At 72.1% G+C, this 56,915-nt stretch carries 50 protein-coding genes, 1 tRNA gene and 1 riboswitch (1 of these 52 cut by a window edge); of the genes, 35 read left to right on the top strand and 16 right to left on the bottom strand.

What is annotated here, in order from left to right; genetic code table 11:
* Nucleotides 1–2,406: the 3' portion of an ABC transporter permease gene (locus ACIHAR_RS13515; protein ID WP_400019262.1), read on the top strand. The gene continues 174 nt to the left of window position 1, outside the view; 2,406 of the gene's 2,580 nt are visible here — the last part of the coding sequence; its start codon lies off the left edge, out of view; it ends in the stop codon at nt 2,404–2,406.
* Nucleotides 2,407–3,085: 679 nt separating this feature from the next.
* A complete protein-coding gene (gene mfd / locus ACIHAR_RS13510) occupies nt 3,086–6,619 on the top strand; it encodes a transcription-repair coupling factor (protein WP_400019260.1) in 3,534 nt (1,177 codons plus the stop codon).
* A gap of 605 nt (nt 6,620–7,224) precedes the next feature.
* On the opposite strand, the gene ACIHAR_RS13505 is transcribed toward mfd, so the two are convergent.
* Entirely contained in the window at nt 7,225–7,788 is a 564-nt protein-coding gene (locus ACIHAR_RS13505) for a TetR/AcrR family transcriptional regulator (protein ID WP_365466315.1), read from the bottom strand.
* Between the two features lie 107 nt (nt 7,789–7,895).
* On the opposite strand from ACIHAR_RS13505, the gene ACIHAR_RS13500 reads away from it, so the two are divergent.
* A complete protein-coding gene (locus tag ACIHAR_RS13500) occupies nt 7,896–8,816 on the top strand; it encodes a hypothetical protein (RefSeq protein ID WP_400019257.1) in 921 nt (306 codons plus the stop codon).
* Between the two features lie 365 nt (nt 8,817–9,181).
* Nucleotides 9,182–9,907, top strand: a complete 726-nt coding sequence (locus ACIHAR_RS13495; RefSeq protein ID WP_400019412.1) for an HNH endonuclease family protein — start codon at nt 9,182–9,184, stop codon at nt 9,905–9,907.
* A gap of 82 nt (nt 9,908–9,989) precedes the next feature.
* Here ACIHAR_RS13495 and ACIHAR_RS13490 read toward each other — a convergent pair whose 3' ends face one another.
* Entirely contained in the window at nt 9,990–10,364 is a 375-nt protein-coding gene (locus ACIHAR_RS13490; protein WP_365466321.1) for a hypothetical protein, read from the bottom strand.
* A 210-nt stretch (nt 10,365–10,574) separates the two neighbouring features.
* On the opposite strand from ACIHAR_RS13490, the gene ACIHAR_RS13485 reads away from it, so the two are divergent.
* From ACIHAR_RS13485 to ACIHAR_RS13435, 11 genes are all read left to right on the top strand, one after another.
* A complete protein-coding gene (locus ACIHAR_RS13485; protein WP_400019254.1) occupies nt 10,575–11,405 on the top strand; it encodes a glycoside hydrolase domain-containing protein in 831 nt (276 codons plus the stop codon).
* Nucleotides 11,406–11,771: 366 nt separating this feature from the next.
* On the top strand, nt 11,772–12,422 hold the full coding sequence (locus ACIHAR_RS13480) for a SurA N-terminal domain-containing protein (RefSeq protein ID WP_400019252.1): 651 nt from the start codon (nt 11,772–11,774) through the stop codon (nt 12,420–12,422).
* A gap of 71 nt (nt 12,423–12,493) precedes the next feature.
* Nucleotides 12,494–13,471, top strand: a complete 978-nt coding sequence (locus ACIHAR_RS13475; RefSeq protein ID WP_400019250.1) for a nucleoside triphosphate pyrophosphohydrolase — start codon at nt 12,494–12,496, stop codon at nt 13,469–13,471.
* Nucleotides 13,472–13,644: 173 nt separating this feature from the next.
* Nucleotides 13,645–14,082 carry a hypothetical protein gene (locus tag ACIHAR_RS13470; RefSeq protein WP_400019248.1) on the top strand — a complete coding sequence of 146 codons (438 nt, stop codon included), beginning with the start codon at nt 13,645–13,647 and terminating at the stop codon, nt 14,080–14,082.
* Nucleotides 14,079–15,419 carry a cytochrome P450 gene (locus ACIHAR_RS13465; protein ID WP_400019246.1) on the top strand — a complete coding sequence of 447 codons (1,341 nt, stop codon included), beginning with the start codon at nt 14,079–14,081 and terminating at the stop codon, nt 15,417–15,419. The genes ACIHAR_RS13470 and ACIHAR_RS13465 overlap by 4 nt, the downstream gene beginning before the upstream one ends.
* Nucleotides 15,420–15,602: 183 nt before the next feature.
* Complete coding sequence (locus ACIHAR_RS13460; protein ID WP_400019244.1) at nt 15,603–16,631, top strand: transglycosylase family protein; 1,029 nt, start codon at nt 15,603–15,605, stop codon at nt 16,629–16,631.
* Between the two features lie 204 nt (nt 16,632–16,835).
* Nucleotides 16,836–17,002: riboswitch (cyclic di-AMP (ydaO/yuaA leader) on the top strand.
* Nucleotides 17,003–17,006: 4 nt separating this feature from the next.
* On the top strand, nt 17,007–17,696 hold the full coding sequence (locus ACIHAR_RS13455) for a transglycosylase family protein (protein ID WP_365466333.1): 690 nt from the start codon (nt 17,007–17,009) through the stop codon (nt 17,694–17,696).
* Between the two features lie 373 nt (nt 17,697–18,069).
* Nucleotides 18,070–19,350, top strand: a complete 1,281-nt coding sequence (gene eno, locus ACIHAR_RS13450) for a phosphopyruvate hydratase (protein ID WP_365466334.1) — start codon at nt 18,070–18,072, stop codon at nt 19,348–19,350.
* A gap of 99 nt (nt 19,351–19,449) precedes the next feature.
* A complete protein-coding gene (locus tag ACIHAR_RS13445; RefSeq protein ID WP_365466336.1) occupies nt 19,450–19,926 on the top strand; it encodes a septum formation initiator family protein in 477 nt (158 codons plus the stop codon).
* Between the two features lie 24 nt (nt 19,927–19,950).
* The gene (locus tag ACIHAR_RS13440; protein ID WP_365466338.1) at nt 19,951–20,475 is read left to right on the top strand and encodes a DUF501 domain-containing protein; all 525 of its coding nucleotides are present in this window, start codon (nt 19,951–19,953) and stop codon (nt 20,473–20,475) included.
* Between the two features lie 120 nt (nt 20,476–20,595).
* A complete protein-coding gene (locus tag ACIHAR_RS13435; RefSeq protein WP_365466340.1) occupies nt 20,596–21,549 on the top strand; it encodes a Ppx/GppA phosphatase family protein in 954 nt (317 codons plus the stop codon).
* A 37-nt stretch (nt 21,550–21,586) separates the two neighbouring features.
* Here the strand turns inward: ACIHAR_RS13435 and ACIHAR_RS13430 are convergent, their stop codons facing one another.
* Together ACIHAR_RS13430 and ACIHAR_RS13425 are read right to left on the bottom strand one after the other, a co-directional pair.
* Nucleotides 21,587–21,856, bottom strand: coding sequence for a type II toxin-antitoxin system RelE/ParE family toxin (locus tag ACIHAR_RS13430; RefSeq protein WP_330140246.1), 270 nt, complete (start codon nt 21,854–21,856; stop codon nt 21,587–21,589).
* Nucleotides 21,853–22,125: a type II toxin-antitoxin system Phd/YefM family antitoxin gene (locus ACIHAR_RS13425; RefSeq protein ID WP_030739901.1), complete on the bottom strand. Its 273-nt coding sequence runs from the start codon at nt 22,123–22,125 to the stop codon at nt 21,853–21,855. Before ACIHAR_RS13425 ends, ACIHAR_RS13430 begins: the two co-directional genes overlap by 4 nt.
* Nucleotides 22,126–22,674: 549 nt before the next feature.
* On the opposite strand from ACIHAR_RS13425, the gene ACIHAR_RS13420 reads away from it, so the two are divergent.
* Together ACIHAR_RS13420 and ACIHAR_RS13415 are read left to right on the top strand one after the other, a co-directional pair.
* Nucleotides 22,675–24,057, top strand: coding sequence for an NAD(P)/FAD-dependent oxidoreductase (locus tag ACIHAR_RS13420; RefSeq protein ID WP_365466344.1), 1,383 nt, complete (start codon nt 22,675–22,677; stop codon nt 24,055–24,057).
* A gap of 365 nt (nt 24,058–24,422) precedes the next feature.
* A complete protein-coding gene (locus tag ACIHAR_RS13415; RefSeq protein WP_400019238.1) occupies nt 24,423–25,712 on the top strand; it encodes a class I SAM-dependent methyltransferase in 1,290 nt (429 codons plus the stop codon).
* 54 nt (nt 25,713–25,766) lie between these two features.
* On the opposite strand, the gene ACIHAR_RS13410 is transcribed toward ACIHAR_RS13415, so the two are convergent.
* Together ACIHAR_RS13410 and ACIHAR_RS13405 are read right to left on the bottom strand one after the other, a co-directional pair.
* Entirely contained in the window at nt 25,767–28,295 is a 2,529-nt protein-coding gene (locus tag ACIHAR_RS13410) for an FtsX-like permease family protein (RefSeq protein WP_365466347.1), read from the bottom strand.
* Between the two features lie 41 nt (nt 28,296–28,336).
* Nucleotides 28,337–29,107 carry an ABC transporter ATP-binding protein gene (locus tag ACIHAR_RS13405; protein ID WP_384660272.1) on the bottom strand — a complete coding sequence of 257 codons (771 nt, stop codon included), beginning with the start codon at nt 29,105–29,107 and terminating at the stop codon, nt 28,337–28,339.
* Between the two features lie 414 nt (nt 29,108–29,521).
* On the opposite strand from ACIHAR_RS13405, the gene ACIHAR_RS13400 reads away from it, so the two are divergent.
* From ACIHAR_RS13400 to ACIHAR_RS13390, 3 genes are all read left to right on the top strand, one after another.
* A tRNA-Leu gene (locus ACIHAR_RS13400) sits at nt 29,522–29,604 on the top strand.
* A gap of 202 nt (nt 29,605–29,806) precedes the next feature.
* Nucleotides 29,807–30,982, top strand: a complete 1,176-nt coding sequence (locus tag ACIHAR_RS13395; RefSeq protein WP_400019235.1) for a 4-hydroxybenzoate 3-monooxygenase — start codon at nt 29,807–29,809, stop codon at nt 30,980–30,982.
* 214 nt (nt 30,983–31,196) lie between these two features.
* The gene (locus tag ACIHAR_RS13390; RefSeq protein WP_365466353.1) at nt 31,197–32,117 is read left to right on the top strand and encodes a Bax inhibitor-1/YccA family protein; all 921 of its coding nucleotides are present in this window, start codon (nt 31,197–31,199) and stop codon (nt 32,115–32,117) included.
* A gap of 246 nt (nt 32,118–32,363) precedes the next feature.
* Here ACIHAR_RS13390 and ACIHAR_RS13385 read toward each other — a convergent pair whose 3' ends face one another.
* Nucleotides 32,364–32,591, bottom strand: coding sequence for a DUF4287 domain-containing protein (locus ACIHAR_RS13385; protein ID WP_365466355.1), 228 nt, complete (start codon nt 32,589–32,591; stop codon nt 32,364–32,366).
* A gap of 103 nt (nt 32,592–32,694) precedes the next feature.
* On the opposite strand from ACIHAR_RS13385, the gene ACIHAR_RS13380 reads away from it, so the two are divergent.
* Complete coding sequence (locus ACIHAR_RS13380) at nt 32,695–33,006, top strand: hypothetical protein (protein WP_365466356.1); 312 nt, start codon at nt 32,695–32,697, stop codon at nt 33,004–33,006.
* Between the two features lie 3 nt (nt 33,007–33,009).
* On the opposite strand, the gene ACIHAR_RS13375 is transcribed toward ACIHAR_RS13380, so the two are convergent.
* From ACIHAR_RS13375 to ACIHAR_RS13365, 3 genes are all read right to left on the bottom strand, one after another.
* A complete protein-coding gene (locus ACIHAR_RS13375; RefSeq protein ID WP_365466357.1) occupies nt 33,010–33,801 on the bottom strand; it encodes a hypothetical protein in 792 nt (263 codons plus the stop codon).
* Between the two features lie 294 nt (nt 33,802–34,095).
* Nucleotides 34,096–35,313 (bottom strand): acetyl-CoA C-acetyltransferase, encoded by a 1,218-nt coding sequence (locus tag ACIHAR_RS13370; protein ID WP_365466359.1) that lies wholly within the window; start codon nt 35,311–35,313, stop codon nt 34,096–34,098.
* A gap of 183 nt (nt 35,314–35,496) precedes the next feature.
* Nucleotides 35,497–36,546, bottom strand: a complete 1,050-nt coding sequence (locus ACIHAR_RS13365) for an SGNH/GDSL hydrolase family protein (protein ID WP_365466361.1) — start codon at nt 36,544–36,546, stop codon at nt 35,497–35,499.
* Between the two features lie 148 nt (nt 36,547–36,694).
* On the opposite strand from ACIHAR_RS13365, the gene ACIHAR_RS13360 reads away from it, so the two are divergent.
* Nucleotides 36,695–38,083 carry a cystathionine beta-synthase gene (locus tag ACIHAR_RS13360; protein WP_365466363.1) on the top strand — a complete coding sequence of 463 codons (1,389 nt, stop codon included), beginning with the start codon at nt 36,695–36,697 and terminating at the stop codon, nt 38,081–38,083.
* Between the two features lie 481 nt (nt 38,084–38,564).
* Nucleotides 38,565–38,978, top strand: a complete 414-nt coding sequence (locus ACIHAR_RS13355) for a DUF6924 domain-containing protein (protein WP_365466365.1) — start codon at nt 38,565–38,567, stop codon at nt 38,976–38,978.
* 7 nt (nt 38,979–38,985) lie between these two features.
* Here the strand turns inward: ACIHAR_RS13355 and ACIHAR_RS13350 are convergent, their stop codons facing one another.
* A complete protein-coding gene (locus ACIHAR_RS13350; RefSeq protein ID WP_365466400.1) occupies nt 38,986–39,414 on the bottom strand; it encodes a hypothetical protein in 429 nt (142 codons plus the stop codon).
* Between the two features lie 175 nt (nt 39,415–39,589).
* On the opposite strand from ACIHAR_RS13350, the gene ACIHAR_RS13345 reads away from it, so the two are divergent.
* Together ACIHAR_RS13345 and ACIHAR_RS13340 are read left to right on the top strand one after the other, a co-directional pair.
* Nucleotides 39,590–40,456 (top strand): MurR/RpiR family transcriptional regulator, encoded by an 867-nt coding sequence (locus tag ACIHAR_RS13345; RefSeq protein WP_365466367.1) that lies wholly within the window; start codon nt 39,590–39,592, stop codon nt 40,454–40,456.
* 237 nt (nt 40,457–40,693) lie between these two features.
* Entirely contained in the window at nt 40,694–41,287 is a 594-nt protein-coding gene (locus ACIHAR_RS13340; protein WP_400019229.1) for a hypothetical protein, read from the top strand.
* 94 nt (nt 41,288–41,381) lie between these two features.
* Here the strand turns inward: ACIHAR_RS13340 and ACIHAR_RS13335 are convergent, their stop codons facing one another.
* The 4 genes from ACIHAR_RS13335 to ACIHAR_RS13320 are packed head-to-tail and all read right to left on the bottom strand — an operon-like array spanning nt 41,382 to nt 43,558.
* The gene (locus tag ACIHAR_RS13335) at nt 41,382–41,756 is read right to left on the bottom strand and encodes a hypothetical protein (protein ID WP_365466371.1); all 375 of its coding nucleotides are present in this window, start codon (nt 41,754–41,756) and stop codon (nt 41,382–41,384) included.
* Nucleotides 41,757–41,770: 14 nt separating this feature from the next.
* On the bottom strand, nt 41,771–42,298 hold the full coding sequence (locus ACIHAR_RS13330) for a roadblock/LC7 domain-containing protein (protein ID WP_400019227.1): 528 nt from the start codon (nt 42,296–42,298) through the stop codon (nt 41,771–41,773).
* 34 nt (nt 42,299–42,332) lie between these two features.
* Nucleotides 42,333–43,163 (bottom strand): transcriptional regulator, encoded by an 831-nt coding sequence (locus tag ACIHAR_RS13325; RefSeq protein ID WP_400019225.1) that lies wholly within the window; start codon nt 43,161–43,163, stop codon nt 42,333–42,335.
* Nucleotides 43,160–43,558 (bottom strand): hypothetical protein, encoded by a 399-nt coding sequence (locus ACIHAR_RS13320; RefSeq protein ID WP_400019223.1) that lies wholly within the window; start codon nt 43,556–43,558, stop codon nt 43,160–43,162. Before ACIHAR_RS13320 ends, ACIHAR_RS13325 begins: the two co-directional genes overlap by 4 nt.
* A 735-nt stretch (nt 43,559–44,293) precedes the next feature.
* Between ACIHAR_RS13320 and hutU the strand changes: the two genes are divergently transcribed.
* From hutU to hutI, 4 genes are all read left to right on the top strand, one after another.
* Nucleotides 44,294–45,958, top strand: a complete 1,665-nt coding sequence (gene hutU / locus ACIHAR_RS13315) for a urocanate hydratase (RefSeq protein ID WP_365466379.1) — start codon at nt 44,294–44,296, stop codon at nt 45,956–45,958.
* 251 nt (nt 45,959–46,209) lie between these two features.
* Entirely contained in the window at nt 46,210–47,412 is a 1,203-nt protein-coding gene (locus ACIHAR_RS13310; RefSeq protein WP_400019410.1) for an allantoate amidohydrolase, read from the top strand.
* Entirely contained in the window at nt 47,409–48,758 is a 1,350-nt protein-coding gene (locus ACIHAR_RS13305; protein WP_400019220.1) for a formimidoylglutamate deiminase, read from the top strand. The genes ACIHAR_RS13310 and ACIHAR_RS13305 overlap by 4 nt, the downstream gene beginning before the upstream one ends.
* Nucleotides 48,755–50,050 (top strand): imidazolonepropionase, encoded by a 1,296-nt coding sequence (hutI, locus tag ACIHAR_RS13300; protein WP_400019218.1) that lies wholly within the window; start codon nt 48,755–48,757, stop codon nt 50,048–50,050. Before ACIHAR_RS13305 ends, hutI begins: the two co-directional genes overlap by 4 nt.
* Nucleotides 50,051–50,185: 135 nt before the next feature.
* Here the strand turns inward: hutI and ACIHAR_RS13295 are convergent, their stop codons facing one another.
* On the bottom strand, nt 50,186–51,115 hold the full coding sequence (locus tag ACIHAR_RS13295) for an RNA polymerase sigma factor SigF (protein ID WP_365466385.1): 930 nt from the start codon (nt 51,113–51,115) through the stop codon (nt 50,186–50,188).
* A 238-nt stretch (nt 51,116–51,353) separates the two neighbouring features.
* Between ACIHAR_RS13295 and ACIHAR_RS13290 the strand changes: the two genes are divergently transcribed.
* From ACIHAR_RS13290 to ACIHAR_RS13265, 6 genes are all read left to right on the top strand, one after another.
* On the top strand, nt 51,354–51,731 hold the full coding sequence (locus tag ACIHAR_RS13290) for an STAS domain-containing protein (protein WP_365466387.1): 378 nt from the start codon (nt 51,354–51,356) through the stop codon (nt 51,729–51,731).
* 291 nt (nt 51,732–52,022) lie between these two features.
* Nucleotides 52,023–52,505, top strand: a complete 483-nt coding sequence (locus ACIHAR_RS13285) for an ATP-binding protein (protein WP_365466389.1) — start codon at nt 52,023–52,025, stop codon at nt 52,503–52,505.
* A 183-nt stretch (nt 52,506–52,688) separates the two neighbouring features.
* Entirely contained in the window at nt 52,689–53,378 is a 690-nt protein-coding gene (locus ACIHAR_RS13280) for an LPXTG cell wall anchor domain-containing protein (protein WP_365466391.1), read from the top strand.
* A 30-nt stretch (nt 53,379–53,408) separates the two neighbouring features.
* Nucleotides 53,409–54,212 carry a hypothetical protein gene (locus tag ACIHAR_RS13275; protein WP_400019215.1) on the top strand — a complete coding sequence of 268 codons (804 nt, stop codon included), beginning with the start codon at nt 53,409–53,411 and terminating at the stop codon, nt 54,210–54,212.
* The gene (locus ACIHAR_RS13270) at nt 54,209–55,330 is read left to right on the top strand and encodes a hypothetical protein (protein ID WP_400019212.1); all 1,122 of its coding nucleotides are present in this window, start codon (nt 54,209–54,211) and stop codon (nt 55,328–55,330) included. Before ACIHAR_RS13275 ends, ACIHAR_RS13270 begins: the two co-directional genes overlap by 4 nt.
* Nucleotides 55,331–55,401: 71 nt before the next feature.
* A complete protein-coding gene (locus tag ACIHAR_RS13265; RefSeq protein ID WP_400019408.1) occupies nt 55,402–56,667 on the top strand; it encodes a hypothetical protein in 1,266 nt (421 codons plus the stop codon).
* Nucleotides 56,668–56,915 lie beyond the last annotated feature (248 nt).

Genomic DNA, 56,915 nt, shown 5'->3' with positions numbered 1-56,915 from the left:
GTGAGCGCGAAGAGCGCCTCGGACACCGGCGAGACCACCTCCGGCAACGGCAAGCCGCCGGTCATGCCGGCCGGCGTGCTCGGCGAGGTCCGCGCGGTGGACGGCGTGAAGTCGGCGGAGGGCACCGTCTTCTCGTCCGCGGTGACCGTCGTCGACGCCGACAAGGACAGCCTGTCGCCCTCCAGCGGCGCCCCGACCATCGTCGGCAACTGGAACGACAACGACTCCCGCACCATGAAGATCACCAAGGGCGCGGCCCCCGAGGGCCCCGACCAGGTCATGGTGGACGCCGACACCGCCGACAAGCACGACCTCGCGCTCGGCGACGAGATCGCCGTGATCAGCGCGGTCGGCACGCACACCGCGAAGATCTCCGGCATCGCCGCCTTCCAGGTCACCAACCCCGGCGCGGCCATCTTCTACCTGGACACCAGGACCGCCCAGGACATCCTCGTCGGCGAGCGGAACGTCTACACCAACGTCAACGTCACGGCCACGGCCGGGGTGAGCGACGCGCAGCTCAAGAAGAACGTCGCCGCCGCGATCGGCGCCGACTACAAGGTGCAGACCGCCAAGGAGACCGCCGACGCCAACCAGAAGGACGTCGGCGAGTTCCTCAACGTGATGAAGTACGCGATGCTCGGCTTCGCCGGGATCGCCTTCCTCGTCGGCATCTTCCTCATCATCAACACCTTCTCCATGCTGGTCGCCCAGCGGACCCGCGAGATCGGCCTGATGCGCGCCATCGGCTCGTCCCGCAAGCAGGTCAACCGCTCGGTCCTGGCGGAGGCGCTGCTGCTCGGCGTCGTCGGCTCCGTCCTCGGCGTCGGCGCGGGCGTCGGCATCGCCATCGGCCTGATGAAGCTCATGAGCATGACCGGCATGAACCTGTCCACCGACGACCTGACGGTCGCCTGGACCACCCCGGTGATCGGCCTGGTCCTCGGCGTGGTCGTCACCGTCCTCGCCGCCTACCTGCCCGCCCGCCGCGCCGGCAAGGTCTCCCCGATGGCCGCCCTGCGCGACGCCGGCGCCCCCGCCGACGCCAGGGCCGGCGCCGTCAGGGCCGTGCTCGGTCTGCTCCTCACCGGCGCCGGCGCCTACGGCCTCTACCTGGCCGCCACCGCCGACAAGGCGAAGGAGGGCTCGCTCTGGCTGGGCCTGGGCGTGGTGCTCAGCCTGATCGGCTTCGTCGTCATCGGCCCGCTGCTCGCCGGCGGCGTGGTCCGTGTCCTGGGCGCCGTCCTGCTGCGCGCCTTCGGCCCGGTCGGCCGGATGGCGGAACGCAACGCCCTGCGCAACCCGCGCCGCACCGGCGCCACCGGCGCCGCCCTGATGATCGGCCTCGCCCTGGTCGCCTGCCTGTCGGTGGTCGGCTCCTCCATGGTCGCCTCGGCCACCGACCAGCTCGACAAGTCCGTCGGCACCGACTTCATCGTCCAGTCCGACCAGGGCCAGCCGATCATCCCGCAGGCCGTGCAGGCGGTGAAGAAGACGCCGGGCCTGGAGCGGGTCACCGAGTACAAGGTCCTCGACGCCGACCTGACCACACCCGACGGCAAGACGTCGAAGGGTGAGACGATCAACGCCGCCGACCCCACCTACGCACAGGACGTGCGCACCGAGACGGTGGCCGGCGACCTCGCCGACGCCTACCGGCCCGACTCGATGTCCGTCTTCGAGGGCTTCGCCAAGGAGCACGGCATCACCGTCGGGTCCCCTGTGAAGGTCGACTTCAAGGACGGCACCACGGCGACCCTGACGGTCCGCGCGATCACCAGCGACGAGGTCGTCATCGACAAGGGCGCGATGTACGCGTCCATCACGACGACGGCCAAGTACGTGCCGGCGGACCGCATGCCCCTCGACGTCCTCGTCTTCGCCACGGCGAAGGAGGGGCAGCAGGACGCGGCCTACACGTCCCTGAAGTCCGCGCTGCACGACTACCCCCAGTACACCGTGCGCGACCAGACCGACTACAAAGAGGCACTGAAGGACCAGATCGGCCAGATGCTGAACATGATCTACGGCCTGCTGGCCCTGGCGATCATCGTCGCGGTCCTCGGCGTGGTGAACACCCTGGCCCTGTCGGTGGTGGAACGCACCCGTGAGATCGGCCTGATGCGCGCCATCGGCCTCTCGCGCCGCCAGCTCCGTCGCATGATCCGCATGGAGTCGGTCGTCATCGCCCTCTTCGGCGCCCTGCTCGGCCTCGGCCTGGGCATGACCTGGGGCGCTACCGCCCAGCAGCTCCTCGCCATGGAGGGCCTGAAGGTCCTGGACATCCCCTGGCCGACGATCATCGGCGTCTTCATCGCCTCCGCCTTCGTGGGCCTGTTCGCCGCCCTGGTACCGGCGTTCCGCGCGGGCCGCATGAACGTTCTGAACGCGATCGCGACGGACTGACCACCACAGACGGGGGCAGCCCGGTACCGAGGAGCCACGGGGGGCTCCTCGGTACCGGGCTTTTGCCGAGTCCGGCGACGCTTCGACGACGGACCCGGGCGGGTCCGCGGGCGCGTGGGGGCTTTTCGGGGGGTGGCAGGCATTCCAGCCCAGGCGACTCAGCCCGTCCGGCGTTCGAGGACGAGGCCCGTTCAGGGCCGAAGGGGGTGCAGGGGCGCAGCCCCGCCGGGGCAAGGGGCGGAGCCCCAGGCGGGGTCGAAGGGGCGGAGCCCCTGGAGGACGGGACGGGTAGGGGGCGGCGGGGGCGAAAAACCCACGGCCCACTGACACCACCCCGCACCCCGACAACCGCCCCCCACTGCCGCCCCCGAAGTCGCCCGCACATCCCCACACCCCCGGTGTTGTCCACAGCCCCCGGCACACCGCACCGCCCCGTCGTACTCTGGACACCCCCGGCCCGTGACACGCGTCGGGCCCTTCGCGTTGCCCACCGCCCATCCCGACCGCCCACCTCGCCCGACCGCCCACCTCGCCCGACCGCCCACCTCGCCCCACCGCCCACCTCGCCCCACCGCCCACCTCTCCTACGCCGACCGCCAACCCCATACACCCCAAGGGCGTCACTGGCATCACACGCCACCCCCACCGCCCCCTCGGACCCCGGACGGAAAGCCCCTCCATGAGCCTGCACGGTCTGCTCGACGCCGTAGTCAAGGACACCGCCCTCGCGGAAGCGATCCCGGCCGCCGCAGACGGCAACCGCATGCACATCGACCTGGTCGGCCCGCCGGCGGCCCGCGCCTTCGCGATCGCCGCCCTGGCCCGCGAGACGTCCCGCACCGTCCTCGCCGTGACGGCCACCGGCCGCGAGGCGGAGGACCTGGCCGCCGGCCTGCGCTCACTGCTGCCCCCGGACGGCGTCGTGGAGTACCCCTCCTGGGAGACGCTTCCGCACGAGCGCCTCAGCCCTCGCAGCGACACCGTCGGCCGCCGCCTCGCCGTCCTGCGCCGCCTGGCCCACCCCAGCCCCGACGACCCGGAGACCGGCCCGGTCTCCGTCGTCGTGGCCCCGGTCCGATCGGTGCTCCAGCCGCAGGTCAAGGGCCTCGGCGACCTCGAGCCCGTGGCCCTGAGGTCGGGCGCGACGGCCGACCTGAACGAGGTCGTGGAAGCACTCGCGGCCGCCGCGTACGCGCGCGTGGAGCTGGTCGAGAAGCGCGGCGAGTTCGCCGTACGCGGCGGCATCCTGGACGTGTTCCCGCCCACCGAGGAACACCCCCTGCGCATCGAGTTCTGGGGCGACGACGTCGAGGAGATCCGCTACTTCAAGGTCGCCGACCAGCGGTCGCTCGAAGTCGCCGAGCACGGCTTGTGGGCTCCGCCCTGCCGTGAACTGCTCCTCACGGACGACGTCCGCACGCGCGCGCGTGCCCTCGCCGAGCAGCACCCCGAGCTGGGCGAGCTGCTCGGCAAGATCGCCGAGGGGATCGCGGTCGAGGGCATGGAGTCCCTGGCGCCGGTCCTCGTCGACGACATGGAGCTGCTGCTCGACGTCCTGCCCAAGGGCGCCATGGCCGTCGTGTGCGACCCGGAGCGGGTCCGTACGCGCGCCGCCGACCTCGTCGCGACGAGCCAGGAGTTCCTCCAGGCGTCCTGGGCGGCCACCGCGGGCGGCGGCGAGGCCCCCATCGACGTGGGCGCGGCCTCCCTGTGGTCCATCGCGGACGTGCGGGACCGGGCTCGCGAGCTGGACATGATGTGGTGGTCGGTGTCGCCGTTCGCCGCCGACCTCGAGCTGGAGGCGGACACCCTCCAGCTCGGTATGCGCGCCCCGGAGACCTACCGCGGTGACACGGCGAAGGCGCTCGCCGACACCAAGGGCTGGCTGGCCGACGGCTGGCGCGTTGTCTTCGTCACCGAGGGGCACGGCCCGGCGGCCCGCACCGTGGAGGTGCTCGGCGGCGAGGGCGTCGCCGCCCGCCTGGACGCCGACCTGACCGAGCTGTCCCCCTCGCTCGTCCACGTCTCCTGCGGCTCGATCGACTACGGCTTCGTCGACCCCGCCCTCAAGCTCGCCGTCCTCACCGAGACGGACCTGTCCGGGCAGAAGGCGGCCGGCAAGGACGGCGCCCGCATGCCGGCCCGCCGCCGCAAGACGATCGACCCGCTCACCCTCGAGGCGGGCGACTACATCGTCCACGAGCAGCACGGAGTGGGCCGCTACATCGAGATGGTGCAGCGCACCGTGCAGGGCGCCACGCGCGAGTACCTGGTCGTGGAGTACGCCCCCGCCAAGCGCGGCCAGCCCGGCGACCGCCTCTACATCCCCACCGACCAGCTGGAGCAGATCACCAAGTACGTCGGCGGCGAGGCACCCACCCTGCACCGGCTGGGCGGCGCCGACTGGACGAAGACCAAGGCGCGCGCCAAGAAGGCCGTCAAGGAGATCGCGGCGGACCTGATCAAGCTGTACAGCGCGCGCATGGCGGCCCCCGGGCACGCCTTCGGCGCGGACACCCCCTGGCAGCGGGAGCTGGAGGACGCCTTCCCCTACGTGGAGACCCCCGACCAGCTCACCACCATCGCCGAGGTCAAGGACGACATGGAGAAGTCGGTCCCGATGGACCGGCTGATCTGCGGCGACGTCGGCTACGGCAAGACGGAGATCGCCGTCCGCGCCGCCTTCAAGGCCGTCCAGGACGGCAAGCAGGTCGCGGTCCTCGTCCCCACGACGCTGCTGGTGCAGCAGCACTTCGGGACGTTCAGCGAGCGGTACGCGCAGTTCCCGGTCAACGTGCGGGCGCTGTCCCGCTTCCAGACCGACACCGAGGCGAAGGCGGTCCTGGAGGGCCTCCAGGACGGCTCGGTCGACGTCGTCATCGGCACCCACCGCCTGTTCTCCTCCGAGACCAAGTTCAAGGACCTGGGCCTGGTCATCGTCGACGAGGAGCAGCGTTTCGGCGTCGAGCACAAGGAGCAGCTGAAGAAGCTGCGGGCCAACGTCGACGTGCTGACGATGTCCGCGACCCCGATCCCGCGCACCCTGGAGATGGCGGTCACCGGCATCCGCGAGATGTCGACGATCACCACGCCCCCGGAGGAGCGCCACCCGGTGCTCACCTTCGTCGGCCCGTACGAGGAGAAGCAGATCGGCGCCGCCATCCGCCGCGAGCTGCTGCGCGAGGGCCAGGTCTTCTACATCCACAACCGGGTCGAGTCGATCGACCGCGCGGCCGCCCGGCTGCGCGAGTTCGTCCCGGAGGCGCGGATCGCCACCGCGCACGGGCAGATGTCGGAGTCGGCGCTGGAGAAGGTCGTCGTCGACTTCTGGGAGAAGCGGTTCGACGTGCTCGTCTCGACGACGATCGTCGAGTCCGGCATCGACATCTCCAACGCCAACACGCTGATCGTGGAACGCGGCGACACCTTCGGCCTCTCCCAGCTCCACCAGCTGCGGGGCCGTGTCGGCCGTGGCCGCGAGCGCGGGTACGCCTACTTCCTCTACCCGCCGGAGAAGCCGCTCACCGAGACCGCGCACGAGCGTCTCGCCACCATCGCCCAGCACACCGAGATGGGCGCGGGCATGTACGTGGCGATGAAGGACCTGGAGATCCGCGGCGCGGGCAACCTCCTGGGAGGCGAGCAGTCCGGCCACATCGCGGGCGTCGGCTTCGACCTGTACGTCCGCATGGTCGGCGAGGCCGTCGCCGACTACCGGCGTCAGCTGGAGACCGGCGGGATCGAGGAGGAGCCGCCGCTCGAGGTCAAGATCGAGCTGCCCGTCGACGCGCACGTCCCGCACGACTACGCCCCCGGCGAGCGGCTGCGCCTGCAGGCCTACCGCTCCGTCGCCTCCGCCAACTCGGAGGAGGACGTCAAGGCCGTGCGCGAGGAACTCGTCGACCGCTACGGCAAGTTGCCCGAGCCGGTGGAGAACCTGCTGCTGGTGGCCGGCCTGCGGATGCTCGCGCGCGCGTGCGGCGTCGGCGAGATCGTCCTGCAGGGCACCAACATCCGCTTCGCGCCCGTGGAGTTGCGGGAGTCGCAGGAGCTGCGGCTGAAGCGGCTCTACCCCGGCAGCGTCATCAAGCCGGCGGTCCACCAGGTCCTCGTCCCCCGCCCGAAGACCGCGAAGGTGGGCGGCAAGCCGCTGGTCGGGCGGGAACTGCTGGGCTGGGTGGGTGAGTTCCTGGCGTCGGTGCTGGGGTCGTAGGACGGGGTCGTAGGACGCCGGACCCGGCCTCCCGCGGGGCCGGGCCGGGCTGAGCAGGTGCTCCGGATCTTGCTTGGCGGGCCCGGTCTTCTGTGGGCTGGGACAGCGCGGGGTGAGCCGTTGCCGGACCTGGCCCGGCAGGCCCGGTCCTCCGGGTGCCGGGCCGGGTTGAGTCGTTGCCGGACTTTGCCTGCCGGGTCCCAGTCTTTGTTGGGCTGGGCGAGCTCAGCAGGCGCCGGACCTTGCCCGGCCGGCCCCGGTCTTCCGTAGAGCTGGGCCAGGGTGAGCAGGCGCCGGGCCTCCCCGGCAGGCCCGGTCTTCCGTGGGTGCCGAGCCGGGTTGAGCCGTTGCCGGACCTCGCCCGGTGGGCCCCGGTCTTCCGTAGAGCTGGGCCAGGGTGAGGAGGCGCCGGGCCTCGCCCGGCAGGCCCGGTCTTCCGTGGGTGCTGGCCCGGGTTGAGCCGTTGCCGGACCTCGCCCGGTGGGCCCCGGCCTTCCGTGGGGCCGGCCGGGCCGAGCCGTTGCCGGGCCTTGCTGTCGTCGTCCTCGGCAAGGCCGCACCAGCCCCCAACCCCAGCCGGTTGCCGGCCCGGGGCGACCGGCGGCTCAGGCCGAGTGGAACACCCCCATGGGCAGCTCCCGGAACATCTCCTCGGGGTTCTCGCCGGCCAGGAGGTGGTCGAGGTTGTGGCCGAGGAGGAGCGTGGCGAAGCCGTGGGCCAGGGACCAGACGGCGATCCGGGCCAGCCGGGCGTCGACGTCCTCGCGCCCGGGTGCGCGGACGGCGACGGCGTCGGTCAGGGCGGTGGCGGAGAGGCTGCGGGCCGTGGTCAGTTCGAGGTCGTCGGCGCGCAGCAGCTCCGGCGAGAACATCACCTGGAAATGCGCCGGGTGCTCACGGGCGAAGCGGACGTAGCGAACGCCCGCGTCCCGTAGGTCCGAGGCGTCCCTGAGCGCGGCGGCCAGCAGGCCGTGCCCCTCCGCCGCGATCGCCGTCAGCAGTCCCGTGCGGTCCTTGAAGTGGTGGGCCGGTGCCGCGTGCGAGACGCCGGCCCGGCGGGCCAGGTCCCGCAGGCTCAGACCGGAGGGGCCGTCGGCGGCGATGACGTCGAGGGCGGCGGTGAGGATGGCGCGCCGCAGGTCGCCGTGGTGATAGGGGCGGTCGCTCATGGACAGCAGCGTACGCCGGATCTAGTCATTGACAAGTTCGCGGGCGTCGGGCAATCTTGTCAGTGTCAAGTTGTGAGGGCTGCTGAGCAGGACGAGGAGGGGACGTCATGTCCGAACGTGCGGAGAACCGGGCGGCGAGTCCGGAAGGAGGCCGTGACCCGGGTCAGGTGCCGCCGGCTCAGGCGCGCCGCCTCTGGCATCTCCTCGAACCCCTGCACGCGGTGCTGTATTACGCGCCCGAAGTCTTCGAGGAGGTCGGCGCGCTCGGCTACTCCACCGAGGACCGCTGGCCCAGCTATTTCCCGATGCGCGCCGCACCGCTGGGTGCGGTCGGCGGCAGGGTGGTGGCCTCCGCCTTCTACAGCTTCCAGCCCGGCATGGTCGCCCGGCACATCGACGACGCCTGGAGGACCGCAGCCCCGGAAGCGGTCCTGGCGGCGAGACTGCGCGGCATCGACCGGACGTATCGCACTCTGTTCGGCGACCGTGCGGGCAGCCCCGAGATGGTCGAGGCCGCCGCCCTCGCCCGCCGCGCGGCCGCGGCCGCAGACCCGGCGGGGCGCCCTCTCGCCGCGGCCAACGCCGCGTTGGACTGGCCCACCGAGCCGCACCTTCAGCTGTGGCAGGCGGCGACGATCCTGCGCGAACACCGCGGCGACGGCCACCTCGCCGCCCTGCTGACCGCGGGACTCGACCCGTCCGAGGCGCTGGTGTCCTTCGCCGCGACGGGCGCCGCGTCCGTCGAGCGGTTCGCCAGTCGCGGCTGGACGCCACAGGAGTGGACGGCGGCGCGTGAGCGCCTGACCGCGCGAGGGCTGGTCGACGCCGACGGCAGGGCGACCGAGGCGGGCCGTGAACTGCGCCGCCGTGTCGAGCAGGACACCGACCGGCTCGCGCTCGGCCCCTGGCAGGCCCTCGGCCCGGAGGACAGCGAGCGTCTGGCCGTCCTGCTCGGCGACTACTGGGTCACGGTGATCGGCTCCGGTCTGCTGCCCTCGGAGTCGACGCTGGGCATCGGGAAGGTGTGACGCCCCGGGCGGTGACGGGGATGCAGGGGAGCCGCCCGGGCGCTTGCCCTCGCGGACGGCCTCGGCCCGGCTGGCGTGCGTCGCCGGACTATGGCTGCTGCTCGGGTCGGTCGGGCCGGTCCTCGTCCATGCCGAGCCGCCGGTGCATCCGCTGCTGAGATGTGCGCCGTTCACCCCCATGCCCACGTGGAGCCGGTGTGGTGGGAACCGCCCGTCCGCCTTCGCGCGCCCCCTCGCCTACGGTGTACCCGAGCCCGACAGGGGAAGCCGCCCTGTGCGGGTTGGCAGCGGTGGGCAAAACAAGGGGAGGGGCGCACGTGAGTCGCAGGAGAGTGGGGCGCGCGTGCTTCGTCCGCGCGGTGACGCTGTCGGCGGCTGCCGTGCTGCTCGTCTCGGGATGCGAGGGGCTCGGCGAAGAGGCGTCGTCCGCGGGATCCGGGCCGGCCGCGCCGGACGGGCGGGCGGTCAGCCCGCTCAGGAACCCGGACGGTACGAAGCCAGGGCTCGCGCCCGTGACGACGGACGCGGACAAGGCAGCGGCCCGCAAGCTCATCGAGGAGCTCTCCACGAAGGGCCGGGGGCCGCAAACGGGCTACGACCGCGACAAGTTCGGCTACGCGTGGATGGACACGGCCGACGGGGTGCCGCTCGCGAGGAACGGGTGTGACACCCGGAACGATCTGATCCGTCGTGATGGTCAGAACCTGCGCTTCCGCACCGGCTCCGACTGCGTGGTCATCGCCATGACGCTGGACGACCCGTACACCGGGACCACCATCGAGTGGCGCAAGCAGAAGGCCGCCGAGGTACAGATAGATCACGTCGTGCCGCTGTCCTACAGCTGGCAGATGGGCTCGTCGCGCTGGTCGGAGAACAAGCGCGAGCAACTCGCCAACGACGCGCTCAATCTCATGCCGGTCGAGGGGCGGGCCAACTCCGCCAAGGGCGATTCCGGACCCGCGTCCTGGCTGCCGCCCGACAAGCAGATCAGGTGCGCCTACGCGGTCCGGTTCGCCCAGGTCGCCGTCAAGTACGAGTTGCCGGTCACCGAACCGGACAAGCGGATGATGCTGCGGCAGTGCGGCGGCTGACGAAGGCGGAAACGGCCGCCATCAGCCGCGTCCCTCGGGCGAGGCGCCTGCAGGGAGGAGGCGCCCGCTGGGAGCCCGGCGCCTACCGCCCGTACGGATAGCCCTGCTGATACGGATAGCTCGGCTGTCCCGCCGCGTACGCCGGCGCTTTCTTGTCGAACATGGCGAACAGCAGCATCCACGTGGCCGTCAGCAGCGTCACGATCACGGCGATCCCCAGGAACGCGTCTCCGTCCCCGTCGGCCGTGATCAGCGCCCACGGCAGGGTCACGACCTCGTACAGCGCGAACGCGGCGAAGGCACCCCAGTCAGAGGGCCGGCCCCGCCGGATCGCGACATACAGGAACGGCACCCACACCAGCAGACCCAGCGCGCCCCACACCAGGGCCGTCCAGGCCAGCCGCTGGAACCAGCCGCCCTCGAGTCTCTTCTCCGCGCCCGTCGTCGCCGTCGTCATACCGCCCCCCAAGTGATGCCCCCAAGTAGTGAGGGAGTAAGGGTAGGGCACGGGCGGACGGGGGCGGACCTCTCCTTCTTTACCGCGGCATGAGGGAATCTTGTCGCTTCGGGAGGCCCGTGTTTCCCGGTCACAGGACCGACGCGGGCTACGGTGCCTCCAGGACCTCCAGGGGATCCGAACAACCGTGCACACGATGATGGGGTGGGGATGGCCGAGCACCGGCAGTCGAAGAAGCGCAGATACATCACGTGGGGCGTGGCCGGCGCGGTCGTCGTCGCCGGTGCCGGGATCGCGGCACAGCAGTCGATGGCGGCCACCACCTGGCCCGCCCAGAAGACCTACACCGGCCGCGCCTTCGACACCTGCGCCGCGCCCTCCCTGGCCGCGATGAAGGCGTGGAAGAGCGACGGCTTCTACGGCGCCGCCGCCGTCTACGTCGGCGGCAAGAACCGCAGCTGCAACCAGCCCAACCTCACCGCGTCCTGGGTGAAGTCGGTGAACTCGATCGGCTGGAAGCTCATCCCGATCTACGTCGGCGCCCAGCCGCCCTGCCAGACCGGCTCCAGCCCCGAGAGGCTGACCGCCTCCACCGCCGCCTCCCTCGGCGCGAAGGACGCGGCGGACGCGGTCGCCAAGGCCTCCGCCCTCGGCATGAAGGCCGGAAGCCCCGTCTACCTCGACATGGAGCCGTACGACATCACCGACAAGGCGTGCAACGACGCCGTGCTGACGTACGTCCGCTCCTTCACCAAGGCGCTGCGCGCCAAGGTCTACCGCGCCGGCCTCTACGGCTTCAGCAGCTCCAGCGCCAAGGCCATCGCCAACGCGACGAACAAGACGGACCTGCCCGGCAACCTCTGGTACGCGCTCTGGGACAAGCAGAACACCACCACCGCCGACTGGCCGTGGGGCTCCACCCAGTACACGAACCACAGCCGCGGCCACCAGTACATGGTCAACAGCAAGGAGACGCGCGGCGGTTACACGATCACCGTCGACCGCGACGCGTGGGACGCGCCGGTCGCGATCGTCGGCTGAGCCACACCGAGCGGATCGCGCACCGAGCGGATCGCGTGGCGAGGGGATCGCGCACCGAGCGGATCGCGTGGCGAGGGGATCGCGCACCGAGCGGATCGCGTGGCGAGGGGAGCGCGCACCGAGCCGAGCGCGCCGCCGTTGGTGCGGGCGACGGCGTTCCTCGCGGCGGCGGCCGAGGCGGTCCGGCGCGGGACGGACGCCGGCGGCGACGCCACGCACGCGGGGGCGGGCCGTCGGACGGGCGCGGCGGTGCCGCAAGTCCCGGTGAATCGTTGGTCGAATGGGTTGGCCACAGGCGTACCACTGCCTACCATCGATCACCGCAAGACTTTGTGCACCGTCGCACAATCTCCTCGGGAGGCTTCCTTGCACAGCCGCCGTCGTCGCACCGCGCTCCTGCTGTCCGCCGCGATCGTCGCGGCCGGCCCTCTCCTCACCGCCTGCGGAAACGATGCGCATCCGGGCGCGGCGGCCGTCGTCGGCGGCCAGCGGATCACCGTGTCCGAGCTGGAGAACCGGGTCGACGAGGTCCGCGCTGCCCAGCGGGCGGCGGTCACCGACGACACCCAGTACGCGCAGGCCATCGCCCAGACCGGCAGCCTCACCCGCGACACCCTCCACGGCATGGTCCTCGACCGGGTGCTGCATCGCGCCGCCGAGGACGCGGGCGTGACGGTCAGCCGCAAGGAGGTCCAGCAGATGCGGGTCGGCCTGGAACAGCAGGCGGGCGGCGCGAAGGGCCTGGAGATGACGTGGCTGCAGCAGTACGGCATCCCGCCGCAGCGCCTCGACGAGAACCTCCGCCTCCAGCTCGAGGCCCAGAAGCTCGCCGCGAAACTCGGCACGGACACCAGCCAGCCGGTCTTCTGGGACGCCCTCTCGAAGGCGTCCGATGCCCTCGGCGTCGACCTCAACCCCCGCTACGGCAGCTGGAACGCGGAGAAGGTCACCCGCGTCGACGCGGAGACGCCGTGGGTACGGCAGATCAGCCCGGTGGGGAACCAGCAGACGACCTGACCATATGACCGGCCGCCCGGTCCTGTGGACAACTCCCGGGGCGGTCGGCGGGCGTGGGTTACGTTCGAGGTGTGAACGATGTGACCGCACCCACCGGCTCCGCGACGGGCCGAGTCGTCCTGCTCACCACCAGCCACCGTGTCGCTCCCGGCCTGCTGTCCTGGCCCGCCTGGCAGGCCCTGCGCTCCGCCGACCGTGTCCTGTGCGCGGACGGCGCGCACCCGCAGCTGCCGTACCTGCGCGAGGCCGGCATACGGGTCGACGAGGCCGCCCCGACCGCCGAGGACCTGGTCACCGCCTGCGCCGGCGGACGCACGGTCGTGGTCGTCGCGACCGGCGAGGGTGAGCCGGCCCTCACCGACGGCCTCGCCCGCCTGGCCGGCTCCGGCCGCGTCGCCCTGCCCGAGCTGGAGCTGCTCCCCGCCTCCTACGACCTGCCGGGCGCCCGTCTCCTCGACCTGATCCAGGTCATGGACCGCATCCGCGCCGAGTGCCCCTGGTCGTCGCAGCAGACCCACAAGGGCCTCGCCAAGTACGGCATCGAGGAGGCCTACGAACTCGTCGAGGCCATCGAGGACGGCGACCGGGACGAGCTCCGCGAGGAACTCGGCGACGTCCTCCTCCAGGTCGTCTTCCACGCCCGTATCGCCGAGGAGGACGAGGACGCCCCCTTCTCCATCGACGACGTGGCGGCCACGATCGTCACCAAGCTCGTCCACCGCCACCCCCACGTCTTCGGCGACGCGACGGCCACGACCCCGGAGGAGGTCAAGGAGCACTGGCTCCGCACGAAGGCGGTCGAGAAGCGCCGGGAGTCCGTGACCGACGGCATCCCGCTCCACCAGCCGGGCCTCGCCCTGGCCGCCAAGCTGGCGTCGAGGGTCCGGTCGGCGGGCCTGGAGGTCCCCCTGCCGTCCTCCGAGGGCATCGGCTACGAACTGCTCGCCCTGGCGGCCCGGGCCGAGGCGGAGGGCGTGGACCCGGAGGCGGCCCTGCGGGCGGCGGCGCGGGCCTACCGGGACGCGATCCGGGCGACCGAAGGGACCTAGGGGTCCGCAAAGCCGTCCCAGGCCCGCGACGCCCGGCCCGCACTCTCGCCGCACCGGGCGGCCCCGGCGAGGCGCCCGACACCTGGCGGGCGAGCGGGCCCCTGGTCGCGGACGCCCTGCGATCGCCGGACCTGCCCCCCGTGGGGCCGAGGGGCCGGCTCAGCGCGGCCGAGATGGCGCGGGCCCACGGCTTGGGCGACTACGGCACCGTGGTGCGGTCGGGCCGCACGGCTCTGCGCGCGAGGGGTGACGAGGGCGACTTGGACGCCATGTTCACCCTCGCCCGCTTCGCTGGCCTCGCCGGCTTCGCCGAGGACGCCGGCGAGGCCCGGTTCTGGTTACGGAGGCCGGCGGAGGAGGACCCGGGATCGGCCCTGCGTTTCGGCAGGTACCTCGCCCAGCGGGGCGACCACGCCGAAGCCGTCCGCCAGTTGGAGGTGGCGGCGGAGGCCGGCCGCCTCGCCGTGGTGCGCGACCTCGGCCCCCTCCTGCTCGACCGCGCCGAACACCGGCCGGCCAGAGCGGCCGCATCCGGTTCGCGTGCCGCGGCCACCGAGCCGACCGCCCTCCGCGAAGCCCGCGCCGCGAACCGGGCTACCGTCGAGGAGTGACCAACCAGCCCCACCCCCCGACCGACCCCCCACCGGCTCCCGACCTCTTCACCTGGGAGTTCGCCACCGACCCCTACCCCGCCTACGCCTGGCTGCGCGAGCACGCCCCCGTGCACCGCACCCGGCTCCCCAGCGGTGTGGAGGCCTGGCTGGTCACCCGGTACGCCGACGCCAAGCAGGCCCTCGCCGACCAGCGGCTGTCCAAGAACCCGGCGCATCACGACGAGCCCGCCCACGCCAAGGGCAAGACCGGCATCCCCGGCGAGCGCAAGGCCGAGTTGATGACGCATCTGCTGAACATCGACCCGCCGGACCACACCCGCCTACGCCGCCTGGTCAGCAAGGCCTTCACGCCCCGCCGTGTCGCGGAGTTCGGGCCCCGTGTCCAGGAGCTCACCGACCACCTCATCGACCGCTTCGCCCGGCAGGGGTCCGCCGACCTCATCCACGACTTCGCCTTCCCCCTCCCCATCTACGCCATCTGCGACCTGCTCGGCGTCCCCCGGGAGGACCAGGACGACTTCCGCGACTGGGCCGGGATGATGATCCGGCACGGCGGCGGCCCGCGCGGCGGCGTCGCGCGGTCGGTGAAGAAGATGCGCGGCTACCTGTCCGAGCTCATCCACCGCAAGCGTGAGGCCCTGCCCCCCGAGCCCGCCCCCGGCGAGGACCTCATCTCGGGCCTCATCCGCGCCTCCGACCACGGCGAGCACCTCACCGAGAACGAGGCCGCCGCCATGGCGTTCATCCTCCTGTTCGCCGGTTTCGAGACGACCGTCAACCTCATCGGCAACGGCACCTACGCCCTCCTCACCCACCCCGGGCAGCGACAGCGGCTCCAGACCTCCCTCGCCGCGGGCGACCGCGGCCTCCTGGAGACGGGGGTCGAGGAACTCCTGCGCTACGACGGCCCGGTGGAGCTCGCCACCTGGCGCTTCGCCACCCGGCCCCTGACCATCGGAGGCCAGGACATCGCCCCCGGCGACCCCGTCCTCGTCGTCCTGGCGGCCGCCGACCGCGATCCGGATCGCTTCACCGACCCGGACACCCTCGACCTCTCCCGCCGTGACAACCAGCACCTCGGCTACGGCCACGGCATCCACTACTGCCTGGGCGCCCCGCTCGCCCGCCTGGAGGGCCAGACCGCGCTCGCCACCCTCCTCACCCGCCTGCCCGACCTCCGGCTCGCGGTGGACCCGGCCGAGTTGAGGTGGCGCGGCGGCCTCATCATGCGCGGACTGCGCACCCTCCCCGTCGAGTTCACGCCGGTCGCGCCCACCGGCTCCGGACCCGGAACGCCCTCCGATCCTTCCGCACCGGCCGCACCCGTCCGCTGACCGACCGTTATGTGCCCGTAGAGCGAAGCAAAGGTGACCGTTTCTCAACTCTGTGATCTTCACGTGATCTGCGCGGCATTAACTTGTGACAAGTGATCGTCTGCCGATACGTTCACTCGTCAGCGCGACGCCCCGGCACCACCCCGTCGCGCGGTCACTGCTGTCTCGAGAAAGGCGCCCCGCATGCTCTCCGGGAACGGTCGTCACCGTCGCCCCCGTCAGGCCCCGGCCCTCCTCGTCGCGGCCGGCGTGACCGGCTCCGCCATCGCCATCCCGCTGCTCGGTGCGAGCGCGGCGAGCGCCGCCGACGGCTCGGTGTGGGACAAGGTGGCCGAGTGTGAGACCGGCGGCTCCTGGAGCGCCAACGAGGGCGGCGGCGAGTACGGCGGACTGTCGCTGACCCAGGAGGACTGGGAGGCGTACGGCGGCCTCGACTTCGCCACGCGTCCCGACCTGGCCAGCCGCAACCAGCAGATCTCCGTGGCCCAGAAGGTCCTCGCCGACCAGGGTGTGGGCGCGTGGGGCACCTGTGGGCTGACGTCCGGACTGACCGAGAAGTCCGGTTCGGTGGACCTGGACACGGGCGTGGCGGACGACTCGTCCGACTCCTCCATAACGTCCGGCTTGTCCGACCTGTCCAGAGGGTCGTCCGACTCCTCGAAGTCCTCCGGTTCCACGGAGGATTCCGGCGACGCCTCCGCCGACCCGTCCGCCGAGTCCTCCGCCGATTCCACGGATACGCCCTCCTCGTCCCCTTCGTCCCCTTCCTCCTCCGCGTCGGACAACTCCTCGGCGCCCGGCGCCTCCTCCGGCTCGGACGCGAGCGATGCGGAGACGGGCGACAGCTCACCCACCGCGACGCCCGAGACGGGCGACTCGGACAAGTCCGGACAGAGCGCGGGTTCTTGGAGCCTCGTCGACACCGGAGCCGTCGACGCGGCTTCCGGCTCCGGCCGTCATCGCGGCGGCACCGCCGACGAGAGTGCGACCGGCGGCGCGTCCACCGCCTCCTCCGGCCGGCATGCGGCGAGCACCCTCGGCGGGGCGGGCGGCACCTACACCGTCCGGTCGGGCGACTCCCTCGAGTCCATCGCCGACTCCCTTGGCCTGGACGGCGGATGGCGTGCGCTCTACGCCGAGAACGAGGACCTCATCGGGTCCGACCCGAGCGACATCGTTCCCGGTCAGACTCTTGCGACAGGTGTCGAATAGGGCCGAAAAGCCGAGAAAACGACGGGAGTTCACGTCACGCTTCGCGCTGAATGTCCGGTTTGGCGAAAGTGTGGGATGAGTCTCAGAAGCCCTGATCGTCTTTGAAATTCCGTCGATCGCGTGTCTACGGTCATGACCGCTCGGCAACCCGAGCCCCGGCTGTCGCAACGCCGAATCCTGCCAGCGGCCGCCCGGGAACAGTCGTCGCGTCAAGCGCCGTAGGCAGGAGCGGGGGACCCAAGGTAGGTGCCGCACCGGGCAGTTGACCGGAGCGGCTCGGGGTGAAGCCACGCCTCCCACGGAGGAGTGGCCGGGCAACTCAACCGGCCCGAACCCGACAGCTCACCTCGCAGGCGTCGGTGAGGGGATCGATCCATGCTGTTTTCCGGCAAGGGCAAGCACCGTCGTCCGTCCAAGGCCACCCGCGCCATCGCCGTCGCCGGTGTCGCCACCGCCGCCGTCGCCGCCCCGCTGATGACGGCCGGCAGCGCCTCCGCCGCCACCGCCGCCGAGTGGGACACCGTCGCCCAGTGCGAGTCCGGCGGCAACTGGTCCATCAACACCGGCAACGGCTACTACGGCGGTCTGCAGTTCTCCGCCTCCACCTGGGCCGCGTACGGCGGCACGCAGTACGCCTCCACCGCCGACAAGGCCACCAAGTCGCAGCAGATCGAGATCGCCGAGAAGGTCCTCGCGGGCCAGGGCAAGGGCGCCTGGCCGGTCTGCGGCAAGGGCCTGTCCAACGCCGCCTACACGGGCGGCTCCTCCGGCGACTCCGGTTCCTCCTCGAACTCCGGGGCCGCGACCCGTTCGACCGAGCAGCAGAGCGCCTCCCGCTCCGCCGAGCGCCCGGCCGCCACGTCGCAGAAGACGGTCACCACCCCGACCGGCAAGAAGGTCAAGAAGGGCGACGGCGAGTACAAGGTCGTCGCCGGCGACACCCTCAGCACCATCGCCCAGGAGCAGGGCGTCAAGGGCGGCTGGGAGAAGCTCTTCGAGCTGAACAAGGACATCGTCGAGGACGCCGACCTGATCTACCCGGGCCAGCAGCTGCACCTCAAGTGACAGCCGGCCCACAGCGCGGCCAAGGCTCCCCCACAGCCGAGGCCCGCACACTGAGGACCTCGTGAGGGTCCCCCCCGTCCCCCACGGGCTCCCCGCCCCGGTGCGTGTTCCCCCGTACGCACCGGGGCGGGGCTTTTCTCTGCCCGCCCGCGTCGGCCCGATGCTGTTCCGGCGGTCGCCTTCTTCTCCGGTGATTCCTCCACCCTCTTTGTTCCGACCGGGAACAATGTGTACGGTCAGTCTGTCCACGGGACGGTCGGTCGGCTGCCGACGGCCCCGGGGCGGTTAGGCTCTAGTCGCAAGGCTCACCCAGGGCCCGTCACGGCCCATGTGCCCCGCACAACCAGCGTCACATCCCAAGAAGGAGATGCTCGTGCCGTCCATCGACGTCGTCGTAGCCCGGGAAATCCTGGACTCCCGAGGCAACCCCACGGTCGAGGTCGAGGTCGGCCTCGACGACGGCAGCACGGGTCGTGCCGCCGTCCCGTCCGGCGCCTCCACCGGCGCCTTCGAGGCCATCGAGCTCCGCGACGGTGACCCCAACCGCTACCAGGGCAAGGGCGTCGAGAAGGCCGTCCTCGCCGTCATCGAGCAGATCGGCCCGGAGCTGGTCGGCTACGACGCCACCGAGCAGCGCCTGATCGACCAGGCCATGTTCGACCTGGACGCCACCGACAACAAGGGCTCCCTCGGCGCCAACGCCATCCTCGGCGTCTCCCTCGCCGTCGCCCACGCCGCCTCCGAGGCCAGCGACCTGCCCCTCTTCCGCTACCTGGGCGGCCCGAACGCGCACCTGCTGCCGGTGCCGATGATGAACATCCTGAACGGCGGCTCGCACGCCGACTCCAACGTGGACATCCAGGAGTTCATGATCGCCCCGATCGGCGCGGAGTCCTTCTCCGAGGCCCTGCGCTGGGGCACCGAGGTCTACCACACCCTCAAGAAGGTCCTGAAGAACAAGGGCCTGTCCACCGGCCTCGGCGACGAGGGCGGCTTCGCCCCGAACCTCGGCTCCAACCGCGAGGCCCTCGACCTCATCCTCGAGGCCATCAAGGAGGCCGGCTACACCCCGGGCGAGCAGATCGCCCTCGCGCTCGACGTCGCCGCCTCCGAGTTCTACAAGGACGGCTCCTACACCTTCGAGGGCAAGGAGCGCTCCGCCGCCGAGATGACCGAGTACTACGCCGAGCTCGTCGAGGCGTACCCGCTCGTCTCCATCGAGGACCCGCTGTTCGAGGACGACTGGGAGGGCTGGAAGACCATCACCGCCAAGCTCGGTGACAAGGTCCAGCTCGTCGGTGACGACCTGTTCGTCACCAACCCCGAGCGCCTCGCCCGCGGCATCGAGGAGGGCGCCGCCAACGCGCTCCTCGTGAAGGTGAACCAGATCGGTTCGCTGACCGAGACGCTGGACGCCGTCGAGCTCGCCCAGCGCAACGGCTTCAAGTGCATGATGTCCCACCGCTCCGGCGAGACCGAGGACGTCACCATCGCCGACCTGGCCGTCGCCACCAACTGCGGCCAGATCAAGACCGGCGCCCCGGCCCGCTCCGAGCGCGTCGCCAAGTACAACCAGCTGCTGCGCATCGAGGAGATCCTCGACGACGCCGCGGTGTACGCCGGCCGCAGCGCCTTCCCGCGCTTCAAGGGCTGATCCGTACAGGGTCACGGCTCAGCCAGTCGTACGTACGTCCCCGTACTCGGTCCCGTACCGTGTGCGGGGACGTACGCGCGTGTGAACGGAGGCTGGAAGATGGCGGTGAAGGACCGGGACCGTTTCTCCACCGCGACCAGGATCCGGTTGATCGGAGAGCAGACGGCGGCCCGTGTCTATCGCTCCCAGACTCGCCGCCAGGCCCGCCGCTCCCGCCTCACCGGCCGTGCGGCCCTGCTCGCGCTCGTCCTGTGCTCGCTCGTCGTGGCCCTGGCCTACCCCATGCGGCAGTACGTCTCCCAGCGCGCCGACATCGCCGATCTGGAGCGTGAGAAGGAGCAGGCGAGGGAGCGGGTGGAGGAACTGCGCGACCTCAAGGCACGCTGGCAGGACGACGCGTACGCCGAGCAGCAGATCCGGCAGCGGCTGCACTACGTGATGCCGGGGGAGACGGCCTTCATCGTCATCGAACCGGACACGGCGAAGCAGGCCCGGTCCGACCTGGGGGCCGCGGACCGCCCCTGGTACTCGAACGTCTGGGACGGGGTCGACAAGTCCGACGCCTCCGACCAGTGAACCGAACCCGATAGAAAGACAGGCATGGAAACGCCCCCGCCGACCACTCCGCGCACCGAGCCCACCGACGCGGACGTCGAGGCCTTCAAGCAGCAGCTCGGGCGCCCGCCGCGCGGCCTGCGCGCGATCGCGCACCGCTGCCCCTGCGGCCAGCCGGACGTGGTGGAGACGGCCCCCCGCCTCCCCGACGGCACCCCCTTCCCGACGCTGTACTACCTGACGTGCCCCAAGGCGAACTCCGCGATCGGCACGCTCGAGGCGAACGGCGTGATGAAGGAGATGACGGAGCGGCTGCAGACCGACCCGGAGCTGGCCGCCGCCTACCGCGCCGCCCACGAGGACTACATCCGGCGCCGGGACGAGATCGAGGAGCTGAAGGGCTTCCCCAGCGCGGGCGGCATGCCGGACCGTGTGAAGTGCCTGCACGTGCTCGTGGCGCACTCCCTGGCCGCCGGACCGGGCGTCAACCCGCTGGGGGACGAGGCGATCGCCATGCTGCCTCCGTGGTGGAGCAAGGGCGCGTGCGTCACGCTCGCCCCGGAAGCCTGACCCCCGGGACGGTGCCGCCCGGGGGCTGCCCCCCGGGACCCCGCCGCTGCCCTGACGGGCCTCGTCCTCGCACGCCGGACGGGCCGACGAACGCCCGCCCCCGACCACAAGGAACCGCTCATGACCCGCGTCGCCGCCGTCGACTGCGGTACGAACTCGATCCGTCTCCTCGTCGCCGACGCCGACCCGGAGACGGGTGAACTGGTCGAACTGGACCGCCGTATGACGATCGTCCGCCTCGGTCAGGGCGTCGACCGGACGGGCCGGCTGGCGCCCGAGGCGCTGGCCCGGACGTTCGCCGCCTGCCGGGAGTACGCGGCCGTCATCAAGGAACACGGCGCCGAACGCCTGCGCTTCGTCGCCACCTCCGCCTCCCGGGACGCCGAGAACCGGGACGAGTTCGTGCGGGGGGTGATGGACATCCTGGGTGTGGAGCCCGAGGTCATCTCCGGCGACCAGGAGGCCGAGTTCTCCTTCACGGGCGCGACGAAGGAGCTGACCGGCCGGGACCACCTGGCCATGCCCTATCTGGTCGTGGACATCGGCGGCGGCTCCACGGAGTTCGTCGTCGGCGAGGACCACGTGCGTGCGGCGCGCTCGGTCGACGTGGGCTGCGTACGGATGACGGAGCGGCACCTGGTCGTCGACGGCGAGGTCACCGACCCGCCGGCCGAGGAGCAGATCGCGGCGATGCGCGCCGACATCGAGGCCGCCCTGGACCTCGCGGAGCGGACCGTGCCGCTGCGCGAGGCGCGGACGCTGGTGGGCCTGGCGGGTTCGGTCACGACGGTCTCGGCGATCGCGCAGGAGCTGCCGGAGTACGACTCCACGGCCATCCACCACTCCCGCGTCTCCCGGGACCGGGTCCGCGAGATCACCGAGTGGCTGCTGCACTCCACCCACGCCGAGCGCGCGGCGGTGCCCTCGATGCACCCGGGACGGGTGGACGTGATCGCCGCCGGGGCCCTCGTCCTGCTGTCGATCATGGAGCGGATCGGCGCGGAGGAGGTCGTGGTGAGCGAGCACGACATCCTCGACGGCATAGCTCACAGCTGCGCCGCCGAGGCGCGCTGAGGGGCACTGTCAGGCGATGCCGGCACCGGGCGGGGCGTCAGAGGTTGCGGTAGACGTCCCGCCGGTCGCCCACCTTGACAACGAGGACGACGAGCTCACCATCGTTGATCTGGTAGGCGACTCTGTAGCTTCCGACCCTGAGCCGGTAGAGCCCGGACGGGCCGGTGAGCTTCTTGACGTCGGCGTCCTGGCGGTACGGGTCGTCACCGAGCGCGGTCAGCGCGGTCAGGATGCGCATGGCGTCGGGGCGGCTGACGGCCCGGAGCTGCCGCTGCGCCGCCGTGGTGAACCGGAAGGCGTACTTCACGCCGCGTCGCCGTTCTGTTCGGTGAACAGGTCCGCCAGCAGTTCCGCCATCGTCACGGTGGGGCCGCCCTCGGCCAGGACCGCTTCGGCTTCGCGCGCCAGCATGACGTCGGCCGCTTCCTCCAGGGCTTCGAAGTCTGCGATCGGGACCACGGCCGCCACGGGGGCGCCGTTGCGCGTGATGACGGTCGGGACACCTTCCTCGGCCCGGTTGATGTGATCGGCGAGGTGCGCGCGGGCTTCCCGTACGGTCACGGTGTTCTCAGTCATGGAGCCAGTGTACGCACCTGCGTGTACACAACGCATGCTCAGGGGGAATCGCGTTCGTGCGCGATCCTCGACGGCATCGCGTGGTCGGTGGCGTAGCTCTCTTTGTTACCGATGGGTAGCACTCCACTGAGCAGTGCGGATAACGTATGAGCACGCTGGAGGGGCCTGTACGGGCCCCTCGGCGGCGCTCCGGCGACATCCGGTCGGAAAAGTTCGTGAAGTTCTTCACAAGGATTTCGGCCCCGTCTGGGTGCGGGGCGGCCCCGGTTGACCCTTCCGGGGGCCCCAGGCCCGTGTGAACATGTTCAAAAGCGGAACGTACGGACCTTTCACGGATCCCGATGCGAGGGTGTTTCGAAGGCCTCACCCAGGCCCTTCCGCCCCGGAGAGGCAGCTCACGCGGCATTGACAACGGGTGGTGTCGATCATGGGTTCCCGTTTCCCGCCATGACGTGGATCACGTGGGTCGCGGAGGATAGCACACCCCCCGCCGAAGCTTGTGAAGGGGCGCACGAGCGACCCCCCTGAGGCGGGTGGATACTCGATGCCATGAGCACCACGGAGCGTCCCAGGATCCTCGTAGTAGGCGGTGGGTACGTAGGCCTGTACGCAGCTCGGCGCATTCTCAAGAAGATGCGCTACGGCGAGGCGACCGTCACGGTCGTCGACCCCCGGTCGTACATGACCTACCAGCCCTTCCTCCCCGAAACCGCCGCCGGCAACATCTCCCCGCGCCACGTCGTCGTCCCGCTGCGACGCGTGCTGCCCAAGGCGGAGGTTCTCACCGGCCGGGTCACCACCATCGACCAGGACCGCAAGGTCGCCACGATCGCCCCGCTGGTCGGCGAGGCGTACGAGCTGCCCTTCGACTACCTGGTCGTCGCGCTCGGCGCGGTCTCCCGCACCTTCCCGATCCCCGGCCTCGCCGAGCAGGGCATCGGCATGAAGGGCATCGAGGAGGCCATCGGCCTGCGCAACCACGTCCTCGAGCAGCTCGACAAGGCCGACTCCACCACCGACGAGGAGATTCGCCGCAAGGCGCTCACCTTCGTCTTCATCGGCGGCGGCTTCGCCGGTGCGGAGACCATCGGCGAGGTCGAGGACATGGCCCGCGACGCGGCCAAGTACTACAAGAACGTGTCCCGCGAGGACATGCGCTTCATCCTCGTCGACGCGGCCGACAAGATCCTCCCGGAGGTCGGCCCCAAGCTCGGCCAGTACGGCAAGGAGCACCTGGAGAGCCGGGGCGTGGAGATCTACCTCTCCACCTCCATGGACTCCTGCGTGGACGGTCACGTGGTCCTGAAGAACGGCCTCGAGGTCGACTCCAACACGATCGTGTGGACGGCCGGCGTCAAGCCGAACCCGGTCCTCGCCCGCTACGGCCTTCCCCTCGGCCCCCGCGGCCACGTCGACTGCGCCCCGACCCTCCAGGTCCAGGGCACCGACTACATCTGGGCCGCGGGCGACAACGCCCAGGTCCCGGACGTCGTCGCCCGCAAGGCCGGCGTCGAGAACGCCTGGTGCCCGCCGAACGCGCAGCACGCCCTGCGCCAGGCGAAGGTCCTCGGCGACAACGTGATCTCCGGCATGCGGGGCTTCCCGCAGAAGGAGTACGCGCACGCCAACAAGGGCGCGGTGGCCGGTCTCGGCCTCCACAAGGGCGTCGCGATGATCGTCATGGGCAAGATGAAGATCAAGCTGCGTGGCCGCCTGGCGTGGTACATGCACCGCGGCTACCACGGCCTCGCGATGCCGACGTGGAACCGCAAGATCCGCGTCTTCGCCGACTGGACGCTCGGCATGTTCCTCAAGCGCGAGGTCGTCGCCCTCGGCGCCCTGGAGTCCCCGCGCGAGGAGTTCTACGAGGCCGCCAAGCCGGCCCCGGTCGCCGCGAAGGCGGAGAAGCCCGAGAAGGCGAAGGCTTCCTGACCTCCGCTCCGTAACGCCCGAAGGGGCCGCCCGCCATCCGTGGTGCGGGCGGCCCCTTCGGGCGTTTCCGGCGGGCTCGGCCCTGCGGGGAGTCAGCCGCCCGAGGGGCGCTCGGGGGCTCGGGGCGGCTCGCGGGAGCTCGGGGGCGGTCGGGCGGAGCCCCGCCGGGGCAGGTGCGGAGGGCCGGAGCGGGGTCCATCTCCGTGGGCGAGGAGGGCGGTTCGGGGCGCGGCCGCTCGGCGGAGCGCGCCCCGCGTCCGGACGGTTTGCCCAGATGTAACGTGCGTGGGGGACTGCGGCCGAGCCCTTCAGGTGTTTACGTGGTGTCAGGACATTCCGGGATCACCCTCACGGAGGTGTGCACCATGGCTGACGCCGCGCCGCGGCTCCATGCCCTCGTCGAACAGTTGCTGGGAGCCCCGTTCGAGTTGCGCATCCGCGCCTGGGACGGTTCGCAGGCGGGCCCGCCCGACGCGCCGGCCCTGGTCGTACGCAACCGGAGGGCCCTGCGCCGCCTCCTGTTCAAACCGGGCGAACTCGGCCTGGCCCGCGCCTGGGTGGCCGGCGACCTGGACGTCGAGGGCGACCTCTACACCGCCCTGGGGCTTCTCTCCGGGCTCATCTGGGAGCGGGACGAGGACGCCCGCACCCTCGCCGAGGCCCTGCGCGACCCCCAGTTCCGTTCGGCGGTCCGCGGTCTGCTGAAGCTCGCCGGACCGCCGCTGCCGCCCGCCCCGCCTCGCGAGGAGGTCCGCCGTACCGGTCACCTCCACACCCGCCGCTCGGACAGACGCGCCATCAGCCACCACTACGACGTCGGCAACGACTTCTACGCGATCGTCCTCGGCCCGTCCATGGTGTACTCCTGCGCCTACTGGGAGTCCCCCGGCAGCACGCTCGAACAGGCTCAGGAGGACAAGCTCGAACTGGTCTGCCGGAAACTGGCGCTGACCTCGGGTCAGCGCCTGCTGGACGTGGGCTGCGGCTGGGGCTCGATGGCGATCCACGCGGCCCGCGAGCACGGCGTGAGCGTCGTCGGCATCACCCTCTCCCAGGAGCAGGCGGCGTACGCCCGCAAGTGCGTCGCGGACGCCGGCCTCACCGACAGGGTGGACATCCGCGTCCAGGACTACCGCGACGTCACCGACGGCCCGTACGACGCGATCTCCTCCATCGGCATGGCGGAGCACGTCGGCGCCGAACGCTACCTGGAGTACGCGAGCCACCTGCACGGCCTCCTCAAGCCGGGCGGCCGCCTGCTCAACCACCAGATCGCCCGTCGTCCCCAGCGCGACGAAACCGAGTACCACGTCGACGAGTTCATCGACGCCTACGTCTTCCCGGACGGCGAACTCGCCCCCCTGGGCACCACCGTCACCCAGCTCGAACGCGCCGGCTTCGAAGTCCGCGACGTGGAGTCGATCCCCGAGCACTACGCCCTCACGCTGCGCCGGTGGGTGACCCGCCTGGAGGCCGACTGGGCGCGCGCGGTCGACCTCACCTCGCCCGGCCGCGCCCGTGTCTGGCGCCTGTACATGGCGGCCTCCGCCCTCGCCTTCGAACGCAACCGCATCGGCGTCAACCAGGTCCTGGCCGTCCGCACCCCGGCCGACGGCGGCTCCGGCATGCCCCTGCGGGCCCGCACCTGGAACTGACGGACGACGAAGGGGCCCCGCCGCTCGTGCGACGGGGCCCCTGCCACTGCCCGCTCACTCCGACTTGATCGCCGCCAGCATGTTCAGCCGGGCCGCCCGCCGCGCCGGCCACAGCGCGGCCAGGACGCCCACCGCGGCGGCCAGCGCCAGGAAGACGGTCATCCGGCCCCACGGCAGGACCAGTTCGTAGGTCGCCATCTTCGTGGCGAGCAGCTCACCGGCCGCCCAGCCGAAGAACACGCCGAGCCCGATGCCGAGCACCCCGCCGAACAGCGAGATGACGAGCGACTCCAGCCGGACCATCCGCTTCACCGACCTGCGGTCCAGCCCGATGGCCCGCAGCATGCCGATCTCCTGCGACCGTTCGAACACCGACATCGCCAGGGTGTTGATGACGCCGAGCACCGCGACGATCACGGCCATCGCGAGCAGGCCGTAGAGCATGTTCAGCATGAGCGTGAACATCTGCGCGATCTCCTCGGAGATGTCCTGCTTGCTCTGGACGCTGATGGCCGGGTTGGAGCCGAGGGCCTTCTCCAGCCTGTCCTTCGTGGCGTCGGACGCGCCGCCGGACGTCTTCACCATGACCTGCATGTCGGTCGGATCGGTCACGTGCGGAGCGAGCGTCGCGTTGTCGAGGAGGATGCCGCTGATCAGCTCGTTGCCCTCGTAGACGCCGGCGACCGTCAGCCGCTGCTTCTTCCCGTCCTCGTACGCCACGGTGAAGGACGAACCGGCCTTCCAGCCCAGGGACTCGGCCCTGTCCCGGTCGACGACGACGTCCGTGCCACCGACCTTGAAGGAGCCGTTGTCGATCGGCAGGTCGGTGAGCTCGCCGATCACGGAGCCGTTGACACCGGTCAGGTACTCCGTCTGCCCGTCGACGCGGGAGGGCGCGTTGCGCAGCGGGCTGGTGGCGGTCACCCCGTCGGTGGCACGCAGCTTCTCGTCGACGTCGGGGGAGAGCTCGTTGCCGTTCGCCATCGACACGACGTAGTCGGCGCTGATCGCGGAGGACGCCATCTTGTCGATGGACTTCTGCAGGCTGCCCGCCATCACCGTCATGCCGGTGATCAGGGTGAGCCCGATCATCAGCGCGGAGGCGGTGGCCGCCGTGCGGCGCGGGTTGCGCACCGAGTTCTGCCGGGCCAGCTTGCCGGAGACCCCGAAGATCCGCAGGACGGGAGCGGCGGCGGCGATCAGCGGGCGGGACAGCAGCGGGGTCAGGACGAACACGCCGATGATCAGGAGCACCGCGCCGAGGCCCATGGGGGCCTGGCCGTCGGAGCCGTCCATCGTCGTCGCGGCCAGGACCACGGCCACGCCGGCCGCCGAGAACAGCGCGCCGATCGTGTTGCGCAGCACCAGCGACCTGGTGGTCGCCTGGGCGTGCACGCTGCTCATCGCCGCCACCGGCGGGATCTTCGCGGCCCGGCGCCCGGGCAGCCAGGCCGCCAGCATGGTGATGACGACGCCGACGGCCAGTGCGGTCGCGACGGTGCCGGGCGAGATCACCAGCGGCCCGTCGGGCACGGTCGCGCCGAGGGTGCCCATCAGCGACCGCAGCCCGGCGCCGATGCCGATACCCGCGACCAGACCGGTGCCGCCGGCCACCGTGCCGACCACGAACGCCTCGATCAGCACCGACCGGGTCACCTGCCGGCGGGAGGCGCCGACCGCCCGCAGCAGCGCAAGCTCCTTGGTGCGCTGGGCGACCAGCATGGTGAAGGTGTTGGCGATGATGAACGTGCCGACGAAGAGCGCGATGCCGGCGAAGACCAGCAGGCCCTGCTTCAGCCCGCTCATCTGGGACGAGATCAGTTCCGCCTGCTCGTCGGCGAGTTCGCGCCCGGTGGTGGTCTCGACGAGGTCCGCGGGCAGGGCCTTGTCCAGGGCGGCCTTCAGCGCGCTCTGCGAGGTGCCGGCGGCGGCGCGCACGTCGATCTGGTCGTAGGTGCCGGTCTTGCCGAAGAGCTTCTGCGCGGTGGCCGTGTCGAAGAGGGCGAGGCTGCCGCCGGCGGCGACGTTGCCGTCGTCGGTGGTGAAGACGCCGGTGATCTTCGGCGTGAGCACGGGTCCGTCGACGGACATGCGGATGGTGTCGCCGACCTCGTAGCCCGCGCGCCGGGCGGTCTCGGAGTCGATGACGACCTGGCCGGCGCCGTGCGGCGCGGAGCCGTCCTTCAGCGGGTACCGGGGATCCTTGTCGCCCCAGTAGTTGCCGCCCTGCGACTGGAAGCCGCCGCCGATCAGCTTGCCGTCCTTGTCGGCGAGGGCCGTGAATCCGTTGACGACGCCGATCGCGGCGGCGGCGCCGGGCACCCTGCCGCTCTCCTCCAGCAGGTCCTGGGTCAGCTCGGCCGTCCTTCCGACCTGGTCGCCCTCGCTTTCCTGGTACTCGGGCCGGACGGCGACGTCGACCTGGTCGAAGCCCTTGGCTGAGCTCTTCTGGTAGGCGTCGGAGATGGTGTTGGTGAAGACCAGGGTCCCCGACACGAAGGCCACGCCGAGCATCACGGCGAGCACGGTCATCAGGAGCCGGGCCTTGTGCGCGAGGACGTTGCGCAAGGCGGTACGGAACATGGTGTTTCTACTCCGAGGTTCTTGACCGGGTGTCAGCCGTGTCAGCTGGTGCGGCCCTTGGCGTCGAACTGCTTCATCCGGTCCAGGACCGAGTCCGCGGTCGGCCCGTACACCTCGTCGACGATCCGGCCGTCCGCGAGGAACACCACCCGGTCCGCGTACGCGGCGGCCACCGGGTCGTGGGTGACCATCACCACCGTCTGGCCCAGCTCCCGCACGGAGTTGCGCAGGAAGCCCAGCACCTCGGCGCCCGAGCGGGAGTCGAGGTTCCCGGTCGGCTCGTCACCGAAGATGATGTCCGGCTTGGAGGCCAGGGCGCGGGCGACGGCGACGCGCTGCTGCTGGCCGCCGGAGAGCTGCGAGGGCCGGTGACCGAGCCGGTCGGCGAGGCCGACCATCCGGATGACGGTGTCCAGCCACTGCTTGTCCACCTTGCGCCCGGCGATGTCCATCGGAAGGGTGATGTTCTCCAGTGCCGTCAGGGTGGGCAGCAGGTTGAACGCCTGGAAGATGAAGCCGATCTTGTCCCGGCGCAACTTGGTGAGCTGCTTGTCCTTCAGCGAGCCCAGTTCGGTGTCGCCGATGCGCACGGAGCCGGAGGAGAAGGTGTCGAGACCGGCCACGCAGTGCATGAGCGTCGACTTGCCGGAGCCGGAGGGGCCCATGATGGCCGTGAACTCGGCCTGCCGGAAGTCGACGGAGACCCGGTCCAGGGCGACCACCTGGGTCTCGCCCTGTCCGTAGATCTTCGACAGGTCCGTGGCGCGTGCGGCCACGGCGGTGGTCCGGTCGGCGAGAGGGGTGGTCGGCACGGGGTGACTCCTGTCGGGACGACGTCGTTGGTTCGAGGGGTGTGAACCATCGTCCTGGCCGCCCGTCGTCGTGTAGTCAGCCGCTGTTCCGGTTCCGAAGGCAGACTTCGGACGGACCGCGGACCGCCGTGTCATACCAGGGGATGACACCCGACCCCGAGAGGTTCTGTGGGAGACCGTTTGTCAGGAACCGTCGAGAACCGGTGGAGCAACCTCGTTCGGGCGGTGAAATTCCGTCATTCCGTATGCGCCGTCGCCCGTCGCACGCGAGCCTACTGGCAGGTGCGGATGGCGGGTCCCGTCGGCTGATGCTCCCTCAGACGTCAATAAAATAAGACAACATCGGGTCACTCTTCCGCTGTTCGAGGGACGCGCCCCGATAGGGTCGGAACCTCGATGCGGAGCCCATGGCCTGCCCGGATGGTGGAATGCAGACACGGCGAGCTTAAACCTCGCTGCCCCTCGCGGGCGTACCGGTTCAAGTCCGGTTCCGGGCACACTCCCACGCCTCTTCTTCGCTGCACCCTCCATTGAGGCCTTGACGGTCTCCACGCCGAACCGTTGACACGTGGTGAAAGCGGGCGCAGACTCACGTCCGGCATTGGTGAAAAAAACTTCACCATGCGAACCCGCCTACCGGAACCCCACCTCGTCACCACGGACCTCGCGGCAATGACGCCCGTCTGAAGGGAACGCCCGATGCGCACCACTGTCGGCATCATCGGCGCCGGCCCCGCCGGCCTCCTCCTCGCCCGCCTCCTGCACAACGCCGGCATCGACTCCGTCGTCCTGGAGAGCCGCGACCGCGCCTACGTCGAGCAGCGCCAGCGCGCCGGAATCCTGGAGCAGGGCACGGTCGACGTGCTGCGCGCGGCCGGCTCCGGCGAGCGCATGGACCGCGAGGGGCTGCGCCACGACGGCATCGAGCTGCGGTTCGCGCGCCGCCGCCACCGGGTCGACTTCCCCGCCCTCACCGGCGGCCGGTCGGTGATGGTCTACGCCCAGACCGAGGTCTGCAAGGACCTCATCGCGCTCCAGCTGAAGGAGGGCGGCCCGCTGCTCTTCGAGGCGGAGGCGCTCGCCGTCGAGGGGGCCGAAACCGACCGTCCCCGCGTCCGCTTCCGGCACGAGGGCCGCGAGGACGTCCTGGAGTGCGACTACGTCGTCGGCTGCGACGGCTTCTGGGGCGTCTCCCGCAAGGCGATACCCGCCGAGCTGACCCGGGTGTTCGAACGGACGTACCCGTTCGGCTGGCTCGGCGTCCTCGCGGACGTGCCGCCCTCGCACGACGAGCTGGTCTACGCCCGCCACGACCGCGGCTTCGCCCTGCTGTCCATGCGCTCCCCGTCCGTCTCCCGCCTCTACCTCCAGGTGCCCGAGGGCACGGACGCCGAGGCCTGGGGCGACGAGGAGATCTGGGACGAGCTGGAGCGCCGGTTCGAGACGGACGACGACTGGCGGCTGGAGCGCGGTCCGATCACCCAGAAGTCGGTCACTCCCATGCGGTCCTACGTCCACGAGCCCATGCGGCACGGCCGCCTCTTCCTGGCCGGTGACGCCGCCCACATCGTGCCGCCGACCGGTGCGAAGGGCCTGAACCTGGCCGTCGGCGACGTCGTCACCTTCGCGCGGGCCCTGACCCACGAGGGGCAGACAGGTTCGCCGGAGCTGCTCGACGCCTACTCGCAGACCTGTCTGCGCCGCGTGTGGCAGGCCGAGCGGTTCAGCTGCGACATGACGACCCTCCTGCACCCGGCCGCGGACGCCACCCCCTTCGAGGACCGTCTCCAGCTCGCCCGACTGGAGCGCGTCGCCTCCTCCCGGGCCGCGGAGACCGACCTGGCCGAGGGGTACACGGGCTTCTCCTTCGGCTGACGCGCGGCCGCCCGTGGCCAGGTGATCTCCGGAAGGTCCCGGGCATGTACCGGGTCGGTCATGAATGAGGCCCTCCGGTGCCGGGAATCAGGGAGGCACGTAGCGTGTTGCGCAGCACGACGAGGGAAAGATCCTCCCCAAGCACTAGGGTCAATCCTTTGCCTACCTATTACTCTTGAGCCAAGGCCGCGCTGTGCAGCCATGGAGGAGTGAAATGAGGAGCAGAAACCCGGTCTTCTCGCGACGGGGGTTCAGCCGCGACAACGGCTACGCGGGCTTCAACGCCGCGCCGCAGGCCGGGGGTCCCGCTGTCGGTACGCAGCAGGGCAACCCGTACGCGCAGGGCGCCAACCCGTACGCCCAGCCGGCCGGCAACCCCTACGCGCAGAACCCTTACGCCCAGCAGGACGTGCAGTACGGCGCCCCGCAGGCCCCGGTCACCACCGCCCCCGGTGCGATGACCATGGACGACGTGGTCGCGCGCACCGCGACGACGCTCGGCACCGTGGTCGTGACCGCCGTCCTGTCCTGGCTGCTGCTGCCCGTCGACGAGGCCAACCTCGGCAGGTCCTACGGCATCGCCGTCGGCGCCGGTCTGGTCGCGATGGTGCTGGCGCTCGTCCAGTCCTTCAAGCGCCGCCCGGCGCCCGCGCTGATCCTGTCGTACGCCGCCCTCGAGGGCGTCTTCCTCGGCGTGATCTCCAGCGCGGTGTCCACGTACATCGCGGACGGGGTCGTCGCCCAGGCGGTCCTCGGCACCATGGCGGTCTTCGCCGGTGTGCTGGTGGCCTACAAGGCGGGCTGGATCCGCGTCAACCGCCGCTTCTACGGCTTCGTGATGGCGGCCGCGCTCGGCTTCGTCCTGCTGATGGCCGTGAACCTGCTGTTCACCGTCTTCGGCGGCGGTGACGGCCTCGGCTTCCGCAGCGGCGCCCTCGGCATCGTGTTCGGTGTCATCGGCATCATCCTCGGCGCCTGCTTCCTCGCCCTGGACTTCAAGCAGGTCGAGGACGGCATCGCCTACGGCGCGCCGCGCGAGGAGGCCTGGCTCGCCGCCTTCGGCCTCACGCTGACGCTGGTGTGGATCTACATGGAGTTCCTGCGACTCCTCGCGATCCTGAACAGCGACGACTGACGGGTCCGACGCACCCCACGAGGCGCCCGGCCGGAGCATTCCGGCCGGGCGCCTCGTGTTGTCCCCGTCCGTCTCCGCCCGCCGTCAGGCGGCGCATCCGCAGCGAAAGGCGGACCGGCGTCACCACCGGCCGCCGCATGCGCGTGGGGTCCGTCCCGGAGCGTCCGGGACGGACCCCACGCGTGCGTGCGCGGCGCTGCCGTCCCGCAGCCTGCCGGTCACTCGCGTGTCAGAGCGGCTGGTGTCTCAGAGCAGCTTGCGCGCGGCCCTCCTCAGGTCGTACTCGTGGATGATCGCCTTGGCGTGGCCGTACGCGAGGTTGTGCTCGTGGCGCAGCCAGCTGACCTTCTCCTCGAAGCGGAGAGCGGGGCCTTCGTCGACGGTCCGCAACCAGTCGGCGATGTCACGACCGGTGCAGTGGGGGATGCGGGCGAGCAGGTTGCGATGGGTCTCCTCGGAGAAGACTTGGGACATCGGCGCCTCCGAACGCAATGGGCTGTAAGCCGGTCCTTCAGGTCACGGTGCCTGAGCGTTCGCCCGTTGGCAACAGTCTCGGTACGGCGCGTACGCTCACCGCGTGGTTGATACGACGCCTCTGTCCCGTGCTGTGGATCACTTCGCCGATCGCCTGAGGGCGGCGCCCCAGAGCCGGTTGCAGCGGGGCGCTGCCGCCGAGGCCCTGGAACTGGCCAGGGAAATGGCCCGATGGGCGCAGCGCATCGAGGAGCCGGGGACCGAGCCCCGGGAGATGCCCGACGCCGGGATGTTCGCCGCCGCCGACCAGATCACCGTCGCCGGGCACGACCTGGAGGTGGCGCTGAGGAGCGAGGACGAGGTCGCCGAGGCGGTCGTCCTGGTGGAGGAGGCGCGGAAACGGGCGGGCGTCTGACCGTCAGAGGCTCGCGATGACCCGGTCCGCCAGGATGTAGACGTTCTCCTCGCCGCAGGCGAAGGTCAGGGTGTACGCGCCCGAGATGCCGGAGCCGCCCAGCAGGTACGGGGTCTCGCCGGCCGTGAGGGCCGTGGCCAGGCGTTCGGCCGTCTCCCGGTGGCCCGGGGTCATGCAGAGGGTGGTGCCGTCGGCGAAGACGTAGACGTCGAGGGTGCCGAGCGGGCCCGGGCGGACGTCGGTGAGTTCGGTGCGGGAGGCGGCGAGCTCCTCGAGCGTGGTCACCGTGCGTTCGTGGTCGCCCGCCAAGGGCGACTGGACCGGGACGAAGTCCGGGTGGGAGGGGTGGCGGCGGCGGGCCGCGGCCAGCTCCGGGGACTCCCCGGCGAACTCGTCGGCGTCGACGGTCGGCTCGGTCACCGGCTCCAGCGGCTCCATGCCCACGAAGTCGGCCTGGCGGGGCAGGAACAGCTCGCTGTCCGGCAGGCCCAGCAGGGAGGGTGCGTCGGAGGCGTCACGCGCCTCCTGGGCGGCCCAGAACGCGCGCGCCTCGGCCAGTTCCCGCTCCCGCTCCTCGGCGAGCGCCTCGGCCACCGCGGCCCGTATCTCATCGGCGTCGGACGCGGTGCGGGCGGCCGGGACCAGGCCGGGCGTGCCGAAGGCGTGCCGCTCGGTGAGTTCGGCGCGCAGGGCCGCGACCTGACGGCGCAGCTGCACGAGGGTGCGCAGGACGGCGAGGCCCACGGCGCCCGTGGCGGCCGTGGTGACCAGCAAGGCGATCGGCATGGCGCTCACTGACGTACTCCCGGTTCAAGGTCGACCCCCGACTTCCTACATCAGCTTGAAGGGTGGACCATCCAGCTGTCAGTGCGTAACGTCACGAAACGGACAGGACTTTGGGTCCGGCGTTCGATGGTGAAACGGCTCTGAGCTGCGAAATCACTCCGTCGAGGGAGATAGGTCACATCCTGGGGGAGATTGGATCACAAAAAGGCCCGGAGTCCGGGTGTTTCCCGGACTCCGGGCCATCGGCTCACGGTGGGTGCCGCGGCGGCTACCGAGAGGCGCGCGCGACGGCTCCCGGGCGGCTCAGCTGAGGCGCTCGATGACCATCGCCATGCCCTGACCCCCGCCGACGCACATCGTCTCCAGGCCGAACTGCTTGTCGTGGAACTGGAGCGAGTTGATGAGGGTGCCGGTGATCCGGGCGCCCGTCATGCCGAAGGGGTGGCCGACGGCGATGGCGCCGCCGTTGACGTTCAGCTTGTCGAGGTCGATGCCGAGGTCGCGGTAGGAGGGGATCACCTGGGCGGCGAACGCCTCGTTGATCTCGACCAGGTCGATGTCGTCGATGGTGAGGCCGGCCCGGCGCAAGGCCTGCTGGGACGCCTCGACCGGGCCGAGGCCCATGATCTCGGGGGAGAGGCCGGAGACGCCGGTCGACACGATGCGGGCGAGCGGGGTGAGGCCGAGCTCGCGGGCCTTGGTGTCGCTCATGATGACGACCGCGGCGGCGCCGTCGTTCAGCGGGCAGCAGTTGCCTGCGGTGACCAGGCCGTCGGGGCGGAAGACCGGCTTCAGGCCCGCCACGCCCTCCAGGGTGACGCCGGCGCGGGGGCCGTCGTCCTTGCTGACGACCGTGCCGTCGGGCAGGGTCACCGGGGTGATCTCGCGCTCCCAGAAGCCGTTCTTGAGGGCTTCCTCGGCGAGGTTCTGGGAGCGGACGCCGAACTCGTCCATCTCCTGGCGGGTGACGCCCTTCCAGCGGGCGAGGTTCTCGGCGGTCTGGCCCATCGAGATGTAGGCGTCCGGGAGGAGGCCGTCCTCGCGCGGGTCGTGCCAGGTGGTGCCCTCCTGCTCCGCGACGGCGGCGGTGCGCGCCTCGGCCTCGGCGAACAGCGGGTTGTGGGTGCCCGGCATGTCGGAGGTGCCGTTGGCGTAGCGGGAGACCATCTCGACGCCGGCCGAGATGAAGACGTCGCCCTCGCCGGCCTTGATGGCGTGCAGGGCCATGCGGCTGGTCTGCAGCGACGAGGAACAGTAGCGGGTGACCGTGCAGCCGGGCAGGTGGTCCATGCCCATCTGCACGGCGACGATCCGGCCGAGGTTGTGGCCCTGTTCGCCGCCGGGGAGGCCGCAGCCGAGCATCAGGTCGTCGATGTCCTTCGGGTCCAGCTCGGGGACCTTGGCGAGGGCCGCCTGGATGATCGTGGCGGTCAGGTCGTCCGGGCGCAGGTCCTTGAGGGAGCCCTTGCCGGCGCGGCCGATGGGGGAGCGGGCGGTCGAGACGATGACGGCTTCGGGCATCACAGCTCCAGACAGGGAAGCCGGCGCGCAGCGCCACGTCGAGGGTGGCGGGCCGGGCGACGGACGGGCTTACGGGTCGGGGGTTCGTTCGGGCAGCGCTGTCTGGGAAGTTACCTGTACGTATGGTCAGGGTCACGGGCGTCGCGGTGTGACCCTGACCGCACTTTCTAAGCGCTTGCTTGGTCAGCTGCCCCGTACACCCGACGGGCTCGTCGGTGACGTGGGCGCCGTCTCCGGCTCGGGCACCCGCCGCCGCCTGCGCCTCTTCAGCAGCGCCCACGGTCCCCGCGGCCCCGTCGGCATCGCCGCCGTGACCTCGGTGCCGGCCTCGGACGCGGCCTCCGCCGCCGCCCGTGCCACGGGCAGGAAGCCCTCGCGGCGGAAGACGTCCGGACGCTCCTCCTCCGCCGGCCACAGACCCAGGGCCGCGCAGACCGTCGGCAGGACCGCCATCGCCGCCGTGGCGTAGCCCTCCGCCGAGGGGTGGTAGTGGTCGGGGCCGAACAGCTCGCGCGGGTTCGCCTCGAACTCGGGGCCCAGCAGGTCGCCCAGGGACACGGTGCGGCCGCCCTGTTCGACCACGCCGATCGTCTGGGCTGCCGCCAGCTGGCGGGAGGCGCGTCGGGCCAGCCAGCGCAGGGGCTGGCCGACCGGCTCGATCGTGCCCAGGTCGGGGCAGGTGCCGACGACCACCTCCGCGCCTGCCGTACGCAGCCGCCGTACCGCCGAGGAGAGGTGGCGCACCGAGCGGGTGGGGGGCATGCGGTGGGTGACGTCGTTCGCGCCGATCATGATCACGCAGATGTCGGGCACCCGGCCGGTGTTGCCGAGGACCAGCGCGACCTGACGGTCGAGGTCGTCGGACTGGGCGCCGGGCAGTGCCACGTTGCGCAGCTTCACGGGGCGCTCCGCCACCGCCGCCAGACCGGAGGCCAGCAGCGCGCCCGGTGTCTGCCCCGCCCGGTGGACGCCCTGGCCCGCCGCCGTGGAGTCGCCGAGCAGGGTGAGCCGCAGGGCCTCCACGCCGGGGGCGGCGTAGGCCCGGCCGTACAGGCCGTCGGCCTGCGGGACGCGGGACTGCGCGCCGTTGCCGTTGACATGGCGTCGCGCCAGTTGCGCCTCCGCCAGCAGCAGTCCTACGACCGCCGCCCCGGCCAGCCCGATCCCGCCGCCGCCGTAGGCCGCGCCGGCCGCGATGCGCCGGGCCACTCTTGCCCTGGACATGCTCGTCATGCCTCGACGCCACCTCCTCGTGTCCGTACAACCACTCCTTGCCCCGTACGGACCGTCGCCCAATCTCGACGGGGAGTGAACGTGTTGGACGGGCCGTAGGCTGGCGGAACCACTACGACCACTGTTTTGCAAGCAACCGGAGACAACGGTGCGATTCCACGACTCGATGATCAGCCTCGTCGGCAACACCCCGCTGGTGAAGCTCAACAGCGTGACCAAGGGCATCCGGGCGACCGTCCTGGCCAAGGTGGAGTACTTCAACCCGGGCGGCTCCGTGAAGGACCGCATCGCCCTGCGCATGATCGAGGCGGCCGAGCAGAGCGGGGAGCTCAAGCCCGGCGGCACCATCGTCGAGCCCACCAGCGGCAACACCGGCGTGGGGCTCGCCATCGTGGCGCAGCAGAAGGGGTACAAGTGCATCTTCGTGTGCCCCGACAAGGTGAGCACCGACAAGATCAACGTGCTGCGGGCCTACGGCGCCGAGGTCGTCGTGTGCCCGACCGCCGTCGCCCCCGAGCACCCGGACTCCTACTACAACGTCTCCGACCGGCTGGTGCGCGAGACCCCGGGTGCATGGAAGCCGGACCAGTACTCCAACCCGAACAACCCGCTCTCCCACTACCACTCCACCGGCCCGGAGCTGTGGGAGCAGACGGAGGGGAAGATCACCCACTTCGTGGCCGGCGTCGGCACCGGCGGCACGATCTCCGGCACCGGCCGCTATCTGAAGGACGCCAGCGACGGCAGGGTGCAGGTGATCGGCGCCGACCCCGAGGGCTCCGTCTACTCGGGCGGCTCCGGGCGGCCGTACCTCGTCGAGGGCGTCGGTGAGGACTTCTGGCCGACCGCCTACGACCGGACCGTCGCCGACGAGATCGTGGCCGTGTCCGACAAGGACTCCTTCCAGATGACCCGGCGCCTGGCCAAGGAGGAGGGGCTGCTCGTCGGCGGCTCCTGCGGGATGGCCGTCGTCGCCGCGCTGCGGGTCGCCGAGCGGCTCGGCCCGGACGACGTCGTGGTCGTGCTGCTGCCGGACAGCGGGCGCGGCTACCTCAGCAAGATCTTCAACGACGAGTGGATGGCCGACTACGGCTTCCTGGAGGACGAGGGCCCCAGCGCCCGCGTCGCCGACGTCCTCAGCGACAAGGCCGCCGGCTCCATGCCGTCCCTGGTCCACATGCACCCCGACGAGACCGTCGGCCAGGCCATCGAGGTGCTGCGCGAGTACGGCGTCTCGCAGATGCCGGTCGTGAAGCCGGGCGCCGGTCACCCCGACGTCATGGCGGCGGAGGTCGTCGGCTCGGTCGTCGAACGGGAACTGCTCGACGCGCTGTTCAGCAAGAACGCCTCGCTGGACGACCCGCTGGAGAAGCACATGTCCGCCCCGCTGCCGCAGGTCGGCTCCGGAGAGCCCGTCGGCGACCTGATGTCGGTGCTGGGGTCGGCGGACGCGGCGATCGTGCTCGTCGAGGGCAAGCCCACCGGCGTCGTCAGCCGCCAGGACCTGCTGGCCTTCCTCGCCAAGGGCGGCAAGTAGCTTCACGGGTCCCGCGGCACAACCCCGGGGAAACTCGCGGTGAACCGGGCCCGTCGGCGGCGAACTTCCGTTTTCCATACGGGAGGACGGACTTCGCGGAAGTGGTACGAGCGTGTCACGTCCGCGCAGCACACGCTTAACACGGGTCCGGCAGATTAGAGGTGTCGGCAGGGCGGGAGCGGCTCCCCGTCCCGGCGGCACCGAAACGGCGTCACGGACCTCCGGAGCGGCTCCCGGACCTCCATGGACGCCATGGACGCGCAAGCCCGGCTCGACCCGGCCCGCGTCCCTCGCGGGGACCGCCGTCGTCCCGCCCCCCGGCAACGGGGGTGCGGCGGTCCCCGCGCACACACCCTTTCGCGCCTCGGTCGCCTCAGTCGCCCGAGCCGGCGCCGCTCCCGCGGAGCCGGTTCCTCGCCGTCGGGGTTCCTCGACCGGTGCTGCCGGCCGTGGGGGCTCTTCGGCCGCCTAGCATCTGCGTATGGCTCTGCCGCAACCCGACGACCTGACCTCACTCGTGCTGCGCACGGACTTCGCGGACGACGCGGCCTGGGACGCGCTGTGCGCGGTGTTCGACGAGGACCACGCCACCTTCGTCAGCGACCCCCGGTACGCCGACGTGAGCATCCCCGCGCTGCTCCACGAGGACAACGCGGCCGGCGAGGCCGAACAGCTCGCCCATCTGTTCCTCGCCGACGCCGCCGCCCTGGCCGACCCGCGGCACCATCTGCTGGCCCTCGACCTCTACGACGAACCCGGCCGGACCTTCCGCGTGCCGCCCGAGTGGTTCGCGGAGATATCGGCGAACCTGTGCATCGCCAACCTGGACTTCGAGGACTTCGCCGACTGCGTCGACGCCACCGGCACCTTCCGCGGCTTCCCGGACGGCGGCTGACGGCCGCTCACTCCTCCCAGTCCCCGTCCCGGGAGGACTTGCGGCGCAGACCGCCGAACAGGCCCGGGTTGGTGCGGGCGGCCTGCACGACGTTGACGCCGACGATGCCCGCCCAGGAGACGAGCAGCCCCGGCAGGTCCGCGGCGCCCACGCCGATCGCCGACAGCGGGACCGCCAGCACCAGCGAGACGATGCCGAAGCCGAAGCGCTCGCCCCAGGAGTCCGTGGCCCCCGGTGAACGGCTGCCCCGGGCCGCCGCCATCTGCGTCTCCGCGAACTGCCGGCGCACCCGCCGCTCCACCGCGGCGTCGATCCGCTGGTCGACCTTCTCCAGGAAGGAGTCCACCAGTGCGGACTCGTACTCCTCGCCCAGCTCCCTGCGGGCCTGCAGGCTGGCGTCGAGTTCCTTCTTCAGCTCGGTGTCCCGTGCTCCCATTCCGGTCATGCCCCCACCGTAGGAAGCGGCCGGGCGGGTGGCACTGGGGTTAGCCCCCCTCTCCGTACGGGGGTCCGCCGAACGCCCGACGGCCGGGAGGGGCCTTGCCTGGCTGTATAGGGTCATGCAGAGTTCTGGGTGAGTGAATAATCCGTCGTTGGAGGGGGAGCGGGGCATGAGCGGGGACAGGGACACCGGGGCGGGCGTCGCGGACAGCCCGGCCGCGCGTCTGCAGGCGCTCTTCGAGGGTCACCGGCTGACGCCGACCCAGCGGCGCATCGCGCACAGCATGGTGCGGCGCGCCGCCGACGTGCCGTTCCTCTCCAGCGTCGAGCTGGCCGAGCTGGCCGGGGTCAGCCAGCCCTCCGTCACCCGGTTCGCCGTCGCCCTCGGCTTCGACGGCTACCCCGCCCTGCGCAAGCACCTGCGCGAGGTCGCCCCCGCCGAGCAGACGGCGGGCGCGTCCTCGTACAACGAGTACCAGCAGGCCGTCGAGGCCGAGATCGAGAACCTGAGGCACCTGGCGGAGCTGCTCGCCGACCCGCGGCCGGTGCAGCGTGCGGGACGGCTGCTGGCTGCCTCGCGGCCGCTGCCCGTGCTCGGTCTGCGGGCCGCGGCCTCGCAGGCGTACGGCTTCGCGTACTTCGCCGCCAAGGTGCATCCGGACGTCCGGCTGCTGCACGAGGGCGGCTCGGTGCTGCACGACCGGATCGACGCCGCCGTGCGTGCCGGCGCCTCCGCCCTGTTGTGCTTCGCGCTGCCGCGCCACCCCCGCGAGGTCGTCGACGCCCTCTCCTACGCCAAGGAGTCCGGACTGACCGTGGTGACGGTCGCCGACTCGGCGTTCGCCCCGGTCGCGAAGGTCTCCGACCTGCTGCTGCCGGCCGCGGTCGGCACCGGGCTCGCCTTCGACACCGCGTGCGCGCCGATGCTGCTCGGGCGGGTGCTGCTGGAGGCGATGTGCGACGACCTGCCGGACGCCCAGGCGCGGCTGGAGGAGTTCGACGTGAAGGCGGCGGCACGGGGGCTGTTCGTGGAGTGACGGCCGCCGGTCGCCGGTCGTCGGCCGCAGACCGCCGGTCGTCAGCCGCGGCAGTCCGTGCCGCGTCGGCCCCGGGACATGCGTGCCCCCGGCAGCGTGCGCCGACAGCGCGCGCCGTCCTCGGAGCGTGCGTCCTTCCGGTGATGTGCCGCGTTCTCAGACTGATCTCACGTTCGCTCGCTAATCTGCTCGACCAGAGATTTTCGGCGTGTTGTCGAGACGACGAGGAGGCGGAACGTGGCACGCGGGGATCGCAGAGCTCAAGGTCTGGCTCGGGTGGCCGTCGTCGTACGGGCCGGGACGGCGCCGATGTGGTGGCTCGGCGTGGTCGCGGCGGGCGTCGGCGTACTGGTTCCGGGGCTGACGGGCCGGCGGATCGGGGTGATGGCGGGAGCGGCGCTGTTCATCGTCGCGGCGGCGGTGGTGGCCCTCGTGCGCCGCAAGCGGTACACCGCACTCGCCCGTGCGGCCACGCGGGCGGGCAGGCACGACGTGCTGCAGGACCGGGCGGTGACCGTGCGCGCTTGGCGCCGCGGTCACCGCTGGTGGCTGCTGCTCGCCTTCGCCGCCGCGCTGGGCAGCGCGTTCGCCCTGCCGGCCGCGGGCGGGATGCTGCTCGCCGGATGCGGAGCGGGGCTGCGGCTGAAGGCGGCCTGGCTCGGACGGCTGGAGCGGACCGAGGACGCGCTGCTGTGGGTACGGGTCGACTGGCTGGCCGGGAACGGCGGCCGTCCGGCCGGCGCGGCGGTCAAGGCCTACCGCAGCACGGGTATCGCGGCGGGCGACGCGGCCCCGGGTGGAGCGCGCCGCCGCGCCGCGGCACTCGTGTAGTCCGGTCGCAGGGAGCCGGGGGGCGGGCCCGAGCCGCCGGGACGGGGCTCGAGCCGCCGGGACGGGGCCCGGACGCCGGGACGGGGCCGGCGGCTCAGACCTCCAGGTCCTCCTCGATCCTCCGCAGCTGGTGGCGGGCCATCGCCAGGTTGGCCCGCTTGGCGTCCAGAACGAGGTAGAGGAAGAGCCCGTTGCCGCCGCGGCCGCTGATCAGACGGATCAGGTGGTACTGGTCGGACAGCGTGATCAGGATGTCCTCGATCTGCGCCTTGAGCCCGAGGTGCTCCATGGTGCGCATCTTGGCGCGGACCACGTCGGTGTTGCCGGCGGCGGCGACGTTCAGGTCGAAGCCCTTGCTGCCGCCCATCGTGCCCAGCGCCATCCCGCTGGTGTAGTCGACGAGCGCGACGCCGGTGGCGCCCTCGATGGAGGCGAGTGCTTCCTTGAGTGCGGTCTCCGTGTTGGCCATGACTGGGGTTCCTCTCAACTCTCGGTTCTGGGTCGGGTGTCGGTCGTGGTCGTGGTCGTGGCGCGCCGGGTGCGCGCGTTCGCGGAACGTGCGGTGGTGGTGCCGTCGGTCTCGGCGGGGGCTTCCGTGGGAGCCTTCGCCGGCTCCCCGGCCGGGTCGGCCGCGGGTCCCGACGCGGCGTCGACGAGCTCCCCGATGCGGACGCCGGCCCGGCGGCCCTCCAGGTGCAGCCGGCCGACGTTGACGCGGTCCCGCGCGAGCAGCGTCAGGACGGCGCCCTCCCCGGCCGCGTACGTCGCGACGTAGCCGTCACCGCCGCGCACGAGCAGCTCGCGGAAGGCGCCCAGCCCGGTCGTGTCCGCCATCCGCGCGGCGACGCCGAGGGCGGTGGCGGTGAGCGCGGCCACGCTCTCCGGCGCGATGCCGGGGGTGTCGTGGGCGAGGACGAGACCGTCCACGCCCGCCGCGAGCGCTCCGGTCAGCTGGGGCACCCGGGCCCGCAGCCGGCTCAGCTCGGCGCGTATCTCGGGCTCGGCCGCCATCAGCGCCCTCCTCTCGGCACGCGGTCGCTGCCGTTCAAAGGGCCTCCAGCGCATCCCTGAGCCTCTTCAGCAAGGTGATGTCGGGGTCGTCGACACGGGGCAGGTCCACCCTCGGAGGGGTCTGCCGGGCGGGCGGCGGGAACCGGGCGGTCAGCAGGCCGGCGGCCGCCAGCCGGCGGACGTCCACCAGCGTGGCGAAGGCCTGCCGGCCCAGCGTCCGGGCGATGTCCGACGCGGTGCGCACGCCGTCCACCAGCGCCAGGACCGCCCGCTGCCGGGCGGTGAGCCCCGGCAGGGCCCCGGACCCGGACTCGGCCTGCAGCAGCGGCGCGGTGTCGGGCAGCGGGTCCGGCCACAGGCGGTGCAGCATCTCCCGGCGGCGCAGCGTCTCGCGCTCCAGGGCGTCGACCGTGACCGGCCGCAGCACACCGAACCAGTGCCCGCCTCCGTAGCGGAAACGGCCCGGCGTGCTGCTGGGGGAGAGGGCGAAGTACGCGGCGTCGTACACCGCCCCGAGGTGGCCCACCTCCAGCGCGCCGCGCCCGATCCGTCCGGAGTCGAGCAGCAGACGGGCGACGCCGTACTCCTCGTCGGCCCGCTCCACCGCCTCCCACCAGACGGTGGAGTCGAGCGTGCCGTGGGCCGCCAGCAGGACGTCGAGTCCCGGGGCGAGAGGGCTCTCGGCGTGCACCACGCGGCCCTCGGCGAGGTGGAGCGCGCCGTGTTCGCGCTCCAGGACCCCGGTGGCCCGCTCGGCGGCGAGCCGCGTCAGCATGGGCGACACCCCGCCGCCCGCGTGCTCCCGGGCAGCCGCTCTGTCCCGCACCGGCAGCCGGGGCGGCGGGGTCGTCCCCACGACCGTCACCCCAGCACCAGCCGTCCGGCCATCTCGCCCAGCCGTATGCGGGCCAGGGCGAGATTGCCGTCCGACCGGGCCAGCCACACGTGCAGGAACACGCTGCTGTCGAAGGACATCGGGACGAACCGCACGACGTGGTAGCTGTCCCGGTTGCTGATGATGAGGTCCTCGACCGGGGGGTCGGCGGCCTCGGTCCCGTCGCCGTCGTCGGGCGTGAACGTCCGCTGTTCGGCCGTGAGCCGCGCGACCTCTGCGGCCTCGGCCGCCGCGGCCTCGTGGTCACCGCCCGGGAACTCCCCGACCGTGCCGAGGGCCAGCCCGCTGGTCCAGTCGACCAGCGCGGCTCCCCGGGCACCGGGCAGCCGCATGGCCTCCAGTAGACACTCGTCGATTCCGGGCACCGTTGGCTCCCCTCCCGCCTGCGGTTCGGCTGAGTGAGGAAGAAGCTACGCAACGTATGCGCGAGGGGTGAGGGTTCTGGCATTTTCCAGCGGAACATGCGCGGGGGTGACTAGGGTGGGTCAACTGTCCCCGTTCCCCCGGCCGTTCGACACGTGTCCGCGGGCGTGCGCCGAGGGTGTACAGGCGGGAGCCGGGTGGTGAGGGCCATGACCCGCGCCCCCTCCGACGCGCCGTGATGTCCCACCCGAAGCACCGCCGAACCCCCTCCGGCCCACCGCCGGTTCCTCTCCGGCCTGCCACCGGCTTCCCTTCCGGTGTGCTGCCGAGGCCCCGGCCCGCCTCCGATGCCCCCAGCCCGCCATCGGTCTCCCTTCCGGCCTGCCGCCGATTCCCTTCCGGCCTGCCGTCGATGCCCCGGTCCGCGCCCGATGCCCCCGGTCCACCGTCGGTCTGCCTTCCGGCCTGCCGTCGAAGCCCCCGCCTGCTGCCGAGGCCCCCGGCCCGCCGATGTCCTCATGCTGTCGGCCGACGCCCTCCGACATCCCCACCCCCACCCCCACCCTGCCGCCGGTCCGACGCTCGCCCCTCCCTCCCTCAGGGCATGTCCGACTTCCCGGGCGGCTCCCGCCCCGCCGCCCAAGCCCGGCCCTGTTGACTAGTTCTATTCAGGAGGTCAGGATGTGAATAGCAGCAGCAACATCCGCCGGGACATCCCAGCCGCGAGGAGGCAGACCATGTCAGGACCCCGCCCCGTACGAGCGCCGCGTGGTACCGAACTGAGCGCCCTGGGGTGGCAGCAGGAAGCCGCCCTGCGGATGCTGCAGAACAACCTCGACCCCGAGGTCGCCGAGCACCCGGACAAGCTCGTCGTCTACGGCGGGACGGGCAAGGCGGCGCGTGACTGGCGCTCCTTCGATGCGATGGTCCGCACGCTGCGCACGCTCAAGCAGGACGAGACCATGCTCGTCCAGTCCGGCCGCCCCGTCGGCGTCATGCAGACCCACGAGTGGGCCCCGCGCGTCCTGATCGCCAACTCCAACCTCGTCGGCGACTGGGCCAACTGGGAGGAGTTCCGCCGCCTGGAGCAGCTCGGCCTGACCATGTACGGCCAGATGACCGCCGGTTCCTGGATCTACATCGGCACCCAGGGCATCCTCCAGGGCACCTACGAGACCTTCGCCGCCGTCGCCGCGAAGAAGTTCGGCGGCACCCTCGCCGGCACGATCACCCTCACCGCCGGCCTCGGTGGCATGGGCGGCGCCCAGCCGCTCGCCGTGACGATGAACGACGGCGTGGCGATCTGCGTCGACTGCGACCCGCGTGCCATCGAGCGCCGGATCGAGCACCGGTACCTCGACGTCAAGGCCGACTCCCTCGACCACGCCCTCCGGCTGGCGGTCGAGGCCCGCGACGCCCGCCGCCCGCTGTCCATCGGCGTCCTCGGCAACGCCGCCGACCTCGTCCCGCAACTCCTCGCCATGGGCGCACCCATCGACATCGTCACCGACCAGACCTCGGCCCACGACCCGCTGTCGTACCTGCCGGTGGGCGTGGAGTTCGCGGACATGGCCTCCTACGCCGCCAAGGACCCCGCCGGGTTCACCACCCGCGCCCGTGAGTCCATGGCCCGGCACGTCGAGGCGATGGTCGGCTTCCTGGACGCCGGCGCCGAGGTCTTCGACTACGGCAACTCCATCCGCGGCGAGGCCCGGCTGGCCGGGTACGACCGGGCCTTCGCCTTCCCCGGCTTCGTCCCCGCCTACATCCGCCCGCTGTTCTGCGAGGGCAAGGGCCCCTTCCGCTGGGCGGCGCTGTCCGGCGACCCGGCCGACATCGCGAAGACCGACAGGGCGATCCTCGACCTCTTCCCGGAGAACGAGTCCCTGGCCCGCTGGATCAAGATGGCCGGGGAGCGGGTCCACTTCCAGGGCCTGCCCGCCCGTATCTGCTGGCTCGGCTACGGCGAGCGCGACAAGGCCGGCGAGCGGTTCAACGACATGGTGGCGAGCGGTGAGCTGGCCGCTCCCCTGGCCATCGGGCGCGACCACCTCGACTGCGGCTCCGTCGCCTCCCCCTACCGCGAGACCGAGGCCATGCTCGACGGCTCCGACGCGATCGCCGACTGGCCGCTGCTGAACGCCATGGTCAACGTGGCGTCCGGCGCGTCCTGGGTGTCCCTCCACCACGGCGGCGGGGTCGGCATGGGGCGGTCGATCCACGCCGGGCAGGTGACCGTGGCCGACGGCACGAAGCTGGGTGGCGAGAAGATCCGGCGCGTCCTGACCAACGACCCCGGGATGGGCGTCATCCGGCACGTCGACGCCGGTTACGACATCGCCGAGTCGGTGGCCGACGAGCGGGGCGTGCGGGTGCCGATGCGCGAGGGTGACGACGCGTGAGCCGACGTGACGACGGAGGGCGCGGCGGAAACCGCCCGGCGGAGGCCGAGGCCTCCTCGCCGGACGCGGGCCCGGCCGCGCCCACCGGCCCCGGGGCCCGGCCTCGCGGAGACGCCCCCGACGCCCTGCGGCACGACTGCCCACCGCCCGCGCCCGGTGACGCCTCCCACCCTGGACCAGGAGCCGCCGCCCCCGGGCCCCACGCCGACGGCCGCCCGCCCGCGGGAAGCCGTCCCGCCTCCTTCCAGGAGATGTGGCGGGAGCTCGCGCCCGTCGGCCGGCACCCCTCCTCCGGTGGCTACCGCCGTTACGCCTGGAGCGCCGCCGACGCCGACTGCCGGGCCTGGTTCCGGGAGCAGTCCGAGGCCCGCGGGCTGGTCTACGAGGTAGACCGGAACGGCAACCAGTGGGCCTGGCTCGGTGACCCCGCCGCCGGGGACGCCGTCGTCACGGGATCGCACCTCGACTCGGTGCCCGACGGCGGCGCCTTCGACGGGCCGCTGGGCGTGGTGTCCTCCTTCGCCGCGCTCGACGAACTGCGCGCCCGGCGGGCGACCTTCGCCAAGCCCCTCGCCATCGTCAACTTCGGCGACGAGGAGGGCGCCCGCTTCGGTCTCGCCTGCGTCGGCTCCCGGCTCACCGCCGGGCAGCTCACCGTCGAGCAGGCCCACCGGCTGACCGACGGCGACGGGATCACGCTCCCGCGGGCCATGGAGGCCGCCGGATACGACCCCGACGCCATCGGGCCTGACCCGGAGCGGCTCGCCGGCATCGGCGCCTTCGTCGAACTGCACGTCGAGCAGGGACGGGCGCTCGACCTCAGCGGCGACCAGGTGGGCATCGCCAGTGCGATCTGGCCGCACGGACGCTGGCGGTTCGACTTCCGGGGCGAGGCCAACCACGCCGGCACCACCCGGCTGGTGGACCGGCGCGACCCCATGCTGTCCTACGCCGAAACCGTGCTCGCCGCCCGGAGGGAGGCGCGACTCGCCGGGGCCGTCGCCACCTTCGGCAAGATCGCCGTCGAGCCGAACGGCGTCAACGCCATCCCCTCCCTGGTGCGCGGCTGGCTCGACTCCCGCGCCGCCGACCAGGAGAGCCTCGACCAGGTGGTCGACGGCGTCCGGAAGGCGGCCCGCGAGTACGCCGCGGCCCACGGCGTCGACCTGGACGTCGTCCGCGAGTCCTTCACCCCCGTCGTCGAGTTCGACCACGCCCTGCGGGACGAGCTCGCCCGGATCCTCGGCCAGGAGACCGACCTCAAGGTCCCGGTCCTGGGCACCGGCGCCGGACACGACGCCGGGATCCTCTCCGGGAGCGTCCCGACCGCCATGCTGTTCGTGCGCAACCCCACGGGCGTCTCGCACTCCCCGGCCGAGTACGCGGCCGAGGACGACTGCGCGGCCGGGGTGCGCGCGCTCGCCGACGTACTGGAAGGGCTGGCCTGCACGTGACCACCACGCAGCGGACACGGACGTACTGGCTGGAGCACGCCTGGCTCGGCACCCACGTCGAGCCGGGCGTCGCCCTGGAGGTGACCGACGGCCGGATCACCGCCGTCCGCACGGACACGCCCACCCCGCCGCCCGGCGCGGAGGTGCTGCGCGGCCTGACCCTCCCGGGCCTGGCCAACGCCCACAGCCACGCCTTCCACCGCGCCCTGCGCTCCACCGTCCAGGTCGGCTCCGGCACCTTCTGGACCTGGCGCGAGGTCATGTACTCCGTCGCCGACCGGCTGACCCCGGAGACGTACCACGCCCTCGCCCGCGCCGTGTACGCCGAGATGGCGCTGGCCGGCATCACCGCCGTCGGCGAGTTCCACTACGTGCACCACGCCCCCGGCGGCACCCCTTACGCCGACCCGAACGCGATGGGCGAGGCCCTGATCTCGGCCGCCGCCGAAGCCGGCGTCCGTATCACCCTCCTCGACACCGCCTACCTCTCCTCCGGCTTCGGACAGGCCCCCAACACCCACCAGCTGCGCTTCTCCGACGGGAACGCCGACGCCTGGGCCGCACGCTGTTCACTTCTCAAGGAACGGGAGCTCGCTCGGATCGGCGCGGCGATCCACTCCGTACGGGCCGTGCCCGCCGACCAGCTGGCGACCGTGGCACGCTGGGCCGAGGAGCGCGGCGCGCCGCTGCACGTGCACCTGTCGGAGCAGACCGCGGAGAACGACGCCTGCCGGGAGGTCCACGGCTGCACCCCGACGCAGCTTCTCGCCCTGCACGGCGTGCTCGGACCGCGGACCACCGGCGTCCACAACACCCACCTCACCGCCGAGGACATCTCCCTGATCGGCGGCAGCGGCACCGGCACCTGCATGTGCCCGACGACCGAGCGGGACCTCGCCGACGGCATCGGACCCGCCGCCGCCCTCCAGAACGAGGGCTCCCCCCTGTCCCTCGGCTCCGACAGCCACGCCGTGATCGACCTGCTCGAAGAGGCGCGCGCCATGGAGCTGAACGAGCGGCTGCGCACCCGTACCCGAGGTCACTGGACGGCCGCGGCCCTCCTGCGGGCGGCCACGGCCGACGGCCACGCGGCCCTCGGCTGGGACGACGCCGGCACCCTGGAGCCCGGGGCGCTCGCCGACTTCACGACGATCGCGCTCGACTCGGTCAGGACGGCAGGGCCGCTTCCGCGGCTCGGGGCCGAGACGGCCGTATTCGCCGCGTCGGCAGCGGACGTGTCGCACACGGTCGTGGGAGGCCGGCACGTCGTACGGGACGGGGTCCACTGCCTCGTCCCCGATGTGCCGAAGGCCCTCGCGGACGCCGTCGAAGCCCTGCGCGGATGACGGCGGGCCGCCCACCCGCGCGGCCCGCCTCCGCCCCCGAACCCGCCCCCACCGCCGACCAGGCCACCAAGGACGCCATGAGCAACGCGACCACCGTCAGCCCCGCCCACTCCGCGAGCACCGCCAGCACGCTCATCACCAACATCGCCGCCCTGGTCACCAACGACCCCTCCCTCGGTGACGGTTCCCCCCTCGGACTGATCCAGGACGCGGCCGTCGTCGTCGAAGGCGACCGCATCGCGTGGACCGGTGATCGAAGCAAAGCACCCGCCACTGACAATCGGGTCGACGCAGCCGGCCGGGCGGTGATCCCGGGCTTCGTCGACTCCCACTCCCACCTCCTCTTCGCGGGCGACCGGACGCAGGAGTTCAACGCCCGGATGTCGGGGCGGCCGTACAGCGCGGGCGGGATCCGGACGACCGTCTCCGCCACCCGCGCCGCCACCGACGAGGAACTGGAGGCGAACCTCACCCGCTACCTCGCCGAGGCCCTCCGCCAGGGCACCACCACGTTCGAGACCAAGTCCGGCTACGGCCTGACGGTCGAGGACGAGGCCCGGGCCCTGCGCATCGCCGCCGCGCACACCGACGAGGTCACCTACCTGGGCGCCCACATCGTCTCCCCGGACTACGCCGACGACCCGGCCGCCTACGTCGCCCTGGTCACCGGCGAGATGCTCGACGCCTGCGCCCCTCACGCCCGCTGGATCGACGTCTTCTGCGAGAAGGGCGCCTTCGACGGCGACCAGGCCCGCGCCGTCCTCACGGCGGGCAGGGCGAAGGGCCTCCACCCCCGCATCCACGCCAACCAGCTCTCCCACGGCCCCGGCGTGCAGCTCGCGGTCGAGCTGGACGCCGCCAGCGCCGACCACTGCACCCACCTCACCGACGCCGACGTGGACGCCCTGGCCAACAGCCGTACGGTCGCCACGCTCCTCCCCGGCGCCGAGTTCTCCACCCGCGCCGAGTGGCCGGACGCCCGCCGCCTCCTCGACGCCGGCGTCACCGTGGCCCTGTCCACCGACTGCAACCCGGGCTCGTCGTTCACCTCGTCCGTGCCGTTCTGCGTCGCCCTCGCCGTACGGGACATGCGCATGACCCCCGACGAGGCGGTCTGGTCGGCCACGGCGGGCGGGGCGGCGGCTCTGCGCCGCACCGACGTCGGCCGCCTCACCCCCGGCGCGTACGCCGACCTGACGCTCCTGGACGCCCCGAGCCACGTCCACCTGGCCTACCGGCCCGGCGTGCCGCTGGTGTCGCAGGTGTGGCGGAGGGGCGTACGCGTGGTCTGAGCGGTGACCGGCGGCGGAAATCCGCCGCTCCCGGTCACGAGCGGGGAGTCACGGAAACCACGCCCGCGCCCGGACGGGCACCCGACGGTGCTCGTCCGGGCGCGGACCGCACTGGTCTCCGGCCGGAGGCGTGCCTCACTCCTCCAGCGTCAGCCCCTTGCGCAGCCGCACGAGGGTCCGTGACAGCAGGCGTGAGACGTGCATCTGGGAGATGCCGAGTTCCTCGCCGATCTCCGACTGGGTCATGCCCGCGACGAACCGCAGGGAGAGGATCTGCCGGTCGCGCGGCGGGAGGTCCGCGATCAGCGGCTTCAGCGACTCGACGTACTCGATGCCTTCGAGCCCGTGGTCCTCGTAGCCGATGCGGTCGGCGAGGGCGCCCTCGGCGTCGTCCTCCTCGGGCTGGGCGTCCAGCGAGGAGGCGGTGTACGCGTTCGAGGCGGCCATGCCCTCGACGACCTCCTCGTTGGAGATGCCGAGACGTTCCGCCAGCTCGGCCACGGTGGGGGCGCGGTCGAGCTTCTGGGCCAGTTCGTCACCCGCCTTGGCGAGGTCGAGCCGGAGCTCCTGGAGGCGGCGCGGGACCCGCACCGACCACGAGGTGTCGCGGAAGAACCGTTTGATCTCGCCGATGATGGTTGGCATCGCGAAGGTGGGGAACTCCACACCCCGGCTGAGCTCGAAACGGTCGATCGCCTTGATCAGGCCGATCGTCCCGACCTGGATGATGTCCTCCATGGGCTCGCTGCGCGAGCGGAAGCGGGAGGCGGCGAACTTGACCAGCGCGAGGTTCAGTTCGACGAGGGTGTTGCGGACGTACGAGTACTCGTACGTCCCTTCCTCCAGCGACTCCAGCCGCTCGAAGAGGGTCTTGGACAAGGCCCGCGCGTCGACGGGTCCGACCTCGTCGTACGGGGGGATCTCCGGGAGTCCGGCGAGGGCGTCGGCGGTGCCGCCGGTGGGGTCGCCGCCCCGCGCGAGGGGATTCAGGTGGTCCGGTGGGGGTGTCGACGTCGCCTCGTGGGTATGCGGTGCGTCGAGCCGGGATGACATGATGTCCTCCATCGTTCTCGGCATATGGCTGCCGAAGCCAGTGCGTGCACTACGGTGTGCGGCGCCTCCAAAGCCGGCCGTGTCGGTTACGTGTTCCTCCTAGCCCTACCCGCTTTACTCAGCCGATCGCAAGTGCGTTTTGTTGAGTTATGTCCGTTTGTGGGTGATTGTTCGGCTGTTGGAGCGCGTATCGAAGGCGTAGTGTGCGAGGGCGTCCGCAAGCACTACACGACCTCGGGAGAGACACGGCATGGACCGCGGGACGGTCGGCAGCGCACAGTCTGGCCGGCTTCTGGTGGAGGTGCGGGAAGAGGGTTCCAGCGCCGTCGTGACACCGGCCGGTGAGCTCGATCACCACACGGCCGATCTGTTGCGTGAGCCACTCGAAGAATGCCTCGCCCAGGGGCTGAGCCGACTGGTCGTGGACTGCTCCCGGTTGGAGTTCTGCGACTCCACGGGGCTCAACGTCCTGCTCGGCGCCCGCCTGAAGGCGGAGGCGGCCGGTGGCGGGGTGCACCTGGCGGGTATGCAGCCCGTGGTGGCGCGGGTCTTCGAGATCACCGGCGCGGACGCCGTCTTCACCGTGCACGACACGGTCGAGTCGGCCCTCGCCGAAGGCGACGGCTGACCCGCCGGCCGCGTGTCGGCCCGCCGCCCCATGCCCCCGCGGCCCCGATTCCGCGCACGGACGGGCGAACGAGGGTGTCCCGCCGGTTCCCTCGGGCAGGAGACACCTGAACATGTCGGTGGCACAGCTCGTGGACGGCACGAGGCGCGAGAAGGGGCGGGATTGGGCGGACCGACCGTGCGGCGGCCGTGGACCGTGTGTACTGGCTCCCGTGCCCGTGAGTTCTCGGGCACTCTTGAAATCTCTGATCGTGTGAATCACGAACTGGTGAATCGGTGAGGTGAAGCGCTGATGAGCACCACCCGGCCTTATTCGCCGGGCGACCGCGGCCCGGAGCCCAGCGGCGCTTCCGGGGCGTCGGCGGGTCGTCAGGTCCGCAGGCTGAGCTTCGACGGTGCGAGCGGGGTGGTCCCCCTCGCCCGCGACTTCGCCCGCCAGGCGCTGTACGCGTGGGGGTGGCTGCCCGCCGCCACCGCCGACCAGCGGGCCGCCGCCGAGGACGTGCTGCTCGTCGTCTCGGAACTGGTCACCAACGCCTGCCTGCACGCCGAGGGCCCGGACCAGCTCCTCCTCGGCTGCGACAACAAGGTCATCCGCGTCGAGGTCTCCGACCGCGGTACGGGCCAGCCGGCCCCCCGCACCCCGCACCGCGCGGGCCGCCCCGGCGGTCACGGCATGTTCATCGTGCAGCGGCTCTGCCTGGACTGGGGGGTCGTCCGGACCCCCGGCGTCGCGGGCAAGACGGTCTGGGCCGAGCTGGGCGCTCCTGCGTAACCCGCGGCCCGGCGTGGCGGACCGCGCCCCGCCCGGCGGTCGTGACCGCGGTCAATGCCTCCGCACGCCCAACACTCCCACGCCCGCTCCCCACAACTCCGGTGTGCCCCTCCCCTTCCTTCCTCACGGTCCCCGGCGTACCTTGACGGCCCGATCTGATGCGCCGTCAGGAATGAGGGGACCGTGTCGTACCGGAAGCGAACCGCCGCGCTCGCGACGTCCGCGGCCCTGGCCGGAGCGGTGGTGTGGACGGCCGCCCCCTCGGCGGGAGCCCAGGTCGTCGACGTCGACTACGCCTGCAAGACGCCCATCGGCGACAAGAACGCCGTCTCGCCCATCGACATCAAGGGCGTCGAGAGCGGCGGCGGCTACAAGATCACCATGTCCTGGCAGAAGGGCGTCTCCTCCAGCCCCGTCGAGCTCGGCAAGGGCGCGATGAACCCGAGCGCCACCATCGAGCTGGGAGGCGCCGACAGCGGGACCCTCAAGGTCTCCGGCCCGGCCAACCAGACGGCCATCCCCGCCGACACGCCCATCAAGATCAACGACCTGAGCGGCACGTACACCCCGGAGAGGACCGGCAAGGTCACCTTCACTCCCGGTGTGCTCACCATCAAGGCGCTCGGTACGACGACCACCTGCACGCCCACCAACGACCCCGGGCCCTCGCTCAGCCTCGACGTGACGGCCGCGGGCGGCGGGACCTCCGGCGGAGGAGCGGCGAACGGCGGCGGGACGGCGAACGGCGGCGGCACCCTCCCGCAGACCGGCCCGGAGGACTCCGCGATCGCCCTCGCCACCCTCGGCGGCACGGTCCTCCTCGCGGGAGCCGCCGGAACCCTGTGGCTGACCCGGCGGAACCGGATGCGCTGACCCCGACCCCGTCGCCCGCTGGAGCCGCCGATGCCGTACGCCGCCGCCTGTGCCCTGCTGCTGACCCTGCCGCTCCTTCCGGCCGCCGCGTCCGCCGCCGACGGCTGGACCGCCGCACCCTCCGGCGGCGGACGGCCGTCCTTCTACGCCGAGGGCGCGCCCGGCGCGGTCCTGGAGGACACCCTCGCCGTGACCAACCGGGGCGCCCGCCCGCTCACCGTCCGGCTGCACGGCACCCGCCTGCCGGTCACCCTCGCCGAGACCGCCCTGCGCATCCCCGCCCGCACCCGCGCCGAGGTCCCCTTCACGGTCACCGTCCCGCCCGACGCGCCCCCCGGCGACCGCTCCGGCGCACTCGTCGTACGGGACGCGGCCGGCCGCGAGGAGAGGGTACGGCTGCTGCTGCGGGTCGGGGGGCCGGAGCTGTCCGCGCTGACCGTCGAGCACGTGGCCGTGCACGCCGACCGGATCACGTACGAGCTGGTCAACCGCGGCACCACGGCCGTCGTCCCGCGTCTCGCGGTGCGCGCCGACGGCGTCCTCGGCACCGTCCTCGACCGCGCCCCGCGCACCCTGCCCGTCCGGCTGTCCCCGGGGCGCCGCCTTCACCTCGACGAGCCGTGGCCCGACCGCCCGGCCCTGGACGCCGTCACCGTCCGGCTGACCGTCACCGCGCCCGGAGGCGCGCACGCCACGGCCCGCGCGTCGGCGCGGTTCGTGCCGTGGGGCGCGGCGGCGGGAACGGCGGCCGGCGCGCTGCTGGTCGCCGCCGTCCCCGTCGCCGTTCACCGGCGCCGTACAGCCTCGGCGGCACCCGAGGGGGAGCCGACGTGAGGGGGAAGCGGGTGCGGATCGTGGTGGTGGCGGTGCTCGCGCTGCTGCTCTTGCCCTGCGCCGGGCCGGCATCGGCCGCCGGCCCGGCGACCGTGAAGCTGTCCGCGTCCCAGGCGGGCACCGGGGGGACGATCACCGTCAGCGGCAGCGGCTGGCGGCCGCGCGCGCTGCTGATGCTGCTGATCTGCGGGCGGTCCACGCCCTCGAAGGGTGTCCTCGGCGGTACCAACTCCTGTGCCAACGCGGACGGCCGGGCCGTCACCACCGACGCCGACGGCCGTTTCAGCCGGGCGCTGCCGGTGGCCGAGCCGCCGGTGCCGTGCCCCTGCGTGGTGCACGTGGCCACCGCGACCGGGACGAAGGAGCAGTCCGACGCCGCCTTCCAGGTGGCCGGCCACCCCGTCGAACCGCTGCCCGCCGCACCGGCCGGCGGGCGTCTGTCGGTCCTCACCGACACCCGGCTGGAGGGCGGCGACGGCCTGCTCACCTGGTTCGGCGCCCCGCCCGCCCGCACCCTGGTCTTCACCGTCGGCAACGTCGGGACCGCGCCCGTGAAGGACCCCGTCTTCCAGGTCGGCACCGCCCACGGCGTGTTCGCCCCCCAGTGGGACGAACGGCAGTGGCGCGGCACCGTGGCACCCGGAAAGAAGGCCCGCGTCGAACTGCCCGTCGAACTCACCGGCGGAGCCCACGGCGACTACACCGTCTCCCTCAGGTACGGCGGGAAGGTCCTCGCCGAGCAGCCGTGGGGCGTGGACCGCCCCTGGGGCGTGACCCTGTTCTGGATCCTGGTCTGCCTCGTGGTGCCGACGGCGGTGTTCCGCGTCGGGATGGCCGTCGTGGACCGGGTCGGGCCGCGCCCGGCGGCCGGTCACCGGAGGACGCGCCCGGCGGGCGGTCCACGAGGGACGCGCCGGTCCGCCGGCCGTCCGCGTCCGTCCGTCCGCCTCCCGGGCCTTCCCCGGCGCACTCCCGACCCGGACCGGCCGCCCGCACCGGCCTCGACCCTGCCGTGGTTCACCCCGGACTCCGATCCGGGCACGGCGGGCCGGCTCTCCGCACCGCACGACGACCATCCGACGAGTCCCATGACTCCCGGCAGAAAGGGATCCACGTGAGCGAGAGCGAGAGAGCCGCACCGCCCGGGAGCGGACGGCGGAAGAGGGCCGCCGCGGCCGGCACCGCCGTCCTGTTCGCCGGGGCCGCCGCCCTGCTGGGCGTCACCGCCGGGCAGGCCCAGGCCGCCGAGGTGGCCTACGCCACCAAGTGCATACCGCCGGCCGGCGTCGGCCTGCCCGAGGTCAACGGCACCACCAAGGTCGAGATCACCGCGCCGGCCACGGCGAAGGTCGGGGACACCGTCGACGTCGTCTGGAAGTTCACCCAGGCCGCCTCCAAGAACCCCGACATCATCGACCTGCCCGCCGACTCGGTGCAGCCCTCCGGCACGCTGAAGGCGGCCGGCGCGCAGACCGCGGCGGTCGCGATGCGGGGCCCGCGCGAGAATCCGGCGATACCCAAGGGCGGCGCCATGGTGCTGTCCGACATGAAGGGCACGCTGAAGCTGACGGCAGCCGGGCAGGTGGCGCTGACGCCGGACGCGTACGTCGTCAACGCGATGTCGACGGACACCAGGTGCGCGCCGACGGAGCCGGTCCAGCCCGCCGCGACGATCACGGTGACGGCGGCGAACGGCGGCTCGTCCTCCGCGTCCTCGTCGCCGAGCCCGTCGCCCGACCCGTCCGACTCCGCCTCGCCGAGCCAGTCCTCGTCGCCGAGCGCGTCGAACCCGCCCAGCGCCTCCGCGAGCGCGACCGGTGACAGCGGTCGGACGGACTTCACCGGCAAGGTCGTGGACGTCCCCTACACCTGCCAGTCGCCCATCGGGGAGCAGAAGGCGACCTCGCCGATCCAGATCAACGCGAAGAAGAACGGCGGGAGCTACGACCTCACCGTCCAGTTCAAGAAGTCGGTGATGAACAGCCCGATCGACATCCCGGCCGACAAGGTGAAGCCGACCATGCAGGTCGTGCTCGGCGGTGCGGACACGGGCTCGGTCACGGTGGAGGGCCCGACCAACACCGAGGTGATCAAGCAGGGCGCCCCGATCGAGATCCCGGACCTCAAGGGCGCCTACAAGCCCGGCGCGACCGGTGTGTCCACGCTCTCCCCGGGCGTCCTCACCATCGAGGCCATGGGCACGACCACCACCTGCACCCCGGACAGCACGTCCGTCTCCCTCACCCTGGACACCACGGAACAGGCGAGCGGCGCGTCCGGCGGCAGCGGCTCGTCCTCCTCGTCCGGCGGGAGCACGTCGACCGGTGGGGACCTCGCGGAGACCGGCGCGGGCGATCACGGCACGCTGAAGGCCCTCGGCCTGGTCGCCGGCACGGCCGTACTGCTGGGCGCGGCGGTGTTCACGTTCATGCCGGGACGGATCCGGCGGCGCTGACCGGGCCGCCCCGGGGCGCGGGACTGTGCGGCCCGCCGCGGCGACGGGACCGGTCACGGCCGTCCCGGGCGCCATGGCCCGAACCGTCACGGCGCGGGCGCGACCGCGCCGGAGCCGGAAACGGGGGGGGGCGGCGCCCCCCCCGGGGGGGGGGGGGGGGCCCCCCGCGGCGGGGGGGGGGGGCGGCCGGTTTGTTTTGGCGAAGTTTCATTCCTCGCGGGTGGGGAATAACAACCCCCCCGCCCGGG

Origin of the sequence: Streptomyces sp. NPDC052016 (assembly GCF_044548445.1) — a bacterium.
In the GTDB taxonomy this organism is placed as follows: Bacteria; Actinomycetota; Actinomycetes; order Streptomycetales; family Streptomycetaceae; genus Streptomyces.
Note: the sequence above shows the minus strand (reverse complement) of the source record. Positions and strands in the feature narration are given on the sequence as shown.

Coding starts and splice junctions, on each gene's coding strand:
- mfd (WP_400019260.1), top strand. CDS start 3,086: ATGAGCCTGCACGGTCTGCTCGACGCCGTAGTCAAGGACACCGCCCTC.
- ACIHAR_RS13505 (WP_365466315.1), bottom strand. CDS start 7,788: ATGAGCGACCGCCCCTATCACCACGGCGACCTGCGGCGCGCCATCCTC.
- ACIHAR_RS13500 (WP_400019257.1), top strand. CDS start 7,896: ATGTCCGAACGTGCGGAGAACCGGGCGGCGAGTCCGGAAGGAGGCCGT.
- ACIHAR_RS13490 (WP_365466321.1), bottom strand. CDS start 10,364: ATGACGACGGCGACGACGGGCGCGGAGAAGAGACTCGAGGGCGGCTGG.
- ACIHAR_RS13485 (WP_400019254.1), top strand. CDS start 10,575: ATGGCCGAGCACCGGCAGTCGAAGAAGCGCAGATACATCACGTGGGGC.
- ACIHAR_RS13470 (WP_400019248.1), top strand. CDS start 13,645: ATGGCGCGGGCCCACGGCTTGGGCGACTACGGCACCGTGGTGCGGTCG.
- ACIHAR_RS13460 (WP_400019244.1), top strand. CDS start 15,603: ATGCTCTCCGGGAACGGTCGTCACCGTCGCCCCCGTCAGGCCCCGGCC.
- ACIHAR_RS13455 (WP_365466333.1), top strand. CDS start 17,007: ATGCTGTTTTCCGGCAAGGGCAAGCACCGTCGTCCGTCCAAGGCCACC.
- ACIHAR_RS13445 (WP_365466336.1), top strand. CDS start 19,450: ATGGCGGTGAAGGACCGGGACCGTTTCTCCACCGCGACCAGGATCCGG.
- ACIHAR_RS13440 (WP_365466338.1), top strand. CDS start 19,951: ATGGAAACGCCCCCGCCGACCACTCCGCGCACCGAGCCCACCGACGCG.
- ACIHAR_RS13435 (WP_365466340.1), top strand. CDS start 20,596: ATGACCCGCGTCGCCGCCGTCGACTGCGGTACGAACTCGATCCGTCTC.
- ACIHAR_RS13425 (WP_030739901.1), bottom strand. CDS start 22,125: ATGACTGAGAACACCGTGACCGTACGGGAAGCCCGCGCGCACCTCGCC.
- ACIHAR_RS13420 (WP_365466344.1), top strand. CDS start 22,675: ATGAGCACCACGGAGCGTCCCAGGATCCTCGTAGTAGGCGGTGGGTAC.
- ACIHAR_RS13415 (WP_400019238.1), top strand. CDS start 24,423: ATGGCTGACGCCGCGCCGCGGCTCCATGCCCTCGTCGAACAGTTGCTG.
- ACIHAR_RS13410 (WP_365466347.1), bottom strand. CDS start 28,295: ATGTTCCGTACCGCCTTGCGCAACGTCCTCGCGCACAAGGCCCGGCTC.
- ACIHAR_RS13395 (WP_400019235.1), top strand. CDS start 29,807: ATGCGCACCACTGTCGGCATCATCGGCGCCGGCCCCGCCGGCCTCCTC.
- ACIHAR_RS13390 (WP_365466353.1), top strand. CDS start 31,197: ATGAGGAGCAGAAACCCGGTCTTCTCGCGACGGGGGTTCAGCCGCGAC.
- ACIHAR_RS13385 (WP_365466355.1), bottom strand. CDS start 32,591: ATGTCCCAAGTCTTCTCCGAGGAGACCCATCGCAACCTGCTCGCCCGC.
- ACIHAR_RS13370 (WP_365466359.1), bottom strand. CDS start 35,313: ATGCCCGAAGCCGTCATCGTCTCGACCGCCCGCTCCCCCATCGGCCGC.
- ACIHAR_RS13365 (WP_365466361.1), bottom strand. CDS start 36,546: ATGACGAGCATGTCCAGGGCAAGAGTGGCCCGGCGCATCGCGGCCGGC.
- ACIHAR_RS13355 (WP_365466365.1), top strand. CDS start 38,565: ATGGCTCTGCCGCAACCCGACGACCTGACCTCACTCGTGCTGCGCACG.
- ACIHAR_RS13350 (WP_365466400.1), bottom strand. CDS start 39,414: ATGGGAGCACGGGACACCGAGCTGAAGAAGGAACTCGACGCCAGCCTG.
- ACIHAR_RS13345 (WP_365466367.1), top strand. CDS start 39,590: ATGAGCGGGGACAGGGACACCGGGGCGGGCGTCGCGGACAGCCCGGCC.
- ACIHAR_RS13335 (WP_365466371.1), bottom strand. CDS start 41,756: ATGGCCAACACGGAGACCGCACTCAAGGAAGCACTCGCCTCCATCGAG.
- ACIHAR_RS13330 (WP_400019227.1), bottom strand. CDS start 42,298: ATGGCGGCCGAGCCCGAGATACGCGCCGAGCTGAGCCGGCTGCGGGCC.
- hutU (WP_365466379.1), top strand. CDS start 44,294: ATGTCAGGACCCCGCCCCGTACGAGCGCCGCGTGGTACCGAACTGAGC.
- ACIHAR_RS13310 (WP_400019410.1), top strand. CDS start 46,210: ATGTGGCGGGAGCTCGCGCCCGTCGGCCGGCACCCCTCCTCCGGTGGC.
- hutI (WP_400019218.1), top strand. CDS start 48,755: ATGACGGCGGGCCGCCCACCCGCGCGGCCCGCCTCCGCCCCCGAACCC.
- ACIHAR_RS13295 (WP_365466385.1), bottom strand. CDS start 51,115: ATGGAGGACATCATGTCATCCCGGCTCGACGCACCGCATACCCACGAG.
- ACIHAR_RS13290 (WP_365466387.1), top strand. CDS start 51,354: ATGGACCGCGGGACGGTCGGCAGCGCACAGTCTGGCCGGCTTCTGGTG.
- ACIHAR_RS13285 (WP_365466389.1), top strand. CDS start 52,023: ATGAGCACCACCCGGCCTTATTCGCCGGGCGACCGCGGCCCGGAGCCC.
- ACIHAR_RS13275 (WP_400019215.1), top strand. CDS start 53,409: ATGCCGTACGCCGCCGCCTGTGCCCTGCTGCTGACCCTGCCGCTCCTT.